Origin of the sequence: Chryseobacterium sp. OV279 (assembly GCF_900128945.1) — a bacterium.
Lineage (GTDB): Bacteria > Bacteroidota > Bacteroidia > Flavobacteriales > Weeksellaceae > Chryseobacterium.
Map to the genome: position 1 here is coordinate 115,343 of NZ_FQUD01000002.1, position 47,832 is coordinate 163,174.

Consider the following 47,832-nt stretch of genomic DNA (forward strand, 5'->3'; position numbering starts at 1 on the left):
GAAAGTATTGGTCAGTAATTTATTAAAGCAGAGAGCAGTCTGTTTTGATACCGAAACCACTTCACTGAATGAGTTGGAAGCTGAGCTTGTGGGAATGAGTTTCTCTTACAAAAAAGGTTTGGCTTATTATATTCCCTTATCTGAGGACAAAGGAGAAGTGCTTCAAACGCTGGAAATCTTCAGACCATTCTTTGAAAAAGAGGACCTGTTGAAAATCGCGCACAATTTAAAATTCGATTATAAAATATTAAAGCAGTACGATATTACGGTGAAAGGGGCCATGTTTGATACCATGATTGCCCATTATCTGCTGAACCCGGATGGAAGACACGGGATGGATTATCTTTCAGAAGTCTATCTGAATTATAAACCCGTTTCCATTGAAACCATTATCGGGAAAAAAGGGAAAAACCAGGGGACTTTCAGAGATGCAGACCTGAGGACACAGACGGATTATGCAGCAGAAGATGCTGATGTAACGTTCCAACTGTACGAACTCTTTGCTCCACAACTGAAAAAAGAAAACTTAGAAGATCTTTTCTTCAACATAGAAATGCCTTTAATGGAGGTGCTTGCTAAAATGGAGCTTTCCGGAATTTCACTGGATGAAAAATGGCTGGCACAGGAAAGTATTGACCTTGAAAATGATTTGAGACAATTAGAAAAGACCATTTTTGAGTTTTCAGGAGAAGAATTCAATATGAATTCGCCGAAGCAGCTTGGAGAAATTCTCTTTGAAAAAATGCAGCTGGATCCTAAGGCCAAGAAAACAAAAACCGGGCAGTATGCAACTTCCGAAGATGTCCTTCAAAAGCTTTCCTCAAAACATGAGATCATCAAGCATATTCTGGAATACAGAACCTATCAGAAATTAAAATCGACTTACGTGGATGCACTGCCTTCACAGATCGATAAGCAGGATAGCAGGGTACATACCAATTTCTCCCAGACTACAGCCGCTACAGGCCGTCTGGCGAGTGTAAACCCGAATCTTCAGAATATTCCGATCAGAACACTCCGCGGACAGCAGATCAGAGGAGCTTTCGTTTCAGGAGAAGGAAAAAAGATCATCTCTGCCGATTACTCGCAGATTGAACTACGCCTGATTGCTGAAATTTCAGGAGAAGACAATATGATCAAAGCGTTCCAGGATGGAGAGGACATTCACGCATCTACAGCCGCAAAACTGTTCAGAATACCATTGGAAGAAGTTTCCAAAACCCAGAGAAGCCAGGCTAAAACCGTTAACTTCGGGATTATCTACGGTCAGGGAGCATTTGCATTGGCAGAGCAGACCGGTCTTTCAAGAAGTGAGGCCAAACAGATGATCGAAGCCTATTTTGAAACCTATCCGAAATTAAAGGAATACATGGCAGAGCAGGTAAGCAAAGCCCGCCAGATAGGTTATGTGGAAACAATTTTAGGTAGAAAACGTCATTTAAAAGACATTAATTCCAATAATTTTGTAGTAAGAGGCCATGCGGAAAGAAATGCAGTAAATGCGCCGGTTCAGGGAAGCGCGGCAGATGTTGTAAAGCTTGCCATGATTAAAATTGATAAAGAACTGAAAGCACAGGAACTGCAGACTAAAATGCTTCTTCAGGTGCATGACGAACTGGTGTTTGAAGCTCCGATAGATGAAATTGAAAGAGCCTCAAAACTGATCAAAACAGAAATGGAAAGTGCTCTGGAAACCCAGGTGCCGTTATTGGTAGAAGTGGGAGTCGGGAATAACTGGCTGGAAGCGCATTAATAGAAAATATTGTAAATAAAATAAGGTGGGTTTTAAACTCACCTTTTTCTTTTAAGATACCCCGGATTTGACAGAAATTAACATAAAAAAAGAAGACTAAAAATTTAGCCTTCTGAAGTGTTCCCTTTTTCTGCAGGAAACCCTAATAATCATCTTTCACCTCATTGATCTTACCTTCCTTTGTTGTTTTTCGGAGTGTATTTTAAAAGAGTAATTAATACCTTAAAGAAATACAGGGTAAAGATATTAAGTCTGAACTTCCTGTGAAATACTACTTTAGGGGTAGTTTTTGATGAAGCTGATTAGATTGACTGTATCAGGATTCTTCATTTGTATCTTTAAGTTTTGTAAGGTTTTCAAGGATGTTGGGTACGAATCTTTCAGCAAAACCTGCCAGAAAAGACCAGACCAGAAATTTCGCTAATGCCGCGGGAATATAAACAATATAATAAAATTCATCAGCATTGGGAAATAGTGTACCCCCGATCATTTCACCCATAAAAATAAGAGAAAGAATAAGAGCAAAAATGGCACCTATGGTCTGTATGGAGATTAATTCCCTAATCGTTATTTTATGATCAAAAACGTTTGACCTTCTTGCCCTCGTGATCAAACTTACTGCTGCGCCAAGTGCTCCGAAAGATAAGGCAGCACTGAAAATGGAGGCTCTTGTAAGCAATTTAAACTGTCTGGATTCTGCATCATCCCGCCAGTCTTTGACAACAATGGTTTTTCCATCTGAATCTATGTTTTCATGATTGGAATAATGAGGCAGCCCCTTCAGATACAGGAAATAAATAAAGGGAAGACATAAAATCATACTGTAAAGGATGGCAGTAACAATAAAAGGACCTGTATTTTCCTTTCCTAAAAGTCCGAAATGTAGAGTTTTCATGATATTGATGGTTTTTTAATTTTGTTTTTTCGAATAAGGTCTTTTCAAACCTGTACAACAAAATTCGAATAAATACACATTAATATCAATTACCCCTTTTCGCTATTTTTTAGATGAATTCCCGGTGAAAATTTGGCTTTATTTACTTGCAAGATCATAAGCTTTCCTTACCACATCATCCGGAGACGTTTTTTCAAATACATATCTTTCCCTTTTGATTTGAAATTTTTTGGACTCTGTAGGCATTTCTTCCTCCATGGTATTCACGGTTTCAAGGGTGAATTTTCCCTTCATCGGTTGGTAGAATATTGCCGAATGAGAACCTGCTCCCATATTATATGTTTCAAGATAAGTCAGGATGAGATCTCCGTTCAGGTATTTGAATCTGCTGAATTGGTTTCCATTAGGTCCGATGTCGTATAAATTAATGCTCAGTTCTCCGTTTTCAATCGTGATATCTTCGGGGTCATGCATCTTATAACCGGCTTCGTTGTATTCATCAGGAAGCACAGTGTCGGAAACTTTATCCACGCGGTAGGTTTTATCCGGATTTTTTAGTAGAATCATCATTTTTCTACCAGCCAATGTATCTTCTTTTTTCCTGATGACAAGGGCAATATCAGCCAACCCATCCTGATTGAGATCTCCTTCCGCGTCGTACTGAATTTCATATCCGCCGGGAACCAGATCAGATGGTTTTTTTTCACTTTTAATCGAGTTCTCCTGTAGTTCAGAATTCTTACTATTTACCGAATCTTTTTGCAGCATACTTTCTGTGGCTTCCCCCTTTTTCTGAACAGCATCAGATGTTTTATCTTTTTTGCAGGAATAGAGCAGCGGAAATGCAGCGAATAGGAGAATAATTTTTTTCAAGGTTTTTTGTTTTTTGTCTGAATATATTTTATCTTTTAATCAGCTCCCCGTTGACAAGATCAACCGCTTTTCCCGGTTGGTCATAGTTCCATCCCAGTTCTATGGCTTCCGTGATTTTGGCTTGGATGAGCTTTGGGGTAATATTCATCAATTCTCTGCCATAATCGATGGATCTGCAGAAACCGGTATATATCAAAAGAAGCTGGCCTTCACTTTCATGCTGTACAGGAATTCCATATTCATCATCATGTTTTTCGTTATGTGAAACGATCTTTCTTATTTTCCAATAAAAGATCTGATCATCGACCACTATTTTTCGGAGTCCTTTTTTTGCTAAAGCCATGGTGTTTTTTTATTCATTAGATGTTTTCCTTCCAAGGATGTATTATCTACCGTATTCTCTTAATTCGTTCAAGAGTTGGATTTGCTCAGTGATCCATTCTGTATCCAGATTATATTTGGATTTGAAATTATTTGTAGCTGCCAGAAATTCTTCAGCTTTAGTTTTTCCTTCCTGTTGTTCAATGATACCAGCAGTTTGTATATTTCTTATCTTAGATAGTTGATTTCTGTTCTCCAACATTTTCTCCCACTGAGTAAGATGCTTTGCGAAATTATGGGTTCCATTGATGGTATCCAGATAAACGACAGTTTCCATCACTCTTTCCTGATCAAAATAGAGTTGAGGTTTCTGTAAATAGTAATCAAGATATGTATTGAGATAGTCAAGTGTTTTCTCATTATTATAAAAAGCAAAAACGAGGGCATACACATCACCTGCATAGCATACTTCACTTTTAAGAAGATGTACACCAATGGTATCAATCTGGTTTTCATAGTTTTTTATGGCAGAAAAATAAGCTCCCACAGTTCTTGTCCTCCAGTTAAAATCCCCTAGAAGCGCAGAGGTAACTTCTTCAGTGATCTCATCTTTAAGTTGCTTCACCTCTTCAATCCACGAGTCTGAAGTGTTGCGTATTTTCATATAGAACGGTAAGACCCACTTGTTGATAAATTCTTGGTCTAAGTCAAATTCATTCTTATGGCTTTTCAAATGATCAAAATCAGATTGGTGCCGCACTGTAGCTCCGGCAGAATGTAAATTAATTTCGTTTTGCAGATCTTCGTTCATTTAAGTTTTTTTACTTATTTCTATGATTCTTAATTTTCTTCAGCTCATCAATCTCGTTTTTCATCCTTTCCTTCCAGCCTTTTCCATTCCTTTTTTCCAGATAAGAATCGGTCATTTCATTGTATTTTTCCTGAGCTTTAATATCTATCGGATCAATGGTGCATCCGGTATTTTGTGAAATAATACCATATTTTTTACCGATACTGTCTATCTTTCTGGTCGTTACCTGATCATACACCGGGAGTGAGAGTCCTCCTGTATACCTCATAACGATCTGATCTTTTTTAATGTCTTTTTGAGCTTCTTTGATGTAATAATTCTCCTGCTTGGTAAGCTCTTTTTTGTTTTTTGTAAATCCTTCAGCAGCAATGTAGATGAAAAATGCCAAAGCCAGCGTATTTAAAAAAGGGAATACGCTTAAAAATTTACTTTTAAAGTTTAATTTCTTAAAATCCAGGCTGCTGACCAGATAAGAAGCCAATGCTGTCACGACAAAAACAGCTGGCAGATATTGCAACTGGCATCCTTTAACCATCTCCCATAGATCAAAACTCACAGGATAATTGATGAAATAATATCCGAAAATATACACGGCAGTCACCAGCAGGATGACCGCTACATTGACGATAATAAGCTTTTTGTACATATCAGAAATCTTTACTTATCTAAAATAAGATTTTCTAAGGAAACTCAATGCTTTTATTGGTTTTCACTTCTCCGAACATATCCAAAATAGTTACATATTTTTTCAACATACGCTTATTAATACGTGGATGGTCAGATTTCAGGTATTTTTTTGATAAATAGGAATAGCTATTTTGTTTGTTGTTTTGAATCACAGTCAGACTGTAAGTGGTATCAAGTAAAACCGGATAGTTTTTATTTTTGTCTTTCAACTCAAAATCAGCCTGGTTATATTTCAGAAACTTTTTAAACTTTTTTGATTGGATGATGTTAAAAAGACGCTTCTTATCCTCCTGTGAAAGCTCCACTATTTTGGAAGAAAGAGGACCGTCTTTATAATAGGCACTTACATCTCCTTTTTCAGTAAAAATATACATCAGATATTGAGATGGAGATCCGGGTGAAGGATCGGATGCGCCTAAAATGACATATAGATGATTTTTATTTAAACCCCGCAGTCCAAATTGAGTATAAGAACCCACCTCTGACCGGAGTGCGAATATGGGGAGTTTTTGAGCATATCCTAAAGTCAGCATGAGTAAAAAGAAGATCAGTATTATTTTTTTCAAAATTGGAGTCTGTTTTTAGTTTAATTAACGGGAGGTCTGTTACAGCGGGGACACCCATTATTCGTTTCAGGACCGGGTACCAAGGGACAAGAATCATCTTTATCCAGCATTCCGTCACCATCCTGATCCGGCCACGGGCAGCCATTATTTTCAGCAGGTCCGGCAACTGCAGGACATGCATCATATTGATCAATAACACCGTCATGATCACTATCCGGCCATGGACATCCTTGGTTTTCTTTTTCTCCGGATTCCTTCGGGCATCGGTCGAGATAAAACAAAAATCCGTCCCGATCTTCATCAGAAAGACATATCTCTTTTGAAAATTCCTTTTTACATTTCTTAAATGCATCTTTATTTTCAATATTTTGAGATTTGAAACAGAACGGAAAAAGGAGGAGAAACAGTAAAGTTTTAGTCATGGTTTACTTTGGTGTAGGTAATTTCTTCATCTTTCAGACCATATATATTGCAATCTTCATTCGTCAGATCAATCAGATCAAAAAACAGATGAAATTGGTACGTTCTTCCAGTGATCAGTTTAGGATACTGAATCGTTTCTTTGATTGGGATCGGGTAAGTGTAAGTCTGTCCGGGTTTTATTTTTGTGGTTTTTTTGATGCAGTCTTTGAAACAATCAACATCAGCAATATAGTTTCCCATCTTAAGCTGCATTCTGTAAGGTGAAAAGGTTTTATTGATCTTAATTTTTTTGTTTCCTACATTGGTAACAGTCAATTCTACAACCCCTTTGCTTTGCAGATTAGCAGTGCTGGCTTCAAGTTTTAAGGTACATTTTTTCTGCCCAAAAAAGAAGGATGAGCATAGCATGAATAAAATAAATAAAATCTGTTTCATTGGTGATTTCTTAAGCCTAAGATAATTAAAATAATAAATAGGATTCAGGCGCAAAAGTTGTGACTCAACAAAAATGATATACTCTCGCAGAAGATACAGATAGAGCAAATTGAAAAAGTGAAAAATCTGCATCATCTGATTAATCGGCGTGAAATTTTAAATCATTACATATCCATTCCTCCTTTTATCAGAATCAATGCAATTAATTCATAAGTAGTTTAAGTATCTAAAAAACAGAAGGATCACAAAAACCTTCAGCAGATTCCTGTGATCCTTATTAAAGCCTTTTTAATCTAATAAAAGACTAGATATTATATTCAATTTCACCGATGTAGTACAATGCATACTCCTCATCGTTTACAGAAACCGGATTGGGGATGGCATGTTTATTCGCGAAAATAATAGCATTCACCGGAGTTTCCAGACCCAGTTCATTGATTTTTTGTTCAATTATCGGAAGCCATTGATCGGCGTAAGAATAATCTGTGAATTTTTCATAGATGCCTAAGTTTTCATCTTCAAAACCATATTCCAGAAAATCATAATCAAACCACTGTATGTTTTGCGTTTCAGCGAATTTTGATACATAAAGGTCTTCGTTTTCTTCCTCCGTATAATAACTTTCATCCTCTTCAGCAAAAGCATCGAATTCATCTTCATTTTTAAAATATCCCAACCAAAAGTGTGAAATCTCTTTCTCCATAAATTATTTTTTAAGTATACTGTATATTTATTTTAATCGTCTTAATTGTTCGCTTTCGCTGATGATTTTCTCCAATCTTGAAAGTCTTGTTTTTTCCTGTTTGGCACTCATCAGCCAGTGAATGGTCACCTTTTTATAAGATGGCGCCTGCTTTTCAAAAAATTCCCAGGCATTTTTGTGAGCTTTAAATTCTTTCTCATAAGCCGGATCAAGAATATATTCCGTTTCATGATAATAAATTCCCGTTTTGTCCTCTTTTCTTGCGTCAAATACCTTCTGTCCTGCAGGTTTCATCAGTCCGGCTTTCGTAAGTTCTTCCACCTTTTTTATATTGATGAGGCTCCAGTTGCTGTTGGGCTTTCTTGGCGTAAACCGGTTGTAATAGCTTTCTTCATCTACCGACCTTCTCACCCCGTCTATCCAGCCAAAACATAAAGCCTGATCAACTGATTCAGACCAGTTCATAGATGCTTTTCCGGTACCTTTTTTGTAAAAACCGACCAAAACTTCCTTTTCTGTTGTATGATTTTCCTCAAGCCACTTTCTGAATTCTTCCGTTGTTGCAAAAAATATAGGAGCCATGGTGAATCTTTTTGATGCGTATTAAAATGTAATATTACAAAACTTTTCTTTGAAATGAGAATTTGACAGGGACAAAATCGCCCGATCAAAAAATGCGGCAGTATGCTTTTTTATTGTAATTTTATTCAGGTAAAACGCTAGACAATGGAATTTCTTCAGGATCACTATGCCGTCCAAAACGAACTGCTTCTTATACTTATCTCAGTCCTTCTGGGATTGCTGATCGGTGCAGAACGGGAATACAGGAACAAATCTGCGGGTTTGCGGACCTTTATTCTGGTATGTTTCGGATCCTGCCTGTTCACTATTCTTTCCATTAAAATCGGAGTTCAGAATCCGGATCGTCTGGCCGCCAATATCATTACCGGAATAGGTTTTCTTGGAGCCGGCGTTATTTTTAAAGGAGACAATAAAATCGATGGAATCACAACAGCCACCACCATCTGGGCGACCGCTTCTATTGGAATGGCCGTAGGCTCGGGATACGTGTATCTTTCGCTTTTAGGAACAGCGTTGGTTATTTTAATTCTCAGTGCACTTATCTATCTGCAGAATTTCATAGACAGCAGCCACAAGATCAGGGAATACAGAATCACGGTAGCGGGATCAGAAGATATAAAACATTGTGAAAAAATTTTTGAAGATCACCATCTGAAATATTTTATGCTGAAAATGCAGTATTCACAGGGAAATCTTTCCATAACGTGGAGGCTCACCGGGAAACATACCAAACACGATGAGGTGGTAAGAAGCCTTATCAATGACCCTAAAATCACAGCCTATCAATTTTAAGGTAAATACAAAAAAATAAAGGCCTGAGCCTTTATTTTTTCTTGAAAACATACAGATCCTTGTTCGGCCCGGTGATTTCCTGTCCGTCCATATCAAGCTGTATCAGGATGTTTTCGCCTACTTTATATTTGTAACTGGCTGTTTTTCCTTTTAACGTAATTACGCTTCCTGAAGCATCCCATTCAAAAGTACCTTTATCCTGGTTTTTTGAATTCCTGTCGATGTATTCTTCAGTAATGCTGAACGTTTTATCATTATTTAAAGTCAGGGAAGTTTTGATTCCAGGACAGTCGGCGCATGGAACCACCGCTTCATAAGTTCCCGGCCAGTCAAGAGCGTTTTCCGAAGTATCGCCTGCCGCAGTAGGAGTTGCTTTCGTAATGCTGTCCGCAGGATTGGTCTGTACAGCCGCAGAATCCGTTGCCGCATCTGTCGTTTCAGTCGTTTTTTCTTTCTGATTACACGATGCCAAAAAGACCGCCGATGCAATTCCGAGAATGAACATTTTGCTATTCATCATGATAAAGTAATTTAAATATATTAATAATTATGTGCGGTGTTTGAAACAAAAACTGAGCCGTTTCGGGGGTGTAGAGTCGGAGAGTTTGAGTGTTTGAGTGTTTTAGGGTTTTAGGGTTTTAGAGCAAGAGAGTTGCTAGTTGCTGGTTGACAGTTGCTGGTTCGAATCTCGAAACCCGAAACTCGCATCCCGAAACATATCTAAAATCTGAAATCTTGATTCCTGGTTCTTGGCTCTTGTTTCTTAAATTCACGATTCACTTGCGAAGCAAAGTTCACAATTGCCTTTTTTCAACCTCAATCTCAACCTTAGACTTAAAAGTCTCGTGTCTGAAATCTGGAGTCTGAAGTCTAAAATCTAAAATCCTCCCCCACGTAAGGCATATGTACAATATTCTTTGTAAATTGGGGCAAAATTTTGATTATGACAAAAAAGATACTTTTATCCGTATTTCTTTTGCCGGCTGCAATGGCATTCGCTCAGCAATATGGAGGAATGTGGATTCCGACAGAACTGAATGAAAAGGAAATGAAGGATATGGGAATGAAGATCTCTGCCAAAGACATTTTCAATACCCAGAAGCCAAGCATAAAGGATGCGGTGGTACAGTTTAACGGCGGATGTACTGCGGAAATCATTTCTCCAAAAGGATTGTTACTGACCAACCACCACTGTGGATACGGGCAGATTCAGGCACATTCTACAGTTCAGAATGATCTTCTTTCAAACGGGTTCTGGGCTAAGAATCCTGAGGGAGAACTTCCGAATCCTGGCGTAAAAGTAGACTTCATTGTTGATATCAAAGAAGCTACCGATCAGATTTTAGAAGGAACAGACAACCTTGTTGAACCTGAACTGGCTAAAAAGATCAGCAAGAATATTGAGGTTTATAAAAACGCTCAGAAAATAGAATCTTACCAGTCGATCATTGTAAAACCAATGTATTACGGTAACAAATATTACGCTTTTACTACTGAAACTTACAAAGATATCCGTTTGGTTGGGGCACCGCCTCAAAGCATAGGTAAATTTGGTAGCGATACAGATAACTGGGTTTGGCCTAGACACACCGGAGATTTCTCGATGTTCAGAATTTATGCGGGGAAAGACAACAAGCCTGCTGAATATTCGAAAGACAACGTTCCTTATGTTCCAAAACATTATCTGCCGGTTTCTATAAAAGATAAAGCTGAAAACGACTTTACATTCGTATTCGGATTCCCTGGAAAAACTACGGAATATCTTCCTGCAGTAGCTGTGGAGAAGATTATGAAAGATATTGATCCGGCGAGAATTGCTGTACGTGATGTGGCTTTGAAAACATTAGACGAAAAAATGCGTGTAGACAGCGAAACACGTATCAAATATGCTTCTAAATATGCATCCGTAGCCAATTACTGGAAAAAATGGATCGGTGAGGTAGAAGGACTGAAAAAGTCTAATGCCGTAGAGAAAAAAGTAATGTATGAAGGATCTTTAGTCGCTAAAAATCCTGAGATCAAAACTACTTTGGACCAGCTGAACAAACTGTACAACGACCAGGCTCCTTACGCATTAAACAATGCGTATTACACAGAAGTGGTAAGAAATGCGGAAACGCTGAAGCTTGCAGGAGATTACTACGATTATGTAACTTCCGTAGAAGCAGGAAGAATGGATGAAAAAGAGCTTGCGAAATTAAAAACAAAAGTGACTTCATTCTACAAAGATTATAGCGCAGAGCTTGATGCTAAAGTAACGGCAAAATTATTGGCTTTATATGCTAATAAAACGGCCCCTCAGTTCTTACCTGTAGGATTCAATAAATACAAAGACGAAAACCAGAATATTCCGATGATCGAGGAGATGTCTAAAAACTCCATCGTTACAGGAAGAGCTCAGGTGAACGGAGCAGCCCTGACAACGGATGTAGAAAAAGCATTTTCTAATCAGGACAAGCTGGTTAAGACGTTGAAAAAAGACCCTATTTATCAGTTGTATGTTTCTATGAAGGAAACGTATATGAAAAATGCAGATCCTCAGTTTACTTCTCTTCAGGGGAAAATTGATGATCTTCAGAAGAAATTCATGGCGCAGCAGATGGCAACGGATAAAGACAGAAAATTCTTCCCGGATGCGAACTCTACGCTTCGTGTAACCTACGGAAAAGTAAAAGGTTCTACACCTAAAGATGCTGTTTCTTACGGCTACCAGACGCACCTTGCCGGAGTTATAGAAAAATATGTTCCGGGAGATTATGAATTTGATGTTCCTAAAAAACTGATTGATCTTTACAACAAAAAAGATTACGGATTTTATAAGGACAAATCAGGAGATGTTCCTGTTGGATTCACTGCTACGAACCACACTACTGGAGGAAACTCAGGAAGTCCGGCGCTTGATGCCAACGGAAATCTTGTAGGCCTAAACTTCGACAGACAGTGGGAAGGAACGATGAGTGACATCAACTATGACCCGCGTTTCAGCCGAAACATTATGGTAGATACAAAATATATCCTGTTCATTATCGATAAATTTGCCGATTCCAAATGGCTTATTGACGAAATGAAGGTGATCAAATAATACATAAAAATCATACCTTTAAGAATCTATTTAAATCCAATTTGAATAGATTCTTTTTTATTTAACAGAGATGAAAGACAAAATCATCAATATCCTTACTGCCTTCGAAACGGACGATATCGGAAAATCTTTTCCGCTGGATTACTGTCTGCCCCTTTATCACAGCGTTTCTGATGATAATTTACCTCATATCAGACATGTCATCAATTATAAAAATAAAAAACAGTTTGAAGAGGATCTGGACTGTTTTTCAAAGCATTTCCAGTTTGTAAATTGGTCAGAATTCAAAGACTTTGTCAATGGCAGTTTTAAGCCAAAGAAAAAGATCGCTTTGCTGACTTTCGATGACGGTTTCAGGGAGTTTTATGAGGTGGCGGTTCCCATTCTGGAACGTAAAGGAATTTATGCCTGTAATTTTATCAATCCCGCTTTTGTGGATAATAAAGATATGATGTTCAGATGCAAAGCCAGTCTGCTGATCGATGAAATCGGAAACAGAAAAACGATAGATCCTGAAGTATATCGCGTTTTGAATTTGGAAAATAAAGTGGAAATACAAGCTTTAGTTAACAGGATTTTAAACATCAGTTTTCAGGAAAAAGAAATCCTCAATATTCTGGCAGAAAAGCTTGAAACAGACTATAAAATCTATTCAAAAGAACAGAAGCCCTATCTCAGCACAGATGAGTTAAAAATACTGACTGAAAAAGGATTTGGAATTTCCTCCCACAGCTGGGATCATCCCAAATATGGAGATCTTTCTCTGGAACAGCAAATGGAAACTACCAATCGAACTTTCGGTTATCTGAAAGAAAATGGTTTTTTACATGAAACTTTTGCATTTCCTTTCACAGATTTCGGGGTAAAAAAAGAGTTCTTTGACGAACTGTTTAAAAATGAAGAAATCAAATTCAGCTTTGGATGTGCAGGCGTAAAACTGGACAGTGTGAAAAGAAACTTTCAGAGAATTCCAATGGAAATGGGGGAGAGCGGAGAAAGGATTCTGAAAAAAGAAACCGCTTATTTCAGACTGAAAAAGATCATCAATAAAAATACAATTGTACGGAAATGATAGAGCTGAAAACGTATAACAGAAAACAACTGCAGGAGTTTATTGCTTCGGGAGATTTCCTGAAATATGATTTTATGCCCATTACCAGACACCGTGCAGAATCTCATATTAAAAACCCAAAGGCTTCAGATGAGCAGACCCTTCTTATTCTGGCTTTCTGTGAAGGTAAACTGGCCGGTTATGTAGGTTGTTTCCCAGACAGTTTTATCATCGATGGAAATGAATTCAGCTACGCTTGGTTGAGTACGCTATATGTAAGCAGTGAATTCCGTAAGAAAAGGATTCCGAAAAAACTGCTGAAAAAGGTTTTTGAAGAATATGATGACCGTATCGCCATCACAGAATTCACGAAAGAAGCGGAAGCACTTTATACAATTATGGGTGTTTTTGAAGATGTTTTCCCAAAACAAGGTAAGCGCTACTACTTCAGGACGGATGCTGCTAAAATGATTCCCGAGAAAAAGCGTGGAACAAAGGTTTTGACACCTCTTTTTCAAATAACAGATATAGCCGCCAATTCTTTGATTGCTTTAAAAAATGGCCCTTTAAAGAAGCCAAAGTTTAAATTTGAGATTCTGGATCATATTGACACTGAAAGTTCTGAATTTATGTCAAAGTTCGAAAGCAGACGAAATGCTGATGAAATTAATATATTCATTAAAAATCCGTGGGTTTTGGAAGGAAAAAAAGAGGAGAAATACCTCTTTTCAAGTTATGCCAATACTTTTAAATACGTCTGGGTAAAAGTATACGACGACAATAATGTTTTAACAGCCTGCTCATTACTGCTGTTAAGAGACGGATACCTTAAAATTCCGTACCTGTTCTCAGAATCGGGCTTAGATTATTTTACAGATTTTTTAAACTATTTTATCGTTAAACATAAAGTAAAAGCCCTCACTAGCTACCAGAAAGAGTTGAATGAAAAACTGAACGTATCTAAAACGTTTCCAAAGATCTACCAACGTGATTTCAAACGCGAATACCTTTTCCACAAACAACTGCTGAATGACCTGCCCGAAGACTTTGATCCAAAATACCAGGATGGCGACGGGGATTGTATGATGACGTAGGCGAGTTTTGAGTAGGCGAGTGGGAGTGTTTTAGGGTTTGAGAGTTGTTACGAAATTCGTGTTACGGAGTGCGAGTTTCGGAAACTTTGAATGTTTTAGGATGATTATGGTTACGAGTTTCGGATGCACTTGAATAAACGACAAATATCTGGTGGCTGAGGCCACTCGAAGCCAACAGCAGTCATATCAGATATTTAATTCTTAACTCTTACAATTCATATTTCACTTTCTACGCAAAATTCACAATTGACATTTTCAATTTCAACCTTAACCAACACGTCTCATGTCTCGTGTCTGAAATCTGAAATCTAAAATTTTGATTCTTGTCTCTAAAAATAAAAAAAACCGCCTCAATTACTGAAGCGGTCTCTATATTTAATGCCCGAAGATATCCTTCAGCGTTAGTTCTTGAAAGGTTCCCATCTCGTTAACGGCGTCCATATCCAGGTTTTCCTTCTTGCCGATAATGGCTGTATTAAAATGAACCGGTTTGATTTCTGTTTGGTAAAACGTTTTGACGTCTTCAAAATTCAGGGTTTTGATCTGTCCGTAGATATCTTTTCTAAAATCGTGGTAGATTCCGAGTTTTTTCAGTCTTAGTGTGTTGAAAAACACATTATTTCGGGTGATTCTGGCGGAAGCGATCTGTTTTAGCGCTGCATTTCTGGCGTTTTCAAACTGGGTTGGAACTTCTGGAAGTTCACTCATCAGTTCGCCCATCGTGCTTACTGCGGTCTGAAGCTTGTCCGGCTGGGTTCCGATATAAGTTGTTATATAATCAGGATGTCCCAGTTCAGAATTAGCAGCGTAAGAAACATAAGCTGAATAGGCTAAACTCTTACTTTCACGGATTTCCTGGAAAACGATAGAGGAGAGTCCTCGTCCGAAATATTCATTGAAAACATTGATCTTTCCAAAGTTTGAAGTATTCACCTCATGTCCTCTTCCCACTTTGCTCATTTCCATCTGCACCATATCATAATCTGTGAAATAGACGTTTCCGTTGGTTTCAGGTTCAGGATATTGTTTAGGTTCAGGGATCTGGAAACTTTCGTTTTCTACATATTGTCCAATATACTGTTTGAAATTTTCAAGCTTTTTCCCATAATAAAATACCTGATAAGGATATTTGAACAGCTTTTTCATTCGGTCTGTAAATACTTCCGCATTGCTGCTTTCAAGTTCCTCCTTTGAAATAATATCCGTGTATCGCGAGAAGCTGCCCAGTTTGGTATAATTGGTCAGGGCAGTCATGATGCGGTTTTTATCTTTTTTGGTAGCCTCACGGTTTTCCAGAACGGTTTCTACAAACTGTCTGTAAATTTCCTGATCAGGTTCTACATCATACATCCAGTGCTGCAGAAGGGCAATCCCTTTTTCAATATTTTCCTCCAGTCCGCTCAGTGAAATCAGAAGCTGGTCGTTGGTTGTTTTAAAATCATTGCTCACTCCGATTTTGAAGAATTCCTTCTTTAAATCTTCTGGTGAAAGATCTTCAGTTCCAAGATACTGTAGCAGCTGTGTAGAAATCCCAAGATCTCTGTCATGATCACTTCCGAAAGGGAAAATAAAGTGAACCTGGGCAATATCATTGTATTTGTTAAGAACGAAACTCAGCTTTTTATCCTTGATGGTATCTGTAAGGATTTCCTTCTCATAATCAATGAATTCCGGCTGTATGTCTTCCGTTTTTTCTGCGACGATTTCCTTTAAAAAATCTGACTGCGCTTCACGGTTTATCTTGATTGGGGTAATTCCAGGGTTTTCAACTCTTACCAACTGATCATTAACCCCTTTTTCTTTATAAACAATAACATAATTATCCTTGAAAAAAGCATTGGCAAAATCTACCACTTCTTCTCTGGTGAAATCCTGATATTCGTCCAGTTCATTCAGTTCCTGCTCCCATGATCTTCCTTTGATGTAGGTGTCATAAAGATTTGTAGCCAGTCCATCAGCTGTTTCAAGACCTTTCAAACGCTGAAGTTTAAAATCATTGATGATCGCCGGAAGAATCCAGTCCGGGAAATCTCCTTTTTTAATAAGTTCGATCTGCTCCAGAACCATATCTTTAGCTTCATCCATCGACTGCGTTTCTTTAGGAACCGCTACCATAGAAAAATATCCGTACTGCTTCAGGCCAACAGAAAAAGCCTGTGCCCAAAGCATTCTTTGTGTCTGATTGATATTAAGATCAAGCAATCCCGCTTCTCCTCTGTTACTTAGAATATTGGCCACAATATCTGCCAGCATCGCCTCTCTGGTTCCGTAGCTTTCTGTTCTCCAGGCCAGCTGAACCCTTGGAGTTGTCGGACTCTTTACCGTTCTTTTTACAATTTCAGTTAATGGTTGTTCAACGACAGGCGTTTTTTTCGGAAGTTCCCGGTAAGGAATTGTTCCAAAATATTGATTAACAAGCTGAATGGTTTCCTCAAAATCCAGATCTCCCACTAAAACCATAGCATAATTATTCGGAACGTAATATTCATCAAAATATTTATGAATCGCCTTCATAGAAGGGTTTTTCAGATGTTCCGGTCTTCCGATGGTTGTTTGCTGACCGTTTGGATGGGTAGGAAAAAGGGCATCCATCAGTTCATAATTCACCACTCTGGAATCATTGTCCTGAGCTCTGTTGAATTCCTCATATACCGATTCCAGTTCCGTATGGAAAAGTCGAAGGACAACTTCTGAAAATCTTTCTTTCTCTATTTTAAGCCATTTTTCAAGCTCATTATTCGGAACATTATTTTTGTAAACCGTTTCATCGAACCACGTATGAGCATTCGTTCCGCTGGCACCCAGCGAAGAAATTACCTTGTCATATTCATTCGCGATGGCGTACTGGCTGGCATCCTGAGAAACTTCATCTATTTTTTTATAGATTTCCTTCTTTTTTTCAGGATCCTGTTCCGCTTTGTGCTCTTCATACAACGCTGAGATTTGGTCAAGTAGTTCCTTTTCTTTCTCCCAGTTCTGTGTTCCGATCTTAGAAGTTCCTTTAAACATCATGTGTTCAAGATAATGCGCCAAACCTGTATTGTCAGCCGGATCATTGTTACTTCCCGTTCTCACGGGGATATAAGTCTGTATCCTTGGGGCATCGAAATTTTGGGCAAGAAAAACCTTTAAGCCATTCTTCAGCGTATAGATTCTTACCTTATTTTCGTCATGCGTTATTGTAATATATTCGTAATTGTTTTTATCTGTATGAACCGTTTCTTTGTATCTTTTGTCAATCATAAGCTAACTCATTTCATTCTTTTAGATCCGAATGCACTACAAATGTAAGCAATCAAAGAAAATTTCAGTGTGTTTTTGTGACTATTACATCTATAACTTCGATTTGCAAAGATGGAAAGGAAATCTTTTTTCCTGACACCATCATTCAGTGAATTTTTTAACCCCAACAATTGACTATTCACTTGCGAAGCAAAATTCACCATTGACGGTTTCACGTTAAATTTCATCCCACCACTGTTCATTTGCTCAAAAAATTCAATAAGTTTGCATCAGGTTTTCCAAAAACAACCACTATGTCCGGAAACATTCTGATCATCGATGATGAGATCAAGCTCCTGAAATTACTGGGGATGATTCTTTCCCAAGAAAATTTTAACGTCAAAGAAGCTTCTACAGCACGTTCTGCGATGACCATGCTCGAGCAGCATGAATTTGATGTCGTTTTATGTGATGTCCGTCTTCCTGATGCTTTCGGGGTAGAACTGGTACGGTCCATCAAAACCAAATATCCACACCTCGAAATTATTCTGATGACTGCCTTCGGAAATATTACCGATGCTGTTCAGGCCATGAAAAACGGGGCGTATGACTATCTGGTAAAAGGTGATGATAACGAGAAAATTATTCCGCTGGTGTATAAAGCTTTGGAAAAAGTAAAAGACAATCGCTCTAAAATTGGTCAGAAAACCACCATATCAAAAGGATTCGGACAGATCATTGGAACTTCTCCTCTGATCCTTCAGTCTAAAAAACTGGCTGAAAAAGTAGCTTTAACGGATGCTGCTGTTCTTCTGACCGGAGAAACAGGAACCGGAAAAGAGGTTTTTGCCAATGCTATCCATGACGGAAGCGACAGAAAGAAAAATAATTTTGTAGCCATCAACTGTTCAGCATTCAGCAAAGAAATACTGGAAAGCGAACTTTTCGGACACAAACAAGGTGCATTTACCGGTGCAGTAAAAGATAAGAAAGGTCTGATAGAAGAAGCCAACGGAGGAACCTTATTTTTAGACGAAATAGGAGAGATGCCCATTGAGCTTCAGGCCAAACTGTTGCGTGTTCTCGAAACCGGAGAATTCATCAAAATGGGCGAGACCAAAGTGTCCCGATCAGATTTCAGACTGATTGCTGCGACCAACAGAGATCTGGAAGACGAAATCAGACAGGGCCATTTCCGCGAAGATCTCTACTTCCGACTGAATGTTTTTGAGATCCACCTTCCGCCATTACGTGAAAGAAAAGAAGATCTGAAACTACTGGCTAAAAACTTCATCGATATTTTCTCCCGTAAACTTCACCTTTCAAACCTTCAGGTGAACCCTGATTACTATAAAACCCTTGAAAAAAACGACTGGAAAGGAAATATCCGCGAGCTTAGAAACGCCGTAGAAAGAAGCCTTATTCTGATGGAAGACAACATCCTCGATGCGGAAAGTTTACCCCATTATTCAGATAAAATCGTTCCTGAAAGCGACTCATTAAGCATGAGATCCCTTGAAAAAATTCATATCCAAAAAGTCCTTCAATACACAAAGGGCAATAAAGCCGAAGCCGCCAGACTGCTGGAAATCGGTATTGCGACACTGTATCGTAAGCTGGAGGAGTATGGATGGAGATAAATGAGTTGAAGAGTTTTAGCGTCGGAGAGTAAGAGAGTTATAAATTATGAGTTATTAGTTTCGGGGTGTAAGTTCCGATGAATAGACGACAAATATCTGGTTGCTGAGGTTCCCGAAGCCACCAGTGGTAATGTCTGAAATCTGAAATCTGACATCTAAAGTCTTTTTTCTTGGCTCTTGCTTCTTGAATCTACCAACTCACCATTCCCTTGCGAAACAAAATTCCCCATTGACAGTTTCCCCTCTAACATCTAACCTCTAGTTTCTAACTTCTAATCCTTATCATTTCAATAAACGAGCCTATCAAAATGATAGGCTTTCGTGTTTTGGTAAGGTTGAGTTATTTAATCTAATGTGCTGATTGTTAGTTTTTTATGAGTTTTATTTCCAAAGTGGGCCTTCTTTTGGCCTATAGGACAAGAATAAAATATTTTAAAAATGACAATTTCAAGAAAAACGTTCAAAAAACGTGAGCACGCAGGCTTCAGTCTGCTGATGGTATCGTACGTACTGATGACTCTATTAACCTTAATAATAACGATATGATGCTGATAAGTTTGATCCTGCTTTTTGCAGTGATGTTCTGGCTTCTCTATAAATCCGTTGAATTTTTTGATAAAATATAAAACTATGTGGAGTTTATTTTTCCTTTCAATTCTGGCCTTTGTGTACATCTGCTACGTTTTGCTGAAACCTGAAAAATTTTAACCGGTCATGAATACAGAAATTTTAGGCGTTATTGCCATGTTTGTGATCACATTAGTCATTGGGATATTTCTTGGAAAATACATTGCTAATGTGTACGGGTACAAAAAGACCTTTTTAGATCCTGTTTTTGAACCTTTTGAAAAAATAATTTATAAAATATCGGGAATCAACCCGGCCCGTCAGATGACCTGGAAACAGAATATGTATGCCATGCTGACGATCAATCTGGTCTGGTTTATTATTGGATTCCTGATCCTGCTGACCCAGGCGTGGCTTCCTTTAAATCCTGACGGAAACCCGAATATGTCCCCTGATCTTGCTTTTAATACTGCTATTTCCTTCTTGGTGAACTGTAACCTTCAGCATTATTCAGGAGAAACGGGAGTAAGTTATTTAAGTCAGCTTTATCTGATGTTCCTGCAGTTTGTAACCGCAGCTACCGGAATGGCGGCTATGGCTGTTCTTTTCAAAGCTTTTAAAGATAAAACAACTACAGAATTAGGGAATTTCTATGATTTCTTTACTAAATCTGTGGTCAGAATACTCGTTCCGATCAGTATCCTTGTTGCGCTGATCCTTTCTGCTAACGGAAGTCCTATGACTTTCGAAGGGAAAGATCATATAACAACGCTGGAAGGACAGAAAGTGGATGTTTCCAGAGGTCCTGCAGCTGCTTTTGTAGCGATCAAGCATTTGGGAACGAATGGAGGAGGCTTCTTCGGAGCTAACTCAGCGCATCCGCTCGAAAATCCTAATTATGTAACGAATATGACCGAGATGGTCACTCAGATGATCATTCCTTTTGCATTGGTTTTTGCGTTAGGATTCTACCTGAAAAAAAGAAAACTGTCATGGGTAATTTTTACCGTAATGACGGTCGGTTTTCTGGCGCTTGCCGTTCCGAATATCGTCAATGAAACCAACGGCAATCCTCTGATTACAGAAATGGGTACTGACAACAGCCTAGGGGCTATGGAAGGTAAGGAAATCCGTTTCGGAAGTGCATCTTCAGGATATTGGAGTATTGCAACGACGGTGATCTCAACAGGGTCTGTTAATGCCATGCACGACAGCACAATGCCGCTTTCAGGTATGAACGAGCTGCTGGCCATGATGATCAACTGTTTCTACGGAGGCTGCGGGGTCGGAATTCTGAATTATTTCATCTTTATCATCCTTGCTGTATTCATCAGTGGTTTGATGGTAGGAAGGACGCCGGAATTCATGGGTAAGAAGATTGAAGCCAAAGAGATGAAAATCGCCATGATTGCAGCTTTGTTCCATCCGTTCTTAATCCTTGTAGGAACAGCATTAACCGCTTATTTGCCTGAATTTGGTGCCAAAACATTGAATAATCCAGGGTTCCACGGGTTCAGTGAAATGCTGTACGAGTTTACTTCTTCTTCTGCAAACAACGGTTCCGGATTTGAAGGTCTTGGTGACAATACCCCATGGTGGAATATCTCAACAGGAATCGTATTGCTGTTATCCAGATTTATTCCGATCATCGGACCGATAGCGATTGCAGGATTATTGGCACAGAAAAAATTCATCCCGGAAAGTTCAGGAACTCTGAAAACGGATACGGCTACTTTCGGCTTTATGACGCTGGCGGTGATCCTTCTTATTGCGGCGTTGTCTTTCTTCCCGGCCCTTACATTAGGACCTATTGCAGAACAGATCCAGTATTTCTCTAAATAAACATTAAAAATTAAAATCAATAGTCAACCATTAGGAAGATTGAAATATCAGGGAACCAGTCTAAACTCATCGAAACATTCACCTGAATATATTATCCATTTTCAATCCTTTTTGTTTTAATCTGTCTTAATGGTTACCGTTGATTTACAATTATATAACTCTTTCAAAAAAATGAAAAATCAATCACAGACATTGTTTCAAAAAGATTTGGTGAACGAAGCGATCAAACAGTCCTTCGTCAAACTGAATCCGAAAATCATGTTTAAAAATCCCGTGATGTTCCTGGTAGAGGTCGGAACTGTTGTGATGTTCATCGTAAGTCTTTTCAGCCTTACAGGAGACAAATCACAGGGAAGCTTTGCTTATAACTTTACCGTATTCATTATCTTATTTTTCACCGTTCTTTTCGCCAATTTTGCAGAAGCTATTGCAGAAGCAAGAGGAAAGGCACAGGCGGATACGCTTAGAAAAACACGTGAAGAAACTCCTGCTAAAGTAGTTTTGGAGAACAAACCGGGATTTCAGGTAGAAACTGTTCTGAGAATGTCTGCCGAAATGAAGCTTGGCGATATCTTTCTTTGCGAAACAGGAGATCAGATCCCGATGGACGGAGAAATCATCGAAGGACTTGCTACCATTGATGAATCTGCCATTACCGGAGAAAGTGCACCTGTTATCCGTGAATCCGGAGGAGATAAAAGCTCTGTAACCGGTGGAACAAAGGTTCTTTCGGACAGAATAAAAGTAAAAGTGACCACCAAACCGGGAGAGTCTTTTTTAGATAAAATGATTGCCCTTGTAGAAGGAGCATCAAGACAGAAAACACCTAATGAAATTGCATTAACTATACTTTTGGCAGGATTTACCCTGACCTTTATTATCGTAACACTCACTTTAAAACCTTTTGCAGACTATGCGCAGACTCCCATTACTATTGCGGCATTTATCTCACTTTTCGTTTGTTTGATTCCCACAACCATTGGAGGTCTGCTTTCTGCAATCGGAATCGCCGGAATGGACAGAGCCCTGAGAGCTAACGTAATTACCAAGAGTGGTAAAGCAGTGGAAACTGCCGGAGACATCGATGTACTGCTTCTTGATAAAACGGGAACCATCACCATCGGAAACCGTAAGGCGACGGAATTTCACCCTGCAGATGGAATCAGACTACCGGATTTCATTAAAGCTTCTGCGCTAAGTTCAGTAGCGGATGAAACACCGGAAGGAAAATCCATTATAGAACTAAGCCAGCTGAAATCAGAAGACCTTCTTGTTCCCAACCCTGTCTATATAGATTTCTCAGCGGAAACAAGAACCTCAGGAATTGATTTTGAAGACACAAGGATTAGAAAAGGAGCTTATGACACGATAAAAAAACTGACTGAAAAAGCCGGGAACATCTTCCCGAAAGAAACCCAGGATGCCGTTACCAAAATTTCCGAAAACGGAGGAACGCCTCTTGTGGTAAGCGTTAATGAAAAAGTCTGGGGTGTTATCGAACTTCAGGATATCATTAAAACAGGAATTCAGGAACGTTTCCAGAGACTGAGAAAAATGGGGGTAAAAACGGTAATGGTAACTGGCGATAATCCTCTGACTGCAAAATTCATTGCTGAAAAAGCAGGTGTAGATGATTTCATTGCTGAAGCCAAGCCCGAAGACAAAATGAACTACATCAAAAAAGAACAGCAGGAAGGAAAGCTGGTCGCCATGATGGGAGACGGAACGAATGATGCGCCGGCACTGGCTCAGGCCGATGTAGGAGTAGCGATGAACAGCGGGACACAGGCTGCAAAAGAAGCCGGTAATATGGTGGACCTTGACAATGACCCGACAAAGCTGATCGAGATCGTAGAGATCGGAAAACAGTTACTGATGACCCGTGGAACACTGACGACTTTCAGTATTGCGAATGACGTAGCTAAATATTTTGCCATTATTCCGGCATTGTTTATCACTTTCATTCCTTCCCTTCAGAAGTTGAATATTATGAATCTTCACAGCCCGGAAACAGCGATATTATCAGCCGTTATTTTCAATGCCGTGATCATTCCTTTCCTTATTCCGTTAGCATTAAAAGGCGTTGCTTATAAGCCGATTGGTGCGAGTGCGCTCCTGAGAAGAAACCTTTTAATCTACGGTTTGGGTGGTGTTATTGTTCCGTTTATCGGGATTAAAATCATCGATTTAGTGATCAGTTTATTCTATTAAAATTTAAAAAATGAAAAATCATATTGTTGCAGCATTCAGACTGACTATTGTAATGCTGGCTGTCATAGGAATTTATCTGCTTATCGTGTATGGAGGCTCCAAAATATTGCCTACGAAAGGAAATGCAGAGATCATCACTCAAAACGGACAGAAATTCTACGCCAATATCGGGCAGGAATTTAAATCAGAAAAATATTTCCACGGACGTCCTTCAGCTGTTGATTATAATGCAGCGGGAAGTGCCGGAAGTAATAAAGGACCGAGTAATGAAGAATACCTGCAGACTGTACAGAAAAGAATAGATACCTTAAAGATGACGCATCCGGGAATGGAAAATACAAAAGTTCCTGTAGAGCTGGTTACTGCCAGTGGAAGCGGCCTGGATCCGGATATTTCTGAAGAAGGCGCTTTGTATCAGGTAAAGAAAATTGCAGAAGTCAGAAATCTTTCTGAAGAAAAAGTAAGAGATTTAGTGAAAAATCAAACAGAAAAACCGTTTTTAGGACTTTTAGGTCCGTCAAAAGTAAATGTACTGAAGCTTAATATCGCTTTGGATCAATTAAAATAATCCAGCTATCACCGTGAAAAAATATATCATTACCAGTGCCGTATTATTCGGGATCTTTTTCCCAAAAGCACAATCATCAGATTCATTAAAAACAGAAAATAAAGTGACTTTTTCTGCCTATGCAGAACTTTTCTACACTTATGATTTTAATGAACCTGCCAATCATCTCCGTCAGAATTTTTTATACTCCTACAACAGACATAATGAGCTCAATCTGAATTTAGGATTGGTAAAAGCCAATTATCAGAGTGAAAATCTCCGCGCCAATGTAGCTTTAATGGCCGGAACCTATGCGCAGGATAATATGGCTGCCGAGCAGAATGCATTGCGTTATGTCAACGAAGCGAATATCGGGATCAAGATTTCGAAAACCAAAAACCTGTGGATCGATGCAGGGATTATGCCTTCCCACATCGGCTGGGAAAGTGCCATAGGAAAAGATAACGTGAATCTGACCAGAAGTTTTGCCGCTGAAAATTCACCGTATTTCGAAACAGGAGCAAAGGTTTCTTACACGTCAGACAACGGAAAATGGTTTTTAAGCGGATTGGTGCTCAATGGCTGGCAGCGGATTGCAAAGCCGGAAGGAAACCAGACGATTTCTTTCGGGCATCAGGTGACGTACAAACCGACAGAAAAAATTACGCTGAACAGCAGTTCATTCATCGGAAACGACAAATCGAAAGCTGAAAAAAGGATGCGGTATTTCCATGATCTTTACGGAAATTTTCAGCTGACAGACCGATTCTCAGCGTTGCTAGGGTTCGATATTGGGGCAGAACAGAAAGAGAAAGGAAGCAGTAATTATAATATCTGGTACACTCCAAATATATTAATGAAATACCAGTTAGACAACAAATGGGCCTTGGCAGGACGGGTTGAATATTACAATGATAAAAACGGCGTCATCATCAGCACCAAACCGCCTAATGGTTTCCAAACCTTCGGATATTCCCTGAATGTGGATTATGCAATATTGAAGAACGTGGTTTTCCGGACAGAAGCGAGAGGATTTACTTCTAAAGATGCCATTTTCGTGAAGAATGGTGAGATGAAGCAGGGAAATTTCTTTATCACAACAAGTTTGGCTGCCTGGTTTTAGAAAGTGAAAAATAATTAACCACAAAAGTCACAAAAGCTTTTAACACTTAAGTTATTTGAAGTTTAAATGCTTTGTGAAAGGAAGATCACATAAGTTTTTCAAAAATCAAAGATTTTAAACAAGGTTGAAATAAAATTGGATAAAACGCAAAGGCGCAAAGATTTATTTAAATGCGTTTTTAAGGCGCAAGAAAATCTGAGATTTTCAGCTAGGGTGATGACGAGATTGCTTCGTCGCTGTGCTCCTCGCAATGACAGCGGTATTCAATTTTATCGAAGATAAAATCCTAGCGCCTTAAAACATTCGAATTAGAAAAATCTTGCGTCTTTGCGATGACCAATAAAATACCTAAACATCTGTAAAAATCCCTGTAATCTGTGGTTAAAAAACCAACCACAAAAGTCACAAAAGTCACAAAAGCTTTACAATTAAGTTATCTGAAGTTTAAATGCTTTGTGGAAAGAAGTTCACATAAGTTTTAAAAAAATCCAAGATTTTTATTCTAATGATTATCAAAATCTGTGGAATCCGTTTGATCTGTGGGAGATAAAAACATCAACAAAATAGTCAGCGAAACATTTTATACAGAATAATCGTAACTTACTTATACATTCTAAAGTGGTGGAAAATAAACCTTTTGTACCTTTTGTGTTAAAAAAAATAAAGCAAAAAAATTCAATGTCATCAGCAAAACATTTTTTAGAATTGATCCAGAAATCCAGAAAAGGAAAATTCAAGATCTATATTGGGATGAGTGCAGGCGTGGGGAAAACATTCCGTATGCTTCAGGAGGCACAGTCTCTGCTGCGTAACGGCATTGATGTGAAAATTGGTTATGTAGAAACTCATGACCGTGAAGAAACCGTAGCCCTTACCGACGGTATTCCCGAAATACCAAGAAGATCGGTGTTCTATAAAGGTAAAAACCTGGAAGAAATGGATCTTCAGACTATTATTAATGAACATCCCGAGGTGGTTCTTGTGGATGAATTGGCGCATACCAATGTAGAAGGTTCCAAAAACAAAAAAAGATGGCAGGATGTGCTGGAAATTCTTGATAATGGGATCAATGTCATCAGTGCCATGAATATTCAGCATATTGAAAGCCTGAATGAAGAGGTGAAAAATATTACAGGAATAGAAGTCGCTGAACGTGTTCCTGACAAAATTCTGGGTCTTGCCGATGAGGTGGTGAATATAGACCTTACTGCAGATGAACTGCTGACCCGTCTTAAAGAAGGAAAAATTTATAAAAAAGAAAAAATCCAGACCGCGCTTACCAATTTCTTTCAAAGCGGACATATCCTGCAGCTCCGGGAGCTTGCCTTAAAAGAAGTGGCTGCCCATGTAGAAAGAAAGGTAGAAACAGAGATAAAAACGGAGAATTTTAAACCCATAAAGTTTCTGGCTTGCATCAGTAGTAATGAAAAGATTGCAAAAAATATAATCAGGAAAACAGCCCGTCTGGCGAGCTATTACAACAGCCAGTGGACGGTTCTGTATGTTCAGAAGCCGTCAGAGAATCCTGAAAAAATAGCCCTCGACAAACAGCGGTATTTGATTAATAATTTTAATTTAGCACAGGAATTGGGGGCAAAGGTGGTCCGGGTAAAAGAAAGCAGCGTCCACAAAGGAATTCTGGATTATGTGATTGCCCATAATATCACCACAGTTTGCATTGGAAAACCCCACGCAGAGCTCTGGCAGCGTCTTTCCGGCTACAGCTGGATTTATACGCTGATGAACAGGCTGAATGAAAGGCAGATAGATATTATTATTTTATCTTAGAAGTAATGAAACTTAAAACAAAACTCACCCTAGGCGTAGGTCTTTTATTTTTACTGATCGTTCTCATGTCAGTGATCGGATCCGTCTATATCAATAAACTGAAATCGGATACGGAAAAGATCCTTACGGCCAATTACAACAGTCTGGAGTTTTCCAAAAATATGTTGCTGGCACTGGATAAAATAAGTACGGACAGTGCTATTGCCGTTAATGATTTTCAGAAAAACAATAAACTGCAGGAGAAAAATCTTACTGAATTTGGCGAAAAGGAAGCGACTCAAAGTCTGAATCTCCATTTCAATAGCTACCTGAAAAAAGCTTCTCCGGAAAAGGAAAAACTAATACGTGAAGATCTGGCCAAAATCATGTCCCTGAATATGAAAGGGATTGAAAGAAAAAGTGATATCGCCATCATTACTGCTGAAAATGCCACCTTCTGGATCGTGAGTTTGGGAACAGTTTGTTTTCTGATTGCTTTTACCCTGCTTTTTAATTTGCCACAAACCATTGCAGAACCCATCAACCAACTTACATTCAGTATCCGTCAGATTGCGGCTAAAAATTACAGTGAACGGGTACATTTCAAAGGCAGCGAGGAGTTCAACAGTCTTGCAGATTCTTTCAACACCATGGCGGAAAAACTTCAGGAGTACGAAAGCAGCAGTCTTTCCAAGCAACTGATGGACAAAAAACGAATTGAAACGCTGGTGAACAATATGCATGATGCAGTGATTGGGTTGGATGAAAACCATTTTATCTACATGATCAATGACGAAGCGCTGAAGATCACCGGTCTGCATAAAGAAGAAATCATCGGAAAAACGGTTCATGAAGTGGCTGTCAATAACGATCTGATACGGGAACTTCTTAAAAATATTGATCATCCGGTGAAAGAACCGATCAAGATTGTTCGGGATCATAAAGAAAATTATTTTGAACAGGATATTATCCCTATTAATATTGTAAAAACGGGTGAAAAGGAAACCAAATATATCGGGAAAGTGATTCTTCTCCGCAACATTACCCCTTTCAAAGAACTTGATTTTGCTAAAACCAATTTCATAGCTACCATTTCACATGAGCTTAAAACACCAATATCTGCCATAAAAATGGGAGTACAGCTACTTGGAAACCAAAAATTCGGAGAACTGAATGACCAGCAGAAAGAATTGCTGAAAAGCATCAATGACGATGGTCAAAGGCTATTGAATATTACCGGAGAACTGCTGAATCTTTCGCAGGTAGAAACCGGAAATATCCGCCTGACTGTTGAAAAATGTTCACCGAAAGAAGTGGTGCAGGCTGCCGTGAAAAATGTCGAAAAGCTGGCAGAACAAAAGAATATTCTCATCAATACCGAATATCTTTTAGGCGACAATGATTTTGTGAATGCCGATTTCGATAAAACGGTCTGGGTGATGAATAATTTCCTTACCAATGCCGTTAAACATTCTTTCCAGGACGAAAATATCAGTATCACAGTAGAAAAACAGGACTCAATGATTCAGTTCAGCATAACCGATACCGGAAGCGGAATTGATGAAAAGTATCACCGCCAGATCTTCGACCGCTATTTTCAGGTGCCGGGAGAACATCAGAACGGAACAGGGCTTGGACTGGCTATTTCCAAAAATTTTATAGAAAAGCAAAACGGCGAGATAGGAGTGAAGAGTTCCCCCAATCAGGGAAGTACTTTTTATTTCAGACTGCCGGTGGTTTAAACAGATTTTAAATAAAATTTTTTAAATTCGAATGAAAATCGCACAAGGTGAATACATCAGATTTAAAAGCTGACTTGATCAACAGAATCAGTCAGTTAAAAGAAAAAAGAATGATGGAGGAGATTCAAAAACTGCTGGATTTTGAATTGAACGAAAACGAATATATTCTTACTGAATCCCAAAAAGAAAGAATTGCTGAAGCACAGGCAGAATACAAAAACTCAGCATATCTTACGGAGAATAAAGCCAATCAGGATATTGAAGAATGGCTGGGAGAAAAGTAACCTTTATAAATAAGAAGGAAGGAAAATAAAATTTGATATGATGAACAGAGTTCCAAAGGTGAAAAAAGTGATGCAGGATCAAAATTCTGAAGCCTGGAAGCAGCTGTGTCTTTATATTGATAAAGTGGCGGAAGAAGGACATGAGGAATTTGAACCGAGAACAGGAATTGGTTCAGAATTGTTTCAATTGATCGAAACGCTTCCAAAATCTATTGCCAAGCTGAAAAAAGTGAAAAAAATGATGCTTTATGGAAGTCATTTAAAGCAGATACCGCCGGAAATAGGCGAAATGGAATCGCTGGAAGAGTTTATTCCTTATACTTCTTATAACCTTATGTGGTTTCCTTATGAAATCATACATTGCAAAAATCTTAAAAGAAGTACGGTGAGTACAAGAGCGCTTTATGGAAATTATAAATTCCGGACCCATTTTCCTAATCTATATCAGCTCCCTTTAAGGTATTATGATTCCGAAATTGTAAAATGCAGTATCTGTAAAAATGAAATACCGGAAAATGAACCGGATCAGTATTGGATTTCATTACCGATCGCCACAGATGTTCTTCCTTTACTGGTGAATGTATGCTCAGAAAGCTGTAAAGCAAAGATTCCGCAACCTTCAGAATTATATGTTCAGTTTCCACATAAAGGAGGAGAATTTATAAAGCAACCCAAAAAATATTAATTTAATAGCCATTTTGATTTCTACCAATGTCTGATCATATCTTCGATTACGTATTACCCGTCTTTGTAGCGGCGCTGGTGATATTTAGGATATTTTGTTATCTTCAGAATAAAAAAATAATCACAAAATACAGGCAGCCGAGCTCCAGTGAATTGAAAAATATCAGTGGAAAGATTGTTGTAGAAAGTGGTTTTCTACGTAAAAATTTCCGTTATTGTACTTTTCACATTCTGCTGAATCAAAACTCGGTTTTTTTATTTCCTACGGACTTCTATTTTATTCACAGCCGTTTTATCAATCTGACTTTTAATTCTGATAAGAGAAACACGAAAAATCCTACAGGGCTCAGAGAATTTAGTTTCAGTAATGATTCTGTTGTTTTAATCTCTTATCCCGATTTTCTGGTTAACAGGAAACGAACGATCTATCTACAGCACCTTACACCTGACCAGATCAAGCTTTTTCAGGAAGCTTTAAAGAATAGAATGCCTTCTGCCTTGCATTAGTAAAATTCTTTTAAATTTACAGCTTAACAAAACATTCCATGAAAAGACCAATCAGTCTGTTATTATTCCTGTTCTTTTTCTCTGTCTACTCTCAGGTTTCTGATAAAACAGCAGCTATTATAAAACCTCTTGAAAAAAATAAATTATTCTATACAGGGAGTGATGGAGAAATGAAAAAAGTTGAAAAATTATTGTTAAAAAAAGCGAGTACGGAAGAACTTGTGTTCTTAGCAGAGAAAGGCGAAAATGTTTATATTAAGGCAACAGCCATTGATGTTCTGGCTAAGAAAAAAGAAGGTGATAAAATACTCGAAATTTTTAAAAAAAATCTTCATTCAAAAGAGAAATTGACTTATAGAACGGATTGTCTTGTAGATGATTATCTTTTGTCTGTCCATATTTTTGAATCAGTTTCTGTAGGGTCTAATTTTTCAGAAAAAGAAAAAGAGAATCTTGAAAGGAAAATGGAATATCTCGCGCTGAATGCATATCCTATTAACATGGAGCTTCTGGAAGCCTTGGCCTATGGCCTACCGATGAATAATGATATCTATACCAAAATCAGAAAGATAGTGGTGGATACAAAATCACCAGAACTGCTTGCAACCCTTGCAAAATATAAAAATCCAAATGATATAGAACTGATCAAAAGCTTTGGATTGAGCGCGTATTCTGCTATTGAGAAATTCCCTGATCCAAAATTTCTTCCGTTTATAAAAGAAAATATTAAGGATTCCCTGGATTTTCATGTGATGTTTGCGCTATCCAAATTTTGCAGTGAAGAGGCCAAAGAAATTGTGATCAAAGCGATTGCGCTGGATAAGAAACAGAGTGAAAAAAATGATTGCGGCAACGGATGCCTTTCCACGATTTATCAGCATATTTATATGGAAAGATGCAAACTTTACTATCCTTTATTGGCAGATCTGTGGCTAACAGATAAAATTATATCTTTTGATATTCTGGACGATTATGAAAAAAAGCATACCCAAAAAGAAACAGCAAAATTTCTGCTTGATGGGTTTTTGCTGCCCGGGGAAGCGGAAGTTATTGCGGTTAATCGATTTGATATGGACGACCATGTCATGGATAATGCCTCTAGTGATATGACCTTTGACAGTGGTTTGAGGCTTGTCAAACTGTTGGAAAGAACTAAAAAGATATCGAGGGAAGCTTATGAAAAAGGACTGAGAAATTCTCTTCCGTATATGGATCCTCTCAGATTTCCCAGTTTTATATCCCAACTGAAAGATCATGCTTCAGTTTTGCAAAATAAAGATTTCCTGCTGAACCAACTGAAAAATAATGAAAATCCTTACGAACTGCTTTTTCTCATGAAAGGGATAAAAATGCTTAAGGATAAAAACCTTTTCAATGAAGGAGCTGTCATTGTAGTCAGCAGAAAAGCGGAATTTAAAAAGTTTCCGGTCTGGGAAGAAAAATACAGAAGTTTTATCAAAGAAAATAACATCAAAGAATAATTGAACAATGAATACGATAAAAATCTTTTTGATCAGTCTGTTTTGTATCTTTCTCCACACGCAGGTGTCGGGACAGGCTTTTAAACTGGAAGAGCTTGCGAGATTTAACCAATTGAGTATGGCTGCTTTTAAAACAGAAATTAAGACACATCAATATACGTTCTACGACAAAACAGAAAGCCCTGTATTCATTCTGTTTGAGTATGACAGTCCGGGTTATATCTACAAGATCGGAAAATTTGAATATACGGAGGAAAAATCTCAGGACAATATAGAGTTTCAGTTCAAGGATAAAAAAGAGCATGATGCCTACATAAAAACAATGCTTGCAGCAGGCTATAAACAGACCGAAAAAGGAAAGATTATGACCGGAGAAATCTATGTGGATTACTTTAAAAATAAAGCACAGATCCGAATGGTTTATCCTAAAACTTCACGGGACAACTATACGATTCTCGTTTTTAAATAAACCGGTTTTCAATAAGGGCTAAATCTGGATTAAAACTAAAAAGCTATGCTGGGATTCTTCATTTATGTATTACTGGTCTTTGCTGCAGCGAATTTATATTATTTCTTATTTTCAAATAATCCAGGCTGGAAAAGGATGATGCTGTATGTCGTGCTTCCTTTCTCAGCTCTTCTTTTGGTTACTGACATATTTTTAAGCCTTATAGATTCTGATGATCTGGTGCGTAATACCGGAGACTTCTTTATATTCCTTTTGTTTTCCAATATTTTGCTGGCCGGTTTTGCTTTTTTTCTTTTGGTAATTCATAATACGGTTACCGGGATGTTTTCGTCAGCTAAAAGCTATGGGACTTACGTTTTTGTATTTACGGTGACAGCATTTTTTGGATGTCCTTTGCTTGCTTTTGTTTTATATGCGTTGGTATCACTTATTTTTGGACTCGGATCATAGGAATAGAAAAGAGCTGTGAACAAAATCACAGCTCTTGTAGATATAAAAAAGATGATGAGTTTAATTTTTTATGAATTTCTGAACCATCGTTTTGTCTTTGCTGAATAGTTTAATGATGTAATTTCCTTTGGCCAGTTCAGAAACATTCACAGCATCACCTTTTACGCTTTTCGTATTCATAATTCTTCCGGCTGCATCATAAATTTCAGCTTTGATGATCTCTTCACCGGATTTGATGTGAAGAATATCCTGTACCGGATTGGGATAAATACTTAGATTTCCCTTGTCACTTTTAGTTTCTGCCGTAGCCAGTATGCCTCTGACAGCCGTTGTATAAGTATTTGTAATAATCGGGGCATTATAATCAAAATAAATATCGGCGGTATTGCTGAATACATCACCGGATGTCAATGTAGATTTCGTTTTGATTTTGAAAGAAATATATCCGTCGTTATTGGCGTCATCAAACGGAAGCTGGATATTCTGGAAAATAAATTCTGCCATATTGGTTCCGGACATTCTCGTTACAAAACTGTGGCTTGCGCTTAATGGCATTAATGTAGAAATATCAAATTTGGAAGCATCAATCACATCTTTTACTACGATATTTCTTGCATTGGCAGTTCCGTTATTTTCAAAGCGGATCAGGTAATGAACGTAATCTCCCACCTGAGTCTGTGCGATCATCGTCCCTTCAAGACAGGTTTTATCATTTGGATCCAGAGAATTCACCACCGTTTGGTTCAGGGTAAACGTATTGTCAGTAGGCGTATCATCCGGCGCTCCGTTGATCTGTGCAGTATAATGCAGGATGTCACCGTCATGTAAAGGCGGGGTATCTGTAGGGGTATTCATTTCAAATTTAGCCTTGATTTCTCTTGTTTCAAAAGGAAGAAGACCCGTGAAATTCCAGTTCAGATTTCCGGTTGACTGTGAATTTGGAGTTACTGTAGCATTCATAAAATCCATCACGCTGTCATTGAAACTGAATCCAATGGTTCCGGACTGCATGGTTGTTCCTTTATTTTTGAAAACAATTTTGTAATCCGATTCAAATCCCGGTACTGCGGAATCCAGAGGGATAATGACAATTTCAAGATCCGGATGAGAACCGTTTGCTGTCATGCAGAAATCCCTGGTCAATGGACTTGCCTGTGAAGGAAAATTCGCAGTGGAAGACAATGGAGAAATGTTGAAATAAGTAGGGTTTTCAAGAACCGGTGTCAAGGTATATAATCCTGCCGGTACCGGAATAGAGTAGTTTCCGGAATAGTCTGCAATGATACTTCCCGTAGTTCCGCCTCCTGAAATATTGATTTTCTGGAAAGCTTTATTTAAATCTGCCGGATCGCAGCCGTTTCCATTAAGGTCATATTTGGTATTGCCTTTAACGGTATAAAATGTACCGCCTGGAGTGAACGAGCAGTAAGAGTTTACCGTTACATTATTGTATCCGTACGTTGCATTTTGGCTTATGATATTGTTCATTTCTGAATCATCACAACAGATATAACTTAAATTGGGGTTGTTTTGATAACCTCCGCTCGTAAATCTTCCGTTTTTTATAAACAGGCTCTGTAAATTGTTGTTTGGAACATTGAGTGAATTCAGGGCTGTGTTGTGGCTGATGTCAAGAGAAGTCAGCTGGTTGTTATTCAGGAAAAGCGTATTCAGTAAAGGCACAACTGAAAGATCAATACTTGTGAGCTGGTTATTCAGTATCCTCAGATAAGTTAAGATCGGACTCTGACTTAAATTAATCGTAGAAAGACTGTTATAACTGGCTTCCAGTGTTTTTAATTTAGGCGTATTCTGAAGATTAATGGAGGTAAGTTGGTTGGCTGAGCATACAACGTCTTCAAGTTTTGTTAAGTTACTCAAATCAAGATTCGTCAATGAATTTCCGGAAATATTAAAGCGATACAGATCAACCAGCGAGCTTAGATTGATGCTGGAGATGTCATTGTTGCTGCAGAGCAAAAACTTCATCGTTGTACTTCCTGAATAATTAATGGTCTGTACCTTTCCTCCCGTACACGTCAGAATATTCATTTTCGGAAGATTGGAAATATCGAGATTGACAATTTTAGCATTGGATACATTGATGTTTTCAAGAAGAGGGCAACCTGTAAAATTGGCGGCAGTCATATTGACGTTATTCGTGAAACTTACCAGTGCAAGCTTCGGCATCCCGCTCACATCTGTAGAAAGCATGTTCGGACAGTTCGATACTTCCAGATATTCCAGATTCGTAAATGATTTTACACCTTCTATGGAAGAGATCTGAAACGAACCGTTGTTGGAGCTATAAATATTGATATTCCGGATGTTGAGGGCTTCAGAAACCTGTATTTCGCCGTCATTATTGGTGTCGATATTGATCCATTGTCCTGCAAGATTTTGGGTGATTTGGTTAGTAGCATTTCCCGAAAGCAGTTTAGCTTTAAAAACCGGATCCGAAATGCTGACAATCTGTGCAACGACAGATAAATGTGCAATGAACAGCACAAAAAAGTAGATTTTTTTCATGGTTTGGTGATATTAGTTGTGTAAATATATAAAAAATAATATTGCGAAAAATAATTACTTTTTGGTTTTTAATTAATTATATAATGATGTTTTTATTGATTTTAATTAAATTAAATTCTTTGAATTGATTATTTGTGTTAATTTTTTTCAAATGATAATTTGAATACTTTTTGAATCTGAATCGTTCTGCAAACCATGTCAAGGTTCAAAACCTTGACATGGTTATTAGCTAAAACAAAAAAAGCTGTGAGATTCTCACAGCTTTTAAAGTATAATAACGTCAATTACTTTTAGGCTTTAATAAATTTAAGCGCCAGCGTTTTGTTTTTTGTAGAAACTTTGATGATGTAATTTCCTTTCGCCAGATCAGAAACATTCACAGCATTGTTCTTCACACCTGCCGTATTAAGGATTCTTCCGGCTGCGTCATAGATTTCAGCTTTAATAACCTCATCTTTTGATTGGATATAAAGAAGATCTTTTACCGGATTCGGATAGATTCTGAAATCATCTTTGCTGGTATTCACTTCAGATGTTGCCAGTACGGTTTGTACTGAAGTGGTATACGTATTGGTGACGATAGGAGCGTTATAGTCAAAATAAATTCTGGCTGTATTGCTGAAGCTGTTTCCGGCTGTTAAAGTAGATTTTGTCTTAATTTTGAATGAAACATAGCCGTCATTATTGGCATCATCAAAAGGAAGCTGAATATTTTCAAAAATAAATTCCGCCGTATTGGTTCCCGAAATTTTGGTGACAAAACTGTGACTTCCGTTTAATGGAACCAGCGTAGACAGATCAAATTTGGAGGTGTCAATATCATCTTTTACAACAATATTTCTTGCATTGGCAGTACCGTTGTTTTCAAACCTGATCAGATAATGAACATAATCTCCAACCTGAGCCTGTTCAATGGATGCGCCTTCCAGACAGGTTTTATCATTCGGGTCAAAAGAATTTACAACTGTCTGATTCAATGTAAATGTGTTATCTGCAGGAGTTTCATCTGCAACCCCGTTGATCTGGGCCGTGTAGTGAAGCACATCACCCATATTTAAAGAAGGGGTCTGCGTTGAGGTATTCAAAGTAAACTTAGCTTTGATTTCTCTCGATTCAAAAGGAAGAAGATTCGTGAAATTCCAGTTTAAAACTCCCGTAGATTGAGAATTGGGAACTGTAGTTGCACTTACAAAATTCATCAGGTCATCATTGAAACCGAATACCACATTTCCTGACTGCGTTCCGGTTCCTTTATTTTTGAAAACAATTTTATAATCTGCATCAAACCCCGGAACAGCAATATCTGTCGGGATAATTACAACTTCAAGATCCGGATGATTGCCATTGGCCGTCATGCAGAAATTCTGTGTTAGTGGGCTTGTTTGCGCAGGGAAATTAGCCGTTAAACTTGTTGGTGAGATATTAAAATAAGTCGGATTTTCAAGAACCGGGCTGATGGTATGGGCTCCCGCCTGTACTGGAATTGAGTAATTTCCTGAACTGTTAGCCATTATACTTCCTGAAATACTTCCGCTGGTAATATTGAATTTTTGGAATGCTTTGTTGGGATCATTCACATCACAACCATTATTGTTACTGTCAAATTTTGTATTTCCTGAGATCGTGTAAAAAGCTCCACCCGGAGTAAATGAACAGTATGAATTCACAACACATGAAGTGGTAGAAGGCAGTAAGGCATTTACGTTGGAAATTTCAGAATCATCTGCACAAATATACGCAAGATTGGGTGTGCTGGAAAAAGTGGAATTAATACTTTGTGTAAAGTTATTGATGCCATTTTTAATAAATAGTGACTGAAGGTTGGGATTCATGTCACAAGAAAATGATTTTAGATTTGCATTGTGAGATAAATCAAGACTTATAAATTTGTTATACGTACAATTGAGGACCTCAAGTTTAGAAAATGTGCTGAAATCAAATGCTGTAAACTGATTGCCTGAAATAGTTAAATATTTTAAATTGGGTGTTTGATTTAAAGGTATGGTTGTGAGCTTATTTGAAGGGAGATATAAGGTGTTGAGATTTGTATTATTATTTAAATATATATTGGAAAGAAGAGATTGCGTAATATGCAAATCATATAAATTTGTTAATCCCGATACGTCAATAGACGAAATCTTACTCATAAAAATGTCAAGACTATATAGCTGGCTGCAACCCTGTACGTTTATTGATGACAAAAGTGAGCACATATTGGTCTCTACATTGCGTAGTAATGGACTGTTGCTTAAATCAAGCGTTTGTAATGATGGAAAGCTGTTTATATAAATATCAGTGAGATTGGTGAAACTTTTTATCCCCTCCATTGAGGTGAGATTATTGAAAAAGTAAGAATGATTTGGAATTACATTTAAATCAAAATTTAATTTGCTGATACTGGCTGCTTCAGATAATTGAATTTCTCCATCATGATTGGCATCAATAGTAACATAAAATCCATTGAGATTCTGAGCCAAGTAGGGAGTGTCAGCAAGCAGGATCTGCTTAAAATTGGCATCAGGAATATTCACAGTCTGAGCCTGAAATAAAGAAAGGATCATCATACAAATGATGAAGTAGATTTTTTTCATGGATTAATCTTATTTAGTTTATTATTCTTTTCTTGGTGAAAAAGAACAAAAATAAACCATTGAAATCTAATTTCAATGGTTTAATTATAATTTGTTAAATATTTTACTGTTTCTCTATCAGATTCAGAAACTCCTGTTCATCCAGAATCGTGATGGTTCCGATATCCTGAGCCTTTTTTAGCTTGCTTCCTGCCTTTTCTCCAACCACCAGGAAGTTGAGGTTTTTAGATACTGCAGAAATATTTTTCCCACCATGTTTTTCCACCATTTCTTCCGCAGATTCTCTGGTGAATAAGGATAGTTTTCCTGTGAAAAGGAATGTTTTTCCTTCCAGAACATTGGATAAAACCTCATTCGTACTTTCGCCTTTTTCAAGCTGTACTCCGTAAGACTTCAGACGTTCGATCATCAGAATATTTTCAGAATTCTTGAAAAATTCCACAATACTTACCGCGATCTTCGCTCCGATATCTTCTACCTGACAAAGTTCTTCTACAGTGGCTTCCTTCAGCTCATCAATGGTCGCGAAATTTTTTACCAGCTTCTTGGCAACCGTTTCACCCACATGCTTGATCCCGATTCCGTAAAGAACCTTTTCAAAAGGAATTTCCTTGGACTTCTCAATCCCCGAAATAATATTCTGCGCAGATTTTTCCGCCATCCTTTCCAGAGGAAGAATCTGCTCCTTCGTTAAAGCATAAAAGTCAGCAGGATTTTCAACTAACTTTTCTCTGTAAAGCTGTTCTATCGTCTCACTTCCAAGATTATCAATATTCAAAGCCTTTCTGGAAACATAATGAATCATTCTTCCCACCACCTGAGGCGGACAGTGAAGTTCATTCGGGCAGAAATGGATTGCTTGGTCAACGATTTTCACCAATTCAGTTCCGCATTCAGGACAGTTTTTAATATATTCGATTTCTCTGCTTTCGGAAGTTCTTTTTTCAGTGTGTACGCCTACAATTTTAGGAATGATCTCACCGCCTTTTTCCACATACACAAAATCATGCTCATGCAGATCCAGTTTTTTAATGATATCTTCATTGTGAAGAGAAGCTCTTTTGACAATAGTTCCTGCCAGGAGAACAGGTTTTAAATTGGCCACCGGAGTGATGGCTCCCGTTCTTCCTACCTGATAAGAAACACTCTGAAGCTCAGTTTCCACCTTTTCAGCTTTGAATTTATAAGCCATCGCCCATCGCGGTGATTTTGCGGTGTAGCCCAGCTGTCTCTGCTGCTGTAAAGAATTCACTTTTAAAACAATTCCATCAATTTCAAAAGGAAGATTATGACGTTCCGTATCCCAGAAACTGATAAATTCCTTCACTTCATCCATCGTTTTGCAGAGTTTCGCCTGCTGTGAGGTTTTAAAGCCCCAGCCCTGTGCTTTCTGAAGCAGCTCCCAATGCGTTTCTGCAGGAACATCCTCAGAAATAAACTGGTAAAGTACAGAAGACAGACTTCTTTTTCTTACCTCGCCGCTGTCCTGCATTTTTAAACTTCCGCTGGCGGTGTTCCTTGGATTCATAAAAGGATCCAAACCTTCCTCTTCACGCAGTTTATTGAGTTTATCGAAATTTTTTCTCGTCAGATAAATTTCACCTCTCATAAAAAACTGAGCCGGGAAATCACCTTTCAGCGTCAGGGGAATATCCGAAATAGTTCGGACGTTGGAAGTGATCTCATCTCCCTGAAAACCGTCACCACGCGTTACGGCCTGGGACAGCTTTCCGTTTTCATAAAGAATAGAAATAGAAGCCCCGTCATATTTCAGCTCAGCAACAAATTCCACCGGATCATTGATGGTTTTGATAATTCTCTTCTCCCAGTCTTCCAGATCATCGAAATCATAGGAATTATCCAGAGAATACATTCTGAACTTATGCTGAATGGTAGGGAATACTTTGGTAATTCCTCCGCCTACACGTACCGTAGGTGAATTCTCGTCGTAAAATTCAGGGTGTTTTGCTTCCAGATCCTGAAGCTCTTCCAGAAGCATATCAAACTCATAATCAGAGATTGTAGCGGCATCTAGATGGTAGTAATTTTCATTATGCTGATGGAGCTCTTTTCGGAGCTGCTCTATCTTTTGCTGTATATTTTCAGACATTCCGTTCTATCTTTTGAGCAAAAATAGCTAAACTAATCTCATTAAAAAATACCGCAATAAAATATTATGGGAAAATTAAAAAAGCGTAATATGGCTTAACATGTTGATTGAATGTAAATTAAAGCACTTGTTTAAATTAATTTAACACAACGTTATGATTAAGTTGAAAATTTGTTAAAGCTCTCTTAAACACCCGGTCCATAAAGTCAAAATACCTTTGCACATCTAATTTGTTAAGATGAGAAAAGTAAAGATTGTACTAGGATTATTGTTTTTGGGATTTGGAACACTGGCTTATGCGCAGACTACGCAGGCTTCTATTGTGGGAAGAATTACCGGACTGGGCAGTACCGCTCAGGAAAAAGTGAAAGTAACCATAGTGAACGAGTCTACAGGGTTCAGGACGGAGACGGAAACCAATTCGAAAGGTGAATATATTTTTAAAGAAATTCCTCTGGGCGGACCTTATACGGTGATCGTGAACGAGGAAAAGAAAGAAGGATATAACGTTAACTTCGGAGACCAGGTTACGGTAAACATGAGCTTAGGTGGAGACGAAAAGCAGATAGAAGAAGTGGTAGTCACCGGAAACCTTAAAAACAAGATCGGAAACCTTGGAGCGGCTACAGCGATTTCAGCGAAGAACATCAGCATGCTCCCGGTCAACGGAAGAAATTTCACCAATCTTACTGAATTATCTCCACTAAGCGGAAAAGGGGGAAACCTGTCCGGACAGCTGGGATCTTCTACCAACTTTACGATCGACGGAATGACGGCGAAAAACCCGACTTCTGCAGGATCTACAACCAGCCGTAGTGGTGCACCGTTTTCTATCTCGATAGAAGCAGTTCGTGAATTTAAGATTACTACTAACCAATATGATGTAACCCTGGGAAGAAGCGGTGGTGGAACGGTAAGTGCCGTTACCAAATCCGGGACGAATAAATTCTCGGGAAGTGCATGGGAATATCTGAGAACAAACTGGCTTTCCAGCCCGTATGACATCAGAGGGAACAAAAGAGAAAATGATTTCTCTACATCTCAGTTCGGTTTTTCATTGGGAGGGCCAATCATTAAAAACAAATTACATTTCTTCGTTGCATGGGATCACCAGTTAGATTCAAGGCCGTTGCAAATTGCAGATATCAAATCTACAGATGATGAAAAAAGATTTAATACAACCACGCAGACGCTAAACCAGTTTCTGGATATTGCAAGATCAAAATACGGGGTAGGAAATTCGCCACAGTTCGGAAGTTTTGATAAGGTAAGAAATTCAGATGCCGGTTTCCTTCGTCTGGACTGGCAGATCAACGAAAAAAACTTATTGACATTACGGAATAATTTCACGTATGACCTGAATAAAAACGGATTGGCAGATAATACCGCGATCAATTTTTTTGAGTCTTACGGGAATGATAAAAACCTTGACAATAGCTTACTTTTGACGTTGAGAACGAACGTTAGACCGAATATCACGAACGAATTAAAAGCACAATATTTATACACGTTTCAGGACAGTTATCAGAACAATCAATTAGGAAAACCGGTTCCAAGAGCAGTGGTAGAAGGTGTTACATCCAGTGTTGGAGCCACCAATATCCAGATTGGAGGGCATCGTTTCGGTCAGGAAGGTTTCAGGAATAACGTATTCCAGATTGTAGATAATTTATACTACAACACGGATAAAATTAAATATACTTTTGGGGTAGACCTGATGTATACCAGATCAAAATCTGTCTACGGAAGTGAAGTGAACGGAAGATTCCAGTTTCAGGGTATGAAGAATTTTGAAGATCTTAAGCCTTACAGATTCTACAGAGAAGTACCTTTGATGGATGATCCGTCTGTAAGATCCAGTATCTGGAATGCAGGATTATATGGGCAGATTCAGACCAAAATAGCAACAGGCCTTGATTTTATGGCCGGATTAAGATTCGATTATGGAGGATATCCGAAAGCTGAATTCAATCAGAAGCTTTTTGATGAAATGGGCATCAGAACGGATAATCAGATCAAATCATTTGTGATCCAGCCGAGATTTCAGTTTGACTGGAATATCAACGAAGGCAATAAAGATTTCTTAAAATTTGGTGCAGGAATCTTCTCTTCCGATATCAATAATTATATGGTGATCAATAACCTTGTTTTTGACGGAAAGCATTTGGCAACAGTAGATGTGAATCCCGGTAATGTTGGTCTGACTCCTAATTTCCCAGGATATAGAGATGACTACGGAAGCGTACCGTCACTTTCACAGTATCAGATCCCGACTATCAATTATACAGGTAAAGATGCGAAAATTCCAATCGTTTATAAAGCGAATATCTCTTATACCCACTTCTTTAATGAAAGATTCAGAGCGGGAATTGCAGGATACATGGCATTGGGAAGAAACAATTATTTTTACTACGACAGAAATATGAAGGCTAATCCGGCTTTCAACTTAGCCAACGAAGGTGGAAGAGGCGTATATGTACCTGAATCTACGATCATCAATAATGCAAATAACAGTGTAAGTATCGACTGGAAAGAAGGAAGAATCAATAAAAAATTCGGAAGAGTGCTTGAGCTTGTGAGTGATGGTAAAGTGAACCAGTACTCATTCGTGGTGGATACCAGCTACCGTTACTGGAAAGATGGGGAGATCACGGCAAGTTATACCTGGTCTGATATCAAAGACAATACCTCATACAATGGAAACGTAGCGAATTCGGCGACACTTTCCACACCGGTTCAGGGGGATCCGAGAGATTTAAGAATGACTTATTCTGATAACCAGTTCCGAAATAAAATAGTGCTTTACGGAAACTCGCCTACTATTGCAGGATTTACGCTGGGAGTAAGGTACTCCGGAATTGGAGGAACCCGTTTCTCAGTAACGGCAGGGGGAAATATCAACGGTGACTTTGTAGATTCCAACGACCTTGCATATATTTTCCCGGAAATCATTACCCAGCCGCTTCTCAATGACCCTGAAGTAGGTAAGGCTCTGAAAGATTATGTGGAAAAATACAACAATGCTATAGCAGAACGTAACGGTGGTAAAAATGGATTCTACGGAGTTTGGGATGTACGTGTTGCTAAAAAAATCAAGTTTGATAAAATCGGAGCTTTTGAACTTTCTGTTGATATTTTCAACCTGGCCAACCTTCTTAACAAAGAATGGGGTGTCAATAAGTCTTATGGAAATATGGCATTATACAGAGTGACAAAATTCAACCAGGCAACCAAACAGTTTGAATACGTTAAAAATACCAGCGGTTTAGCACCTCTTTCCGGGAATCCTTACCAGATTCAGATCGGTGCCAAATACAGTTTTTAATAGGTAAACACTACCTTTATCAAATGTTTTTAAGATTTTTATTTAATTATCTAAATTGTATTATGAAAAATTTTATCTTAGGGTTAGCAGTTTTAAGTACAGTCCTAATGAAGGCACAAACCCAGATTATCGCACACAGAGGCTATTTCCAGGCACAGCCGCCTACCACGGAAAATTCTATTCAATCTTTAGAGAATGCCCAGAAATTAAAAATATACGGATCGGAATTTGACGTAAGAATGACCAAAGACGGCATTCTGGTAATCAACCACGACGAGCACCACGGGGAAATGGAGATCTCTGAAACGTCTTTCAAAGAACTGGAAGCATTGAAACTTTCCAATGGTGAAAAGTTTCCTACGCTGAAAGATTATCTGAAACAAGGGAAAAAAGATACCTCTTTAAAACTGATCGTTGAGATCAAGCCGGCCAAAACTCCGGAACTGGAAAATGAGATCACTCAGAAGACCCTTAAAATGATCAAAGAAATGAAACTGGAAGGTCAGAGTGAGTATATTTCTTTCAGCTTAAACATTTGTAAAGAGATCAAAAAACTGGAACCGAAATTTAAAGTACAGTATCTGAACGGAGAACTGTCTCCTGAGCAGATCAAAAAAGAAGGTCTTGACGGCATGGACTACCATTACAGTGTTTTCCAGAAAAATCCAACATGGATTGCTGATGCAAAAGCTTTGGGTCTTATCACGAACTCATGGACGGTCAATGATCCGGCAGTATACGAACAGTTGAAAAATCAGGGAATTGGTTTTGTGACCACAAATATTCCTGATCAGCTCAAAAATAAATAACATTTTTTGTTACTGAAATGAATGCCTGTCTCTTTTTAGAGGCAGGTTTTTTGTTTTTTACACCGCTAAACTACCCCGTCAAAAATTCCTTGAATTTCCGCAGATGTTTATGCATTTTGTTGGTTATCGCAAAGACGCAAGTTTTTTTTCTAATTTTAATACTTTAAGACGCAAGGATTCTATCTTCAATAAAATTGAATACCCCTGTCATTGCGAGGAGCACAGCGACGAAGCAATCTCATCATCACCCTGAAAATCTTTGATTTTACTGTGCCTTAAAAACGTGTTTAAATAAAGTTTTGCGCTTTTGCCGTATCCAATTTTTTCCAACATTGTTTACATAAAAAATCTTTGATTTTTAAGTGCTTACATGAACTTTTTATGCGCAAATCATTTTGATTTCAAATAACTTAAGTGTTAAAAAGCTTTTGTCTCTTTTGTGGTTAAAAAAACTTCAGAATCTAATACCTCTATTAAAATTGTATTAAATGTCTATTCTTCGGGTCTTGTCAAAATGTTCTTTCGTAAATTTGTCCTAAGAAAGAATAATATTATGAATATAAACGGAAAAAATGCCATCGTAACAGGTGGTGGAAGAGGACTTGGAAAGGCGGTGGCATTAGCTTTAGCCAATGAAGGAGTACATGTGGCCGTTACCGGTAGAAACGAAGAAAATCTTAAAAATACGGTTGAAGAGATCAAAGCACTTGGGGTAAACGCTGCATATGCGGTTTTCAGTATTGATAATGAGTCTGAAGTGAAAGCAGGTATCGAGTCTCTTGCGCAGCAATTGGGAAGTGTGGATATTTTGGTGAATAATGCAGGAATTGGAGATTTTGGAAGCATTGAAGAGATGTCTTCTGAAACTTGGGAACAGGTGATTAAAACCAACCTGTTTGGAGTGTATTATGCTTCTAAAGCTGTTTATCCGTTCCTGAAAGCGAAAGGTGAGGGAGATATTGTGAATGTAGCTTCCACGGCCGGACTTAAAGGTGGCCCGAATATGTCAGCGTACGCAGCTTCAAAAGCAGCAGTAGTTTCATTGTCACAGTCGATGATGGCGGAATGGAGAAAACAGAATATCCGTGTCATCACATTGACACCAAGTACCATCGCCTCTGATATGAGTATTCAGGGAGGACTTACAGACGGAAATCCGGATAAAGTACTTCAGCCGGAAGATTTTGCAGAATGGGTAAGAGATATTTTAAAGATGAACAGAAGAGCATTGATTGCGAATGGTTCTATTTTCTCTACAAATCCATAAAAGGGTTGATCGTATCTGTTTAATTGTTGCAGGATATTGGGTTACATGATACTCACTGCATTAATGTAAGCAATAAAATATTTGATGGGGCGGGCTTTAGCCCGTCTTTTTGCGTGAACCAATACAATAATAAGGCTTAACGTCTATCGATGATAAATAGAATAATCATTAAGATGTCAAAAATATTCAATAGAGGCGGGCTTTAGCCCGTCTTTTTGCTTGAATTCATACACAATATGAAGCTTAATGTCAATAGATGATGATACATAGCATATTCGTTAAAATGTCAAAAATATTCAATAGGAGCGGGCTTTAGCCCGCTTTTCATTTACACAAACCTATCCGGCTTTAGCCAAAATATAAAACAGTTGCCCGCTAGGTGTCAACGGTTCTGCGATTATAAAAAATCACCCGATTCATCAAAACTTTGCCCCTTTGCGATTAAACCAAATAACATTGTTCTTAAAATAATCCATACTCATGGCACTTCAATTTTTTTAACCGTAATAACATTCTTATTTTTGCACCAAATTACTTACGCAATGCAAAATTATTTAGAATTCAATTTCAAGATTTCTCCATTACAGCCATGGAACGAGATATTAATGGCAGAGCTTATCGAAATAGGTTTTGACAGCTTTACAGAAGAAATCGATGGAATTTTAGGATATATTCAGAAAGAACTTTTTAAAGAAGAAGAACTTAAGGCGCTTCCGCTTTTTGAAAACGAAAATGTGGAGATCACGTATTCGTTTGAAGAAATGCCGAATATCAACTGGAATGAAGAATGGGAAAAAAACTTTTCACCCATCAATATTGACGATAAAGTACTCATCAGAGCAGAATTCCATGAATCGGTAGAGGGAATGCATGAAATTATCATTCAGCCTAAAATGTCTTTCGGAACAGGGCATCATCCAACGACGCACCTGATGATTCAGCAGATGATGGATATTGATTTCAATGGTAAAAAAGTCCTAGACATGGGATGCGGAACTTCTGTATTGGCGATTTACGCAAAACAGCAGGGTGCAGGAGAGGTAAAAGCGATTGATATCGATGAATGGTCGGTAGAAAACTCAAAAGAAAATGCCGCAAGAAACGGCGTTGAACTGGATATTGAACTGGGAACTGCGGAAAATTTAGGAAAAGAGAATTTTGATATTATTCTGGCGAATATCAACAGAAATATCCTGATCTCTGATATTCCTACTTATGTTGGTGTCATGAATGAAGGCGGTAAATTATTACTTTCCGGACTGTGTTTCTTTGATGTGGATGATATTCTTGAAGTGTGTAAAGAAAGCGGACTTGAGCTGAAGAAGAAGCTTCAGCGTGAAGAATGGGTAAGCTTGCTGTTGGAAAAATAATGAAACAAAATACAAATATGAAATCTTTATTGACCGTTGTATGTCTGCTATTCCTGCAGCTTTTTTCAGCACAGGAGGAAAGTATGACGTATGCTGACGGCGTTTTTAGCTTTGAGGAAAATAAACCCCAGAAAGTCTTTACGGACTGGTCCAGAGTAAGAAAAGAACCGGATGTAAAATCACAGGTCACTGACTCGCTGCAGACCAATCAACAGGTGATGATTCTCAAAAAGGAAGAAACTATCCTGAGATTAGGTGAAAGAGGGGCCAACTGGTACAAAGTTTCCTATCAGAAAGGAGATGAAGTTTCCGAAGGTTATATCTGGGGCGGAAACCTCTGCGTAGGTTTTCGTAACAAAAACGGTTACGACTTCCTTTTTGGACTTTCCAAAACGGTAGACCGGAAAAGCAAAGAATATACCGGGACTGAAAAGCAAAATATCGCCGGCATCAAAGTGATGGAAGGAAATGCCCTGATCGATGAGGTATATTTTGATACCGGAAGGGGAGAAGAATTGAGTTATGGAACATTTACCATTGAAAGCGGACATAAGCTGCAGAACGTGGAATTGACACTTAAAGCAATGGTTTCCGGTGAAGCATGCGGAATTGCAAGCTATAGCCAGTATGTATTTTTTAGAGATAAAAAATTGCTAGCTCTGCCTCAGTTGACGAATGTTGGGGATGCCGATGTGTATTATCATACAGAAGAATTTGTTTTTCCTAATGATAAAGGTGGAATCTCCAATGCTTTTATCTTTAAAACGCAGGAAATGGAAAAAGATGATAAAGACAGGGAAAAGAAAAAACATTCCTCCAAAACATATCTTTGGGACGGAAGTTCTTATCAACTGAAATAAGTTTTTGACTTCAAATAAATATAACCGCTGTATCAATTACAGTGGTTTTTTTATGTCTTAAATAAATTAGATACGAATACAATTTTGCAGTTGAGGAAGAAAACACAGAAGAGTAAGCTGATATCTAACCTGTATTACTGTTTTTAAAAGGGTAAAAATCGCGTAAACTCAATCTTTCGGCCTGTAGTGGGTTTTTGCTAAATGAGCCGGATAAAAGGATATAACAGAAAGTAATGTCTGCGCGATTCTTTGAGCGCATCAGGATTCGAACCTTTGGCCGTCCCGATTACAAAATCGGGATGCTCTATCTATGTTTGTTTTTATTGAGATAATATAAAACAAAAAACCTCACAATAAAAATTGTGAG

General features: G+C 38.3%; 38 protein-coding genes (1 of these 38 running past the window's edge). 23 read left to right on the forward strand and 15 right to left on the reverse strand.

Annotated features, from left to right (window positions below; all coding sequences use genetic code 11):
• Positions 1 to 1,753: the 3' portion of a DNA polymerase I gene (gene polA / locus BUA72_RS08530; protein WP_072922598.1), read on the forward strand. It extends 1,082 nt beyond the left edge of the window; only the last 1,753 of its 2,835 coding nucleotides appear in the window; its start codon lies beyond the left edge, outside the window; it ends in the stop codon at positions 1,751 to 1,753.
• 316 nt (positions 1,754 to 2,069) lie between these two features.
• Here the strand turns inward: polA and BUA72_RS08535 are convergent, their stop codons facing one another.
• The 10 genes from BUA72_RS08535 to BUA72_RS08580 all read right to left on the reverse strand — a co-directional run bounded on the left by BUA72_RS08535 (position 2,070) and on the right by BUA72_RS08580 (position 8,049).
• Positions 2,070 to 2,648 (reverse strand): hypothetical protein, encoded by a 579-nt coding sequence (locus tag BUA72_RS08535; RefSeq protein ID WP_072922599.1) that lies wholly within the window; start codon positions 2,646 to 2,648, stop codon positions 2,070 to 2,072.
• A 138-nt stretch (positions 2,649 to 2,786) separates the two neighbouring features.
• Positions 2,787 to 3,521 (reverse strand): hypothetical protein, encoded by a 735-nt coding sequence (locus BUA72_RS08540; protein ID WP_072922600.1) that lies wholly within the window; start codon positions 3,519 to 3,521, stop codon positions 2,787 to 2,789.
• Positions 3,522 to 3,549: 28 nt separating this feature from the next.
• Entirely contained in the window at positions 3,550 to 3,864 is a 315-nt protein-coding gene (locus tag BUA72_RS08545) for a hypothetical protein (RefSeq protein ID WP_072922601.1), read from the reverse strand.
• A gap of 42 nt (positions 3,865 to 3,906) precedes the next feature.
• A complete protein-coding gene (locus BUA72_RS08550) occupies positions 3,907 to 4,653 on the reverse strand; it encodes a DUF6000 family protein (RefSeq protein WP_072922602.1) in 747 nt (248 codons plus the stop codon).
• 10 nt (positions 4,654 to 4,663) lie between these two features.
• The gene (locus tag BUA72_RS08555) at positions 4,664 to 5,299 is read right to left on the reverse strand and encodes an FEKKY domain-containing protein (protein ID WP_072922603.1); all 636 of its coding nucleotides are present in this window, start codon (positions 5,297 to 5,299) and stop codon (positions 4,664 to 4,666) included.
• Between the two features lie 34 nt (positions 5,300 to 5,333).
• On the reverse strand, positions 5,334 to 5,906 hold the full coding sequence (locus BUA72_RS08560; protein WP_139259573.1) for a hypothetical protein: 573 nt from the start codon (positions 5,904 to 5,906) through the stop codon (positions 5,334 to 5,336).
• A 20-nt stretch (positions 5,907 to 5,926) separates the two neighbouring features.
• A complete protein-coding gene (locus BUA72_RS24200) occupies positions 5,927 to 6,328 on the reverse strand; it encodes a thrombospondin type 3 repeat-containing protein (protein WP_139259574.1) in 402 nt (133 codons plus the stop codon).
• Positions 6,321 to 6,764 carry a hypothetical protein gene (locus BUA72_RS08570; RefSeq protein ID WP_072922605.1) on the reverse strand — a complete coding sequence of 148 codons (444 nt, stop codon included), beginning with the start codon at positions 6,762 to 6,764 and terminating at the stop codon, positions 6,321 to 6,323. The genes BUA72_RS24200 and BUA72_RS08570 overlap by 8 nt, the downstream gene beginning before the upstream one ends.
• Before the next feature lie 304 nt (positions 6,765 to 7,068).
• Positions 7,069 to 7,467, reverse strand: a complete 399-nt coding sequence (locus BUA72_RS08575; protein ID WP_072922606.1) for an immunity 22 family protein — start codon at positions 7,465 to 7,467, stop codon at positions 7,069 to 7,071.
• 27 nt (positions 7,468 to 7,494) lie between these two features.
• Complete coding sequence (locus BUA72_RS08580) at positions 7,495 to 8,049, reverse strand: YdeI/OmpD-associated family protein (RefSeq protein ID WP_072922607.1); 555 nt, start codon at positions 8,047 to 8,049, stop codon at positions 7,495 to 7,497.
• Positions 8,050 to 8,193: 144 nt separating this feature from the next.
• Here BUA72_RS08580 and BUA72_RS08585 point away from each other — a divergent pair, with 144 nt between their 5' ends.
• Positions 8,194 to 8,841, forward strand: a complete 648-nt coding sequence (locus BUA72_RS08585; RefSeq protein ID WP_034728448.1) for an MgtC/SapB family protein — start codon at positions 8,194 to 8,196, stop codon at positions 8,839 to 8,841.
• Between the two features lie 31 nt (positions 8,842 to 8,872).
• On the opposite strand, the gene BUA72_RS08590 is transcribed toward BUA72_RS08585, so the two are convergent.
• Positions 8,873 to 9,361, reverse strand: a complete 489-nt coding sequence (locus BUA72_RS08590) for a copper resistance protein NlpE (protein WP_228407851.1) — start codon at positions 9,359 to 9,361, stop codon at positions 8,873 to 8,875.
• Positions 9,362 to 9,784: 423 nt separating this feature from the next.
• On the opposite strand from BUA72_RS08590, the gene BUA72_RS08595 reads away from it, so the two are divergent.
• The 3 genes from BUA72_RS08595 (at position 9,785) to BUA72_RS08605 (ending at position 14,068) form a co-directional block, all read left to right on the forward strand.
• On the forward strand, positions 9,785 to 11,923 hold the full coding sequence (locus BUA72_RS08595; RefSeq protein WP_083544161.1) for a S46 family peptidase: 2,139 nt from the start codon (positions 9,785 to 9,787) through the stop codon (positions 11,921 to 11,923).
• 70 nt (positions 11,924 to 11,993) lie between these two features.
• Positions 11,994 to 12,995 (forward strand): polysaccharide deacetylase family protein, encoded by a 1,002-nt coding sequence (locus BUA72_RS08600; RefSeq protein ID WP_072922609.1) that lies wholly within the window; start codon positions 11,994 to 11,996, stop codon positions 12,993 to 12,995.
• A complete protein-coding gene (locus BUA72_RS08605) occupies positions 12,992 to 14,068 on the forward strand; it encodes a GNAT family N-acetyltransferase (protein ID WP_072922610.1) in 1,077 nt (358 codons plus the stop codon). The genes BUA72_RS08600 and BUA72_RS08605 overlap by 4 nt, the downstream gene beginning before the upstream one ends.
• A gap of 375 nt (positions 14,069 to 14,443) precedes the next feature.
• Here BUA72_RS08605 and BUA72_RS08610 read toward each other — a convergent pair whose 3' ends face one another.
• A complete protein-coding gene (locus BUA72_RS08610) occupies positions 14,444 to 17,311 on the reverse strand; it encodes a M16 family metallopeptidase (RefSeq protein ID WP_072922611.1) in 2,868 nt (955 codons plus the stop codon).
• A gap of 293 nt (positions 17,312 to 17,604) precedes the next feature.
• Between BUA72_RS08610 and BUA72_RS08620 the strand changes: the two genes are divergently transcribed.
• The 13 genes from BUA72_RS08620 (at position 17,605) to BUA72_RS08685 (ending at position 32,604) form a co-directional block, all read left to right on the forward strand.
• Entirely contained in the window at positions 17,605 to 18,930 is a 1,326-nt protein-coding gene (locus BUA72_RS08620; RefSeq protein ID WP_034728692.1) for a sigma-54-dependent transcriptional regulator, read from the forward strand.
• A 714-nt stretch (positions 18,931 to 19,644) separates the two neighbouring features.
• Complete coding sequence (gene kdpA, locus BUA72_RS08630; RefSeq protein WP_072922614.1) at positions 19,645 to 21,339, forward strand: potassium-transporting ATPase subunit KdpA; 1,695 nt, start codon at positions 19,645 to 19,647, stop codon at positions 21,337 to 21,339.
• A gap of 171 nt (positions 21,340 to 21,510) precedes the next feature.
• Positions 21,511 to 23,550: a potassium-transporting ATPase subunit KdpB gene (kdpB, locus tag BUA72_RS08635; RefSeq protein WP_047456337.1), complete on the forward strand. Its 2,040-nt coding sequence runs from the start codon at positions 21,511 to 21,513 to the stop codon at positions 23,548 to 23,550.
• A 10-nt stretch (positions 23,551 to 23,560) separates the two neighbouring features.
• The gene (locus tag BUA72_RS08640; protein ID WP_072922615.1) at positions 23,561 to 24,118 is read left to right on the forward strand and encodes a K(+)-transporting ATPase subunit C; all 558 of its coding nucleotides are present in this window, start codon (positions 23,561 to 23,563) and stop codon (positions 24,116 to 24,118) included.
• A gap of 13 nt (positions 24,119 to 24,131) precedes the next feature.
• Positions 24,132 to 25,220, forward strand: coding sequence for a porin (locus tag BUA72_RS08645; protein WP_072922616.1), 1,089 nt, complete (start codon positions 24,132 to 24,134; stop codon positions 25,218 to 25,220).
• Positions 25,221 to 25,898: 678 nt separating this feature from the next.
• Positions 25,899 to 27,008: a histidine kinase gene (locus BUA72_RS08650; protein WP_072923139.1), complete on the forward strand. Its 1,110-nt coding sequence runs from the start codon at positions 25,899 to 25,901 to the stop codon at positions 27,006 to 27,008.
• A 5-nt stretch (positions 27,009 to 27,013) separates the two neighbouring features.
• Positions 27,014 to 28,729 (forward strand): HAMP domain-containing sensor histidine kinase, encoded by a 1,716-nt coding sequence (locus BUA72_RS08655; protein ID WP_072922617.1) that lies wholly within the window; start codon positions 27,014 to 27,016, stop codon positions 28,727 to 28,729.
• Between the two features lie 47 nt (positions 28,730 to 28,776).
• Positions 28,777 to 29,013: a hypothetical protein gene (locus tag BUA72_RS08660; RefSeq protein ID WP_072922618.1), complete on the forward strand. Its 237-nt coding sequence runs from the start codon at positions 28,777 to 28,779 to the stop codon at positions 29,011 to 29,013.
• A gap of 37 nt (positions 29,014 to 29,050) precedes the next feature.
• The gene (locus BUA72_RS08665) at positions 29,051 to 29,698 is read left to right on the forward strand and encodes a hypothetical protein (RefSeq protein ID WP_072922619.1); all 648 of its coding nucleotides are present in this window, start codon (positions 29,051 to 29,053) and stop codon (positions 29,696 to 29,698) included.
• Between the two features lie 26 nt (positions 29,699 to 29,724).
• On the forward strand, positions 29,725 to 30,204 hold the full coding sequence (locus BUA72_RS08670; RefSeq protein WP_072922620.1) for a hypothetical protein: 480 nt from the start codon (positions 29,725 to 29,727) through the stop codon (positions 30,202 to 30,204).
• Between the two features lie 38 nt (positions 30,205 to 30,242).
• Positions 30,243 to 31,685, forward strand: coding sequence for a hypothetical protein (locus BUA72_RS08675; protein ID WP_072922621.1), 1,443 nt, complete (start codon positions 30,243 to 30,245; stop codon positions 31,683 to 31,685).
• Between the two features lie 7 nt (positions 31,686 to 31,692).
• Complete coding sequence (locus BUA72_RS08680) at positions 31,693 to 32,154, forward strand: hypothetical protein (RefSeq protein ID WP_072922622.1); 462 nt, start codon at positions 31,693 to 31,695, stop codon at positions 32,152 to 32,154.
• Between the two features lie 45 nt (positions 32,155 to 32,199).
• Positions 32,200 to 32,604, forward strand: a complete 405-nt coding sequence (locus tag BUA72_RS08685) for a hypothetical protein (protein ID WP_072922623.1) — start codon at positions 32,200 to 32,202, stop codon at positions 32,602 to 32,604.
• A 60-nt stretch (positions 32,605 to 32,664) separates the two neighbouring features.
• On the opposite strand, the gene BUA72_RS08690 is transcribed toward BUA72_RS08685, so the two are convergent.
• The 3 genes from BUA72_RS08690 to ligA form a co-directional block, all read right to left on the reverse strand.
• The gene (locus BUA72_RS08690; protein WP_072922624.1) at positions 32,665 to 35,133 is read right to left on the reverse strand and encodes a DUF7619 domain-containing protein; all 2,469 of its coding nucleotides are present in this window, start codon (positions 35,131 to 35,133) and stop codon (positions 32,665 to 32,667) included.
• Between the two features lie 290 nt (positions 35,134 to 35,423).
• A complete protein-coding gene (locus BUA72_RS08695; protein ID WP_072922625.1) occupies positions 35,424 to 37,724 on the reverse strand; it encodes a DUF7619 domain-containing protein in 2,301 nt (766 codons plus the stop codon).
• Positions 37,725 to 37,827: 103 nt separating this feature from the next.
• On the reverse strand, positions 37,828 to 39,834 hold the full coding sequence (gene ligA, locus BUA72_RS08700; RefSeq protein ID WP_072922626.1) for an NAD-dependent DNA ligase LigA: 2,007 nt from the start codon (positions 39,832 to 39,834) through the stop codon (positions 37,828 to 37,830).
• 238 nt (positions 39,835 to 40,072) lie between these two features.
• Here ligA and BUA72_RS08705 point away from each other — a divergent pair, with 238 nt between their 5' ends.
• The 5 genes from BUA72_RS08705 (at position 40,073) to BUA72_RS08725 (ending at position 47,465) form a co-directional block, all read left to right on the forward strand.
• On the forward strand, positions 40,073 to 43,159 hold the full coding sequence (locus BUA72_RS08705; protein ID WP_072922627.1) for a TonB-dependent receptor: 3,087 nt from the start codon (positions 40,073 to 40,075) through the stop codon (positions 43,157 to 43,159).
• Positions 43,160 to 43,221: 62 nt separating this feature from the next.
• On the forward strand, positions 43,222 to 43,968 hold the full coding sequence (locus tag BUA72_RS08710; protein WP_072922628.1) for a glycerophosphodiester phosphodiesterase: 747 nt from the start codon (positions 43,222 to 43,224) through the stop codon (positions 43,966 to 43,968).
• A gap of 553 nt (positions 43,969 to 44,521) precedes the next feature.
• A complete protein-coding gene (locus tag BUA72_RS08715) occupies positions 44,522 to 45,235 on the forward strand; it encodes a 3-ketoacyl-ACP reductase (RefSeq protein ID WP_072922629.1) in 714 nt (237 codons plus the stop codon).
• A 542-nt stretch (positions 45,236 to 45,777) separates the two neighbouring features.
• Positions 45,778 to 46,605 carry a 50S ribosomal protein L11 methyltransferase gene (gene prmA / locus BUA72_RS08720; RefSeq protein ID WP_047456219.1) on the forward strand — a complete coding sequence of 276 codons (828 nt, stop codon included), beginning with the start codon at positions 45,778 to 45,780 and terminating at the stop codon, positions 46,603 to 46,605.
• Positions 46,605 to 47,465, forward strand: coding sequence for an SH3 domain-containing protein (locus tag BUA72_RS08725; RefSeq protein WP_228407852.1), 861 nt, complete (start codon positions 46,605 to 46,607; stop codon positions 47,463 to 47,465). Before prmA ends, BUA72_RS08725 begins: the two co-directional genes overlap by 1 nt.
• Positions 47,466 to 47,832: the final 367 nt, after the last annotated feature.

Excerpts from the sequence above, each read along its gene's own strand:
- BUA72_RS08535 (WP_072922599.1), bottom strand. The coding sequence starts at position 2,648 with ATGAAAACTCTACATTTCGGACTTTTAGGAAAGGAAAATACAGGTCCT.
- BUA72_RS08545 (WP_072922601.1), bottom strand. The coding sequence starts at position 3,864 with ATGGCTTTAGCAAAAAAAGGACTCCGAAAAATAGTGGTCGATGATCAG.
- BUA72_RS08550 (WP_072922602.1), bottom strand. The coding sequence starts at position 4,653 with ATGAACGAAGATCTGCAAAACGAAATTAATTTACATTCTGCCGGAGCT.
- BUA72_RS08555 (WP_072922603.1), bottom strand. The coding sequence starts at position 5,299 with ATGTACAAAAAGCTTATTATCGTCAATGTAGCGGTCATCCTGCTGGTG.
- BUA72_RS24200 (WP_139259574.1), bottom strand. The coding sequence starts at position 6,328 with ATGACTAAAACTTTACTGTTTCTCCTCCTTTTTCCGTTCTGTTTCAAA.
- BUA72_RS08570 (WP_072922605.1), bottom strand. The coding sequence starts at position 6,764 with ATGAAACAGATTTTATTTATTTTATTCATGCTATGCTCATCCTTCTTT.
- BUA72_RS08575 (WP_072922606.1), bottom strand. The coding sequence starts at position 7,467 with ATGGAGAAAGAGATTTCACACTTTTGGTTGGGATATTTTAAAAATGAA.
- BUA72_RS08580 (WP_072922607.1), bottom strand. The coding sequence starts at position 8,049 with ATGGCTCCTATATTTTTTGCAACAACGGAAGAATTCAGAAAGTGGCTT.
- BUA72_RS08585 (WP_034728448.1), top strand. The coding sequence starts at position 8,194 with ATGGAATTTCTTCAGGATCACTATGCCGTCCAAAACGAACTGCTTCTT.
- BUA72_RS08590 (WP_228407851.1), bottom strand. The coding sequence starts at position 9,361 with ATGATGAATAGCAAAATGTTCATTCTCGGAATTGCATCGGCGGTCTTT.
- BUA72_RS08595 (WP_083544161.1), top strand. The coding sequence starts at position 9,785 with ATGACAAAAAAGATACTTTTATCCGTATTTCTTTTGCCGGCTGCAATG.
- BUA72_RS08600 (WP_072922609.1), top strand. The coding sequence starts at position 11,994 with ATGAAAGACAAAATCATCAATATCCTTACTGCCTTCGAAACGGACGAT.
- BUA72_RS08605 (WP_072922610.1), top strand. The coding sequence starts at position 12,992 with ATGATAGAGCTGAAAACGTATAACAGAAAACAACTGCAGGAGTTTATT.
- BUA72_RS08610 (WP_072922611.1), bottom strand. The coding sequence starts at position 17,311 with ATGATTGACAAAAGATACAAAGAAACGGTTCATACAGATAAAAACAAT.
- BUA72_RS08620 (WP_034728692.1), top strand. The coding sequence starts at position 17,605 with ATGTCCGGAAACATTCTGATCATCGATGATGAGATCAAGCTCCTGAAA.
- kdpA (WP_072922614.1), top strand. The coding sequence starts at position 19,645 with ATGAATACAGAAATTTTAGGCGTTATTGCCATGTTTGTGATCACATTA.
- kdpB (WP_047456337.1), top strand. The coding sequence starts at position 21,511 with ATGAAAAATCAATCACAGACATTGTTTCAAAAAGATTTGGTGAACGAA.
- BUA72_RS08640 (WP_072922615.1), top strand. The coding sequence starts at position 23,561 with ATGAAAAATCATATTGTTGCAGCATTCAGACTGACTATTGTAATGCTG.
- BUA72_RS08650 (WP_072923139.1), top strand. The coding sequence starts at position 25,899 with ATGTCATCAGCAAAACATTTTTTAGAATTGATCCAGAAATCCAGAAAA.
- BUA72_RS08655 (WP_072922617.1), top strand. The coding sequence starts at position 27,014 with ATGAAACTTAAAACAAAACTCACCCTAGGCGTAGGTCTTTTATTTTTA.
- BUA72_RS08665 (WP_072922619.1), top strand. The coding sequence starts at position 29,051 with ATGATGAACAGAGTTCCAAAGGTGAAAAAAGTGATGCAGGATCAAAAT.
- BUA72_RS08670 (WP_072922620.1), top strand. The coding sequence starts at position 29,725 with ATGTCTGATCATATCTTCGATTACGTATTACCCGTCTTTGTAGCGGCG.
- BUA72_RS08675 (WP_072922621.1), top strand. The coding sequence starts at position 30,243 with ATGAAAAGACCAATCAGTCTGTTATTATTCCTGTTCTTTTTCTCTGTC.
- BUA72_RS08680 (WP_072922622.1), top strand. The coding sequence starts at position 31,693 with ATGAATACGATAAAAATCTTTTTGATCAGTCTGTTTTGTATCTTTCTC.
- BUA72_RS08685 (WP_072922623.1), top strand. The coding sequence starts at position 32,200 with ATGCTGGGATTCTTCATTTATGTATTACTGGTCTTTGCTGCAGCGAAT.
- BUA72_RS08690 (WP_072922624.1), bottom strand. The coding sequence starts at position 35,133 with ATGAAAAAAATCTACTTTTTTGTGCTGTTCATTGCACATTTATCTGTC.
- BUA72_RS08695 (WP_072922625.1), bottom strand. The coding sequence starts at position 37,724 with ATGAAAAAAATCTACTTCATCATTTGTATGATGATCCTTTCTTTATTT.
- ligA (WP_072922626.1), bottom strand. The coding sequence starts at position 39,834 with ATGTCTGAAAATATACAGCAAAAGATAGAGCAGCTCCGAAAAGAGCTC.
- BUA72_RS08705 (WP_072922627.1), top strand. The coding sequence starts at position 40,073 with ATGAGAAAAGTAAAGATTGTACTAGGATTATTGTTTTTGGGATTTGGA.
- BUA72_RS08710 (WP_072922628.1), top strand. The coding sequence starts at position 43,222 with ATGAAAAATTTTATCTTAGGGTTAGCAGTTTTAAGTACAGTCCTAATG.
- BUA72_RS08715 (WP_072922629.1), top strand. The coding sequence starts at position 44,522 with ATGAATATAAACGGAAAAAATGCCATCGTAACAGGTGGTGGAAGAGGA.
- prmA (WP_047456219.1), top strand. The coding sequence starts at position 45,778 with ATGCAAAATTATTTAGAATTCAATTTCAAGATTTCTCCATTACAGCCA.
- BUA72_RS08725 (WP_228407852.1), top strand. The coding sequence starts at position 46,605 with ATGAAACAAAATACAAATATGAAATCTTTATTGACCGTTGTATGTCTG.